Source organism: Rhodobacter capsulatus (genome assembly GCF_052363185.1).
Classification (GTDB): Bacteria; Pseudomonadota; Alphaproteobacteria; order Rhodobacterales; family Rhodobacteraceae; genus Rhodobacter; species Rhodobacter capsulatus_E.
Map to the genome: position 1 here is coordinate 635,001 of NZ_CP198955.1, position 55,179 is coordinate 690,179.

General features: G+C 62.2%; 52 protein-coding genes, 1 tRNA gene, 2 rRNA genes and 7 pseudogenes (2 of these 62 running past the window's edge). 29 read left to right on the plus strand and 33 right to left on the minus strand.

The genetic code is table 11. The features are described from left to right. The 3 genes from ACTTAG_RS03180 to ACTTAG_RS03190 form a co-directional block, all read left to right on the plus strand. A 23S ribosomal RNA gene (locus tag ACTTAG_RS03180) occupies positions 1-1,930 on the plus strand (it extends 894 nt beyond the left edge of the window). A 144-nt stretch (positions 1,931-2,074) separates the two neighbouring features. After that, positions 2,075-2,189, plus strand: a 5S ribosomal RNA gene (gene rrf, locus ACTTAG_RS03185). A gap of 71 nt (positions 2,190-2,260) precedes the next feature. Next, positions 2,261-2,337 (plus strand) — tRNA-Met (locus ACTTAG_RS03190). A gap of 271 nt (positions 2,338-2,608) precedes the next feature. Here the strand turns inward: ACTTAG_RS03190 and ACTTAG_RS03195 are convergent. From ACTTAG_RS03195 to ACTTAG_RS03225, 7 genes and pseudogenes are all read right to left on the minus strand, one after another. Then, positions 2,609-3,205: a hypothetical protein gene (locus tag ACTTAG_RS03195; RefSeq protein WP_444464158.1), complete on the minus strand. Its 597-nt coding sequence runs from the start codon at positions 3,203-3,205 to the stop codon at positions 2,609-2,611. 68 nt (positions 3,206-3,273) lie between these two features. Beyond that, entirely contained in the window at positions 3,274-3,531 is a 258-nt protein-coding gene (locus tag ACTTAG_RS03200; protein ID WP_444465182.1) for a topoisomerase DNA-binding C4 zinc finger domain-containing protein, read from the minus strand. Between the two features lie 63 nt (positions 3,532-3,594). Continuing rightward, complete coding sequence (locus ACTTAG_RS03205) at positions 3,595-3,984, minus strand: baseplate hub domain-containing protein (RefSeq protein ID WP_444464159.1); 390 nt, start codon at positions 3,982-3,984, stop codon at positions 3,595-3,597. After that, positions 3,981-4,607, minus strand: a complete 627-nt coding sequence (locus tag ACTTAG_RS03210; protein ID WP_444464160.1) for a phage distal tail protein, Rcc01695 family — start codon at positions 4,605-4,607, stop codon at positions 3,981-3,983. The genes ACTTAG_RS03205 and ACTTAG_RS03210 overlap by 4 nt, the downstream gene beginning before the upstream one ends. After that, a pseudogene (locus ACTTAG_RS03215) lies at positions 4,607-5,926 on the minus strand (phage tail tape measure C-terminal domain-containing protein); the annotation flags it as partial. The pseudogene ACTTAG_RS03215 and the gene ACTTAG_RS03210, both read right to left, overlap by 1 nt. Positions 5,927-5,981: 55 nt before the next feature. Further along, positions 5,982-6,215, minus strand: coding sequence for a DUF7697 family protein (locus ACTTAG_RS03220; protein WP_444465183.1), 234 nt, complete (start codon positions 6,213-6,215; stop codon positions 5,982-5,984). Further along, positions 6,212-6,649 (minus strand): hypothetical protein, encoded by a 438-nt coding sequence (locus ACTTAG_RS03225; protein ID WP_444464161.1) that lies wholly within the window; start codon positions 6,647-6,649, stop codon positions 6,212-6,214. The genes ACTTAG_RS03220 and ACTTAG_RS03225 overlap by 4 nt, the downstream gene beginning before the upstream one ends. Before the next feature lie 140 nt (positions 6,650-6,789). On the opposite strand from ACTTAG_RS03225, the pseudogene ACTTAG_RS03230 reads away from it, so the two are divergent. After that, positions 6,790-8,059, plus strand: a pseudogene (locus ACTTAG_RS03230) (IS256 family transposase). A 59-nt stretch (positions 8,060-8,118) separates the two neighbouring features. Here the strand turns inward: ACTTAG_RS03230 and ACTTAG_RS03235 are convergent. Both ACTTAG_RS03235 and ACTTAG_RS03240 read right to left on the minus strand, forming a co-directional pair. Continuing rightward, positions 8,119-9,033: pseudogene (locus tag ACTTAG_RS03235) on the minus strand (phage tail tube protein); the annotation flags it as partial. Positions 9,034-9,056: 23 nt separating this feature from the next. Further along, entirely contained in the window at positions 9,057-9,479 is a 423-nt protein-coding gene (locus ACTTAG_RS03240) for an acyl-CoA transferase (protein ID WP_444464162.1), read from the minus strand. Positions 9,480-9,660: 181 nt separating this feature from the next. Here ACTTAG_RS03240 and ACTTAG_RS03245 point away from each other — a divergent pair, with 181 nt between their 5' ends. Next, a complete protein-coding gene (locus tag ACTTAG_RS03245) occupies positions 9,661-9,960 on the plus strand; it encodes a hypothetical protein (protein WP_444464163.1) in 300 nt (99 codons plus the stop codon). 104 nt (positions 9,961-10,064) lie between these two features. Here ACTTAG_RS03245 and ACTTAG_RS03250 read toward each other — a convergent pair whose 3' ends face one another. The 3 genes and pseudogenes from ACTTAG_RS03250 to ACTTAG_RS03260 form a co-directional block, all read right to left on the minus strand. Next, the gene (locus ACTTAG_RS03250) at positions 10,065-10,700 is read right to left on the minus strand and encodes a DUF6441 family protein (protein ID WP_444464164.1); all 636 of its coding nucleotides are present in this window, start codon (positions 10,698-10,700) and stop codon (positions 10,065-10,067) included. 6 nt (positions 10,701-10,706) lie between these two features. Next, positions 10,707-11,021, minus strand: a complete 315-nt coding sequence (locus ACTTAG_RS03255; RefSeq protein WP_444464165.1) for a head-tail joining protein — start codon at positions 11,019-11,021, stop codon at positions 10,707-10,709. A gap of 12 nt (positions 11,022-11,033) precedes the next feature. Further along, positions 11,034-11,351, minus strand: a pseudogene (locus ACTTAG_RS03260) (major capsid protein); the annotation flags it as partial. 258 nt (positions 11,352-11,609) lie between these two features. Between ACTTAG_RS03260 and ACTTAG_RS03265 the strand changes: the two are divergent. The 3 genes from ACTTAG_RS03265 to ACTTAG_RS03275 all read left to right on the plus strand — a co-directional run bounded on the left by ACTTAG_RS03265 (position 11,610) and on the right by ACTTAG_RS03275 (position 13,537). After that, positions 11,610-11,837 carry a hypothetical protein gene (locus ACTTAG_RS03265; RefSeq protein WP_444464166.1) on the plus strand — a complete coding sequence of 76 codons (228 nt, stop codon included), beginning with the start codon at positions 11,610-11,612 and terminating at the stop codon, positions 11,835-11,837. 95 nt (positions 11,838-11,932) lie between these two features. Continuing rightward, positions 11,933-12,493, plus strand: coding sequence for a DUF3489 domain-containing protein (locus ACTTAG_RS03270; protein ID WP_444464167.1), 561 nt, complete (start codon positions 11,933-11,935; stop codon positions 12,491-12,493). A 123-nt stretch (positions 12,494-12,616) separates the two neighbouring features. Next, positions 12,617-13,537: an HNH endonuclease gene (locus ACTTAG_RS03275; RefSeq protein WP_444464168.1), complete on the plus strand. Its 921-nt coding sequence runs from the start codon at positions 12,617-12,619 to the stop codon at positions 13,535-13,537. Between the two features lie 17 nt (positions 13,538-13,554). Here the strand turns inward: ACTTAG_RS03275 and ACTTAG_RS03280 are convergent, their stop codons facing one another. Further along, the gene (locus ACTTAG_RS03280) at positions 13,555-14,883 is read right to left on the minus strand and encodes a site-specific DNA-methyltransferase (RefSeq protein WP_444464169.1); all 1,329 of its coding nucleotides are present in this window, start codon (positions 14,881-14,883) and stop codon (positions 13,555-13,557) included. Next, the gene (locus ACTTAG_RS03285) at positions 14,880-16,142 is read right to left on the minus strand and encodes a site-specific DNA-methyltransferase (protein ID WP_444464170.1); all 1,263 of its coding nucleotides are present in this window, start codon (positions 16,140-16,142) and stop codon (positions 14,880-14,882) included. The genes ACTTAG_RS03280 and ACTTAG_RS03285 overlap by 4 nt, the downstream gene beginning before the upstream one ends. 818 nt (positions 16,143-16,960) lie before the next feature. On the opposite strand from ACTTAG_RS03285, the gene ACTTAG_RS03290 reads away from it, so the two are divergent. The 5 genes and pseudogenes from ACTTAG_RS03290 (at position 16,961) to tnpC (ACTTAG_RS03310) (ending at position 22,719) form a co-directional block, all read left to right on the plus strand. Further along, positions 16,961-19,111: an ATP-binding protein gene (locus ACTTAG_RS03290; RefSeq protein WP_444464171.1), complete on the plus strand. Its 2,151-nt coding sequence runs from the start codon at positions 16,961-16,963 to the stop codon at positions 19,109-19,111. A 3-nt stretch (positions 19,112-19,114) separates the two neighbouring features. After that, entirely contained in the window at positions 19,115-20,266 is a 1,152-nt protein-coding gene (locus tag ACTTAG_RS03295) for a hypothetical protein (RefSeq protein ID WP_444464172.1), read from the plus strand. 23 nt (positions 20,267-20,289) lie between these two features. After that, positions 20,290-20,712: an IS66-like element accessory protein TnpA gene (gene tnpA, locus ACTTAG_RS03300; protein WP_023924132.1), complete on the plus strand. Its 423-nt coding sequence runs from the start codon at positions 20,290-20,292 to the stop codon at positions 20,710-20,712. After that, positions 20,709-21,062 carry an IS66 family insertion sequence element accessory protein TnpB gene (gene tnpB / locus ACTTAG_RS03305; protein WP_444462574.1) on the plus strand — a complete coding sequence of 118 codons (354 nt, stop codon included), beginning with the start codon at positions 20,709-20,711 and terminating at the stop codon, positions 21,060-21,062. The genes tnpA (ACTTAG_RS03300) and tnpB (ACTTAG_RS03305) overlap by 4 nt, the downstream gene beginning before the upstream one ends. 69 nt (positions 21,063-21,131) lie before the next feature. Then, a pseudogene (gene tnpC / locus ACTTAG_RS03310) lies at positions 21,132-22,719 on the plus strand (IS66 family transposase). Between the two features lie 324 nt (positions 22,720-23,043). On the opposite strand, the gene ACTTAG_RS03315 reads toward tnpC (ACTTAG_RS03310), so the two are convergent. The 8 genes from ACTTAG_RS03315 to ACTTAG_RS03350 form a co-directional block, all read right to left on the minus strand. Next, the gene (locus ACTTAG_RS03315) at positions 23,044-24,279 is read right to left on the minus strand and encodes a type II restriction endonuclease (RefSeq protein WP_444464173.1); all 1,236 of its coding nucleotides are present in this window, start codon (positions 24,277-24,279) and stop codon (positions 23,044-23,046) included. Beyond that, positions 24,266-24,697 carry a very short patch repair endonuclease gene (locus ACTTAG_RS03320; RefSeq protein WP_444465184.1) on the minus strand — a complete coding sequence of 144 codons (432 nt, stop codon included), beginning with the start codon at positions 24,695-24,697 and terminating at the stop codon, positions 24,266-24,268. Before ACTTAG_RS03320 ends, ACTTAG_RS03315 begins: the two co-directional genes overlap by 14 nt. A gap of 28 nt (positions 24,698-24,725) precedes the next feature. Beyond that, positions 24,726-26,000 (minus strand): DNA (cytosine-5-)-methyltransferase, encoded by a 1,275-nt coding sequence (gene dcm / locus ACTTAG_RS03325; RefSeq protein ID WP_444464174.1) that lies wholly within the window; start codon positions 25,998-26,000, stop codon positions 24,726-24,728. A gap of 260 nt (positions 26,001-26,260) precedes the next feature. Beyond that, positions 26,261-26,938 carry a hypothetical protein gene (locus tag ACTTAG_RS03330; RefSeq protein ID WP_444464175.1) on the minus strand — a complete coding sequence of 226 codons (678 nt, stop codon included), beginning with the start codon at positions 26,936-26,938 and terminating at the stop codon, positions 26,261-26,263. Continuing rightward, complete coding sequence (locus tag ACTTAG_RS03335) at positions 26,935-27,942, minus strand: helix-turn-helix domain-containing protein (RefSeq protein WP_444464176.1); 1,008 nt, start codon at positions 27,940-27,942, stop codon at positions 26,935-26,937. Before ACTTAG_RS03335 ends, ACTTAG_RS03330 begins: the two co-directional genes overlap by 4 nt. Next, entirely contained in the window at positions 27,939-28,334 is a 396-nt protein-coding gene (locus ACTTAG_RS03340; protein ID WP_444464177.1) for a VRR-NUC domain-containing protein, read from the minus strand. The genes ACTTAG_RS03335 and ACTTAG_RS03340 overlap by 4 nt, the downstream gene beginning before the upstream one ends. Next, complete coding sequence (locus ACTTAG_RS03345) at positions 28,331-28,570, minus strand: hypothetical protein (protein WP_444465185.1); 240 nt, start codon at positions 28,568-28,570, stop codon at positions 28,331-28,333. The genes ACTTAG_RS03340 and ACTTAG_RS03345 overlap by 4 nt, the downstream gene beginning before the upstream one ends. Then, positions 28,570-28,827, minus strand: a complete 258-nt coding sequence (locus tag ACTTAG_RS03350) for a helix-turn-helix transcriptional regulator (RefSeq protein WP_444464178.1) — start codon at positions 28,825-28,827, stop codon at positions 28,570-28,572. Before ACTTAG_RS03350 ends, ACTTAG_RS03345 begins: the two co-directional genes overlap by 1 nt. Positions 28,828-29,399: 572 nt before the next feature. Here ACTTAG_RS03350 and ACTTAG_RS03355 point away from each other — a divergent pair. Next, positions 29,400-30,665 (plus strand): tyrosine-type recombinase/integrase, encoded by a 1,266-nt coding sequence (locus ACTTAG_RS03355; protein WP_444465186.1) that lies wholly within the window; start codon positions 29,400-29,402, stop codon positions 30,663-30,665. A gap of 22 nt (positions 30,666-30,687) precedes the next feature. Here the strand turns inward: ACTTAG_RS03355 and ACTTAG_RS03360 are convergent, their stop codons facing one another. Beyond that, the gene (locus ACTTAG_RS03360) at positions 30,688-31,287 is read right to left on the minus strand and encodes a hypothetical protein (protein WP_444464179.1); all 600 of its coding nucleotides are present in this window, start codon (positions 31,285-31,287) and stop codon (positions 30,688-30,690) included. Positions 31,288-31,955: 668 nt separating this feature from the next. Here ACTTAG_RS03360 and ACTTAG_RS03365 point away from each other — a divergent pair. The 3 genes from ACTTAG_RS03365 to ACTTAG_RS03375 all read left to right on the plus strand — a co-directional run bounded on the left by ACTTAG_RS03365 (position 31,956) and on the right by ACTTAG_RS03375 (position 35,965). Further along, positions 31,956-32,930 (plus strand): hypothetical protein, encoded by a 975-nt coding sequence (locus ACTTAG_RS03365; protein WP_444464180.1) that lies wholly within the window; start codon positions 31,956-31,958, stop codon positions 32,928-32,930. Positions 32,931-32,941: 11 nt separating this feature from the next. After that, positions 32,942-34,543, plus strand: coding sequence for a 3'-5' exonuclease (locus ACTTAG_RS03370; protein WP_444464181.1), 1,602 nt, complete (start codon positions 32,942-32,944; stop codon positions 34,541-34,543). A gap of 81 nt (positions 34,544-34,624) precedes the next feature. Then, positions 34,625-35,965 (plus strand): hypothetical protein, encoded by a 1,341-nt coding sequence (locus tag ACTTAG_RS03375; protein ID WP_444464182.1) that lies wholly within the window; start codon positions 34,625-34,627, stop codon positions 35,963-35,965. A gap of 214 nt (positions 35,966-36,179) precedes the next feature. On the opposite strand, the gene ACTTAG_RS03380 is transcribed toward ACTTAG_RS03375, so the two are convergent. Then, entirely contained in the window at positions 36,180-37,895 is a 1,716-nt protein-coding gene (locus tag ACTTAG_RS03380) for a recombinase family protein (RefSeq protein ID WP_444464183.1), read from the minus strand. A gap of 386 nt (positions 37,896-38,281) precedes the next feature. Here ACTTAG_RS03380 and ACTTAG_RS03385 point away from each other — a divergent pair, with 386 nt between their 5' ends. After that, positions 38,282-38,536, plus strand: coding sequence for a hypothetical protein (locus ACTTAG_RS03385; protein ID WP_444464184.1), 255 nt, complete (start codon positions 38,282-38,284; stop codon positions 38,534-38,536). Positions 38,537-38,572: 36 nt separating this feature from the next. Here ACTTAG_RS03385 and ACTTAG_RS03390 read toward each other — a convergent pair whose 3' ends face one another. The 4 genes from ACTTAG_RS03390 to ACTTAG_RS03405 all read right to left on the minus strand — a co-directional run bounded on the left by ACTTAG_RS03390 (position 38,573) and on the right by ACTTAG_RS03405 (position 41,599). Continuing rightward, on the minus strand, positions 38,573-38,953 hold the full coding sequence (locus ACTTAG_RS03390) for a hypothetical protein (protein ID WP_023917277.1): 381 nt from the start codon (positions 38,951-38,953) through the stop codon (positions 38,573-38,575). 156 nt (positions 38,954-39,109) lie between these two features. After that, a complete protein-coding gene (locus ACTTAG_RS03395; RefSeq protein WP_444464185.1) occupies positions 39,110-40,339 on the minus strand; it encodes an AAA family ATPase in 1,230 nt (409 codons plus the stop codon). A gap of 77 nt (positions 40,340-40,416) precedes the next feature. Next, positions 40,417-40,953 carry a hypothetical protein gene (locus tag ACTTAG_RS03400; protein ID WP_444464186.1) on the minus strand — a complete coding sequence of 179 codons (537 nt, stop codon included), beginning with the start codon at positions 40,951-40,953 and terminating at the stop codon, positions 40,417-40,419. 145 nt (positions 40,954-41,098) lie between these two features. Continuing rightward, a complete protein-coding gene (locus ACTTAG_RS03405) occupies positions 41,099-41,599 on the minus strand; it encodes a hypothetical protein (RefSeq protein ID WP_444464187.1) in 501 nt (166 codons plus the stop codon). A gap of 151 nt (positions 41,600-41,750) precedes the next feature. On the opposite strand from ACTTAG_RS03405, the gene ACTTAG_RS03410 reads away from it, so the two are divergent. Then, positions 41,751-41,879, plus strand: a complete 129-nt coding sequence (locus ACTTAG_RS03410; protein WP_444464188.1) for a ribbon-helix-helix protein, CopG family — start codon at positions 41,751-41,753, stop codon at positions 41,877-41,879. Positions 41,880-42,478: 599 nt separating this feature from the next. Beyond that, a complete protein-coding gene (locus tag ACTTAG_RS03415; protein ID WP_444464189.1) occupies positions 42,479-44,851 on the plus strand; it encodes a protein kinase domain-containing protein in 2,373 nt (790 codons plus the stop codon). A 166-nt stretch (positions 44,852-45,017) separates the two neighbouring features. On the opposite strand, the pseudogene ACTTAG_RS03420 reads toward ACTTAG_RS03415, so the two are convergent. Then, positions 45,018-45,290, minus strand: a pseudogene (locus tag ACTTAG_RS03420) (DUF6880 family protein); the annotation flags it as partial. An 81-nt stretch (positions 45,291-45,371) separates the two neighbouring features. Here ACTTAG_RS03420 and tnpA (ACTTAG_RS03425) point away from each other — a divergent pair. The 4 genes from tnpA (ACTTAG_RS03425) (at position 45,372) to ACTTAG_RS03440 (ending at position 46,774) form a co-directional block, all read left to right on the plus strand. Beyond that, positions 45,372-45,794 carry an IS66-like element accessory protein TnpA gene (tnpA, locus tag ACTTAG_RS03425; protein ID WP_023924132.1) on the plus strand — a complete coding sequence of 141 codons (423 nt, stop codon included), beginning with the start codon at positions 45,372-45,374 and terminating at the stop codon, positions 45,792-45,794. Continuing rightward, positions 45,791-46,144, plus strand: coding sequence for an IS66 family insertion sequence element accessory protein TnpB (tnpB, locus tag ACTTAG_RS03430; protein ID WP_444462574.1), 354 nt, complete (start codon positions 45,791-45,793; stop codon positions 46,142-46,144). Before tnpA (ACTTAG_RS03425) ends, tnpB (ACTTAG_RS03430) begins: the two co-directional genes overlap by 4 nt. Before the next feature lie 69 nt (positions 46,145-46,213). After that, positions 46,214-46,387 (plus strand): hypothetical protein, encoded by a 174-nt coding sequence (locus ACTTAG_RS03435; RefSeq protein WP_444464190.1) that lies wholly within the window; start codon positions 46,214-46,216, stop codon positions 46,385-46,387. 42 nt (positions 46,388-46,429) lie between these two features. Continuing rightward, positions 46,430-46,774, plus strand: coding sequence for a helix-turn-helix transcriptional regulator (locus ACTTAG_RS03440; protein ID WP_054303207.1), 345 nt, complete (start codon positions 46,430-46,432; stop codon positions 46,772-46,774). Between the two features lie 344 nt (positions 46,775-47,118). Here the strand turns inward: ACTTAG_RS03440 and tnpC (ACTTAG_RS03445) are convergent, their stop codons facing one another. The 4 genes from tnpC (ACTTAG_RS03445) to ACTTAG_RS03460 form a co-directional block, all read right to left on the minus strand. Next, positions 47,119-48,786 (minus strand): IS66 family transposase, encoded by a 1,668-nt coding sequence (gene tnpC, locus ACTTAG_RS03445; RefSeq protein WP_444464191.1) that lies wholly within the window; start codon positions 48,784-48,786, stop codon positions 47,119-47,121. A 64-nt stretch (positions 48,787-48,850) separates the two neighbouring features. Continuing rightward, a complete protein-coding gene (gene tnpB / locus ACTTAG_RS03450) occupies positions 48,851-49,204 on the minus strand; it encodes an IS66 family insertion sequence element accessory protein TnpB (RefSeq protein ID WP_444462228.1) in 354 nt (117 codons plus the stop codon). Then, the gene (gene tnpA / locus ACTTAG_RS03455; RefSeq protein ID WP_444462229.1) at positions 49,201-49,608 is read right to left on the minus strand and encodes an IS66-like element accessory protein TnpA; all 408 of its coding nucleotides are present in this window, start codon (positions 49,606-49,608) and stop codon (positions 49,201-49,203) included. The genes tnpB (ACTTAG_RS03450) and tnpA (ACTTAG_RS03455) overlap by 4 nt, the downstream gene beginning before the upstream one ends. 228 nt (positions 49,609-49,836) lie before the next feature. Continuing rightward, positions 49,837-50,895 carry a TIGR03032 family protein gene (locus ACTTAG_RS03460; protein WP_444464192.1) on the minus strand — a complete coding sequence of 353 codons (1,059 nt, stop codon included), beginning with the start codon at positions 50,893-50,895 and terminating at the stop codon, positions 49,837-49,839. 249 nt (positions 50,896-51,144) lie between these two features. Between ACTTAG_RS03460 and ACTTAG_RS03465 the strand changes: the two genes are divergently transcribed. The 5 genes and pseudogenes from ACTTAG_RS03465 to ACTTAG_RS03485 all read left to right on the plus strand — a co-directional run. Further along, positions 51,145-52,149 carry an integrin alpha gene (locus ACTTAG_RS03465; RefSeq protein WP_444464193.1) on the plus strand — a complete coding sequence of 335 codons (1,005 nt, stop codon included), beginning with the start codon at positions 51,145-51,147 and terminating at the stop codon, positions 52,147-52,149. Between the two features lie 217 nt (positions 52,150-52,366). Further along, entirely contained in the window at positions 52,367-53,953 is a 1,587-nt protein-coding gene (locus ACTTAG_RS03470; protein WP_444464194.1) for a hypothetical protein, read from the plus strand. A 32-nt stretch (positions 53,954-53,985) separates the two neighbouring features. Next, the gene (locus ACTTAG_RS03475) at positions 53,986-54,405 is read left to right on the plus strand and encodes an AAA family ATPase (RefSeq protein ID WP_444465187.1); all 420 of its coding nucleotides are present in this window, start codon (positions 53,986-53,988) and stop codon (positions 54,403-54,405) included. Next, a pseudogene (locus ACTTAG_RS03480) lies at positions 54,299-54,685 on the plus strand (transposase); the annotation flags it as partial. The gene ACTTAG_RS03475 and the pseudogene ACTTAG_RS03480, both read left to right, overlap by 107 nt. Positions 54,686-54,931: 246 nt before the next feature. After that, positions 54,932-55,179, plus strand: partial view of an FAD-dependent oxidoreductase gene (locus ACTTAG_RS03485; protein ID WP_444464195.1) — the 5' end (the start) only. The gene runs 1,375 nt beyond the window's last position; the window shows 248 of its 1,623 coding nt (coding positions 1-248); its start codon is at positions 54,932-54,934; the stop codon falls past the right edge of the window.

A 55,179-nucleotide genomic window follows, 5' to 3' on the forward strand; every position in this document is an offset into this window, starting at 1 on the left:
ATGGGGGCCCACAGCCTTACTGAGTCTAAGTAAACTCCGAATACCGCAGAGTACTATCCGGGAGACACACGGCGGGTGCTAACGTCCGTCGTGAAGAGGAAACAACCCTGACCAACAGCTAAGGCCCCCAATTCGTGGCTAAGTGGGAAAGCATGTGGGATTTCCAAAACAACCAGGAGGTTGGCTTAGAAGCAGCCATCCTTTAAAGATAGCGTAACAGCTCACTGGTCTAGTCAAGAGATCCTGCGGCGAAGATGTAACGGGGCTCAAGCCACGAGCCGAAGCTTTGGATGTGCAGAAATGCACGTGGTAGCGGAGCGTTCTGTGATATAGCACCTTCCGACTTTAGCTCTCCTTCGGGAAAGCCTTGGTCGGAGCGGTGCTGACTGTGAAGCCGGCCTGTGAGGGATCCGGTGGAGTGATCAGAAGCGAGAATGTTGACATGAGTAGCGACAAAGAGGGTGAGAGACCCTCTCGCCGAAAGTCAAGGGTTCCTGCTTAAAGCTAATCTGAGCAGGGTAAGCCGGCCCCTAAGGCGAGGCCGAAAGGCGTAGTCGATGGGAACCACGTTAATATTCGTGGGCCAGGAGGATGTGACGGATGCTCACTGTTGTTCGACCTTATCGGATTGGTCGGGCAGCTGCGGTGTCCCTGGAAATAGCCCTCCATATGACCGTACCCTAAACCGACACAGGTGGACAGGTAGAGTATACCAAGGCGCTTGAGAGAACCACGTTTAAGGAACTCGGCAAAATGCCTCCGTAAGTTCGCGAGAAGGAGGCCCCATTCGCACGCAAGTGTGGGTGGGGGGCACAAACTAGGGGGTGGCGACTGTTTACTTAAAACACAGGGCTCTGCGAAGCCGTAAGGCGACGTATAGGGTCTGACGCCTGCCCGGTGCTGGAAGGTTAAAAGGAGGTGCAAGCTCCGAATTGAAGCCCCAGTAAACGGCGGCCGTAACTATAACGGTCCTAAGGTAGCGAAATTCCTTGTCGGGTAAGTTCCGACCTGCACGAATGGCGTAACGATCTCCCCGCTGTCTCAAACGTGGACTCAGCGAAATTGAACTGTGTGTCAAGATGCACACTACCCGCGGTTAGACGGAAAGACCCCATGAACCTTTACTCCAGCTTTGCACTGGCATCAGGATTGTGATGTGCAGGATAGGTGGTAGCCTTTGAAACCGAGACGCCAGTTTCGGTGGAGGCTCCCTGAGATACCACCCTTCGCACTCTTGATGTCTAACCGCGGTCCGTCATCCGGATCCGGGACCCTGCATGGTGGGGAGTTTGACTGGGGCGGTCGCCTCCCAAATCGTAACGGAGGCGCGCGAAGGTAGGCTCAGACCGGTCGGAAATCGGTCGTTGAGTGCAATGGCAAAAGCCTGCCTGACTGCAAGACTGACAAGTCGAGCAGAGACGAAAGTCGGTCATAGTGATCCGGTGGTCCCAAGTGGGAGGGCCATCGCTCAACGGATAAAAGGTACTCTGGGGATAACAGGCTGATGATGCCCAGAGTCCATATCGACGGCATCGTTTGGCACCTCGATGTCGGCTCATCTCATCCTGGGGCTGGAGCAGGTCCCAAGGGTATGGCTGTTCGCCATTTAAAGAGGTACGTGAGCTGGGTTTAGAACGTCGTGAGACAGTTCGGTCCCTATCTGCCGTGGGTGTAGGATACTTGAGAGGAGTTGCCCCTAGTACGAGAGGACCGGGGTGAACGTTCCACTGGTGGACCAGTTATCGTGCCAACGGTAGTGCTGGGTAGCTATGAACGGACAGGATAAACGCTGAAGGCATCTAAGCGTGAAGCCCCTCAAAACCAGGTATCCCTTGAGGGCCGTGGAAGACCACCACGTCGATAGGCCGGAGATGTAAGTGCAGCAATGCATTCAGTTGACCGGTACTAATTGCCCGATTGGCTTGATTTGATCCAGTAGCAGCAAGGCTCATGATCAAAAGCAAGTATACACTGGTTAGTAAGAAGAACGCTCCGCGCCGGCGCAATGCCGGAGGCCGCATCCGCGGCAGGAGCGCTTCTCAGTTCCTTGACTTGGACGTGGCTTCTTCCTCGGTTTGGTGGTCATAGCGTTGGCTAAACACCCGATCCCATCCCGAACTCGGCCGTTAAGGGCCAACACGCCGATGGTACTGCGTCTCAAGACGTGGGAGAGTAGGTCACCGCCAAACCTAGTAAGAAGCCAGTTCTCTCATGACGATAACAATACTCCCCGATCGCAAACAAAGCCCTCGGGACATAACGCGGGGTGGAGCAGCCCGGTAGCTCGTCAGGCTCATAACCTGAAGGCCGCAGGTTCAAATCCTGCCCCCGCAACCAATATCTTGTTACATATCAAAGACATGCGCAGCGCCCTACGGGGCGCTTTTTGCATTCGCGCCCCTACATCAACGCGACATCAACACCGCCACGGAAAAACCGCACCAGCACGCATAAGCAGGCAGTCGCGGGTAGGGGCGGGGGTAACTGCTCGGTTGAGACAGCGTGGGAAGCTCATGGCGCCCTCCTAACTCTTTTGCCTTCTTGTAGCTCCGTTCCGGCATGTGCGGCGGCAAACACAAGGTCGCGGCCGCCAATTCTTACTTCTCGGCTAGGAAGAAGGAGATAGCTCATTCACGGCGATGACGTCAGAAAGTTTCACTCGTCCACTATCGACGGCGGCCGCCTTTCTCTCGGAGGCATCGTCACCTTCCGCATCATTGTGCTGGATCGGGGCCCAGCTACCAATCGAAGAAATATAGGCGAGTACGTTTGTGTGGGCGCGGTTATGGCTGAAGGAGACAATTTCCCGGCTAGCATCAACCTTTAGTGTGTCCCTCAAACATTTGACCAGAAAGGCCCCGATGGCTTGCGAGACAGCTGATCTGAATTTCTCGGTCTCGAAGGGGCCCCCAAAGGATCCGGAGCTACCAGGTGCCGCAACGGCGAAATAATAATCCGGACAGGTGTAATAGGCAAAGTATGGGCTGCCGGATTTGCATGCGAAAGCAACTTCCATGATCGTGCCCTCAAAGTGATCCTTAGGGAATCTTCGGGCGGCCTCTCCTGTGAAAAGTATCCTTCCACCTCGAGTTATCGAAACGACTTCTAAATCATGTCCCATGACGCGAAGCTTGCTCTGCGTTTCCTTCCTGAAAAGGCCAAACACTGATTTTCCTTCCTTTGAAAGTTCTTGTTCGCTCGACACCGAGCATCAGTCATTTTGATCCACGGAGCATGGGGCATCGCGGCGACCCGTTTTATGGCACACCAATGTCATTGTTTTCTGGCTCCAGGCCTGGAGGCGGCGAGCCTGAGTTCGTCCGCACTGCCAACTTGTCCTATCTCGCGCGCTCTGATTTCCGCCACTGATGCCTTTCCTGTGCAGTCCGGGTAGCGGACGCAGCTGAAAAAGTCTCCGTAGCGCCCGTGTTTCTCCACAAGCCAGCCATCCGAGCATTTCGGGCAATGATGGTGATCGGCCCCACAATGTGAACATTCGAGGATCCCCGATAGCCCCGACACCGTCGGCATGCCAATAGGGCGTGCCGAGCCAAGTTCGCGCAACGGCGATGACGCGGGCAGGATCGGCGGCCTTCACAGCACCGCCCCTTCATGCCCGCCATCCTTCGTCGCGTAGCGAAGGACCGCATCCTGGCCCGGGATGTGCGGGAAGCCCCGGAAGTTGGCGACATTGGCGAACTTCGCCCCGCAAGTGGCGATCCGCTTGTCGGTCTCGGTGATCCGGTCGGAGGACAGCACACCTTGCGCGTCCTGCGCGTCGACCGACAGGTCCGATCCTGACCGCACTTCGGAGGCCGTCAGCCCGCTTTCCGGTTCGAACTCGGTCCCGCCGAAGGTGAGGGTCCGGTCGTGGTCGGTGAAGCCGAAGGTCACGCCATCGGCGCGCGTGATCCGCCAGCACCAGGACAGAGTGGTGGTGCCTTCGTCGAGATGCGCCTGAAGCGCAGGGTTCAGAGACTTCATGTGCGGATTTCCACGAGGGGGATCGAAGTGATGGACCCGAGGCGTTCGAGGTCGAGGGTGACGTCGAGGGCGTCGGTGTCGAAGCGGACGGGCACGTCGAATTCGAAACCCGCGGTGATGCCCACGCCCGCGGCTGGCGCAGTGGTGAAGGTGATGAGGCCGGTGGTCGTGGAAACCGACCAGCCGGAGGCCTGCGGCGCGCCGTTCAGCGCGATGGTGACGGTCCCGGCGACGGGCTTGGTGATCGCGCGCGTCCAGGACTGCGAACCGGAGGTGTAGCGCTTGGTGAGCTGAAACAGGGTGGCCGCCCCGTTGCCGGTGCCGATGGGCTGATCGGTCGGACCTGGCGTCTGGGACGGTGGGCAGGATTTGAAGTCGGCCCAGTCCTTGAAGCGAAAGCCATGCAGTCGGCCGTTGCGAGCCTCGAAGAAGGCGACGACCGCCGCCAGATCATCGGCACGTCGGATGCCATAAGCGACGTCATAGCGGCGGCGGCTGTTGGCCCAGCTCGCGTTGCGTTCCTCGGCGCCCGAGGCCAGTTCGACGATCTGCGTGCGCCGTTCAGGACCGCCGCGCGCGCCACGGCTGATGTTGTCCGGAAACCGGACTTCGTGAAATGCCATCACATCCCCCTTCGACCGAGCGACACGGCGCGGGCGATGTCGCTGGCGACCTGCGTCTTGGACTGGCGGAAGCTCTCGGCGTCGCGGGCGTTGATCGTGACGTTGACGGTGGAGGCGCCTGCCTGGCCGTAGCCTGCCGCCTCACGGCGCGAGAGCACCCGCTCCCCGCGCTGCAAGATCGCGGGCACCTCATCCGGCCGCAGCCCGGCCCAGCCGCCGCTGTGCATCCGGGGCGCACCCGCAAAGGCTAGGGCCGGGACCATGCGTCCGGGACCAGGGGCGCCGACCATGCCGCCCGCATGCAGGATGTTGGCGAAGATGCCGCCTGCGCCGCCCAGCGCGCCGGAGAGCGCATTGGCAATGGGGCCGAGGATGAAGCGCCGGGCCGCGAGCTTGGCAAGATCGGCGATCATGGATGTGACCAGGTCGCGGAAGTCGAGCTTGCCGGTCTTCACGAAGTCGCCGATGGCGTTCTCGGCCGAGGTGAAGGCCCCGACCAGCGCCTGGCCGATATTCCCGCCGATGTCGCGCGCCTTGGCTGCGTAATCGGCGAGCGCGGCGGTGACGGCCTGCCAGCCGGTCAGCGCGGTGTCCGCGCCTTCCGCCGCAGCGGCCCCCGCGTCACGTGCAGCGCCGCCCGCGCTATCGGCGGCGGTGGTGGTGTCGTTCAGTCCTGTTGTCAGGGAATCGGCCGAGGCGGCCGCATCGGCCAGGGCGGTCTCAGCCTCCGTTCCGGTACCGGTCACGGCATCCTTTAGCGCCTGCCAGCTGGCCAGGGGCCGACCGGCGGCATCGGCCAGCATCCCGGCCGCTTCGCGATAACCGTCGGCCCGTGCGCGGGCATCTTCGGCCATGGCCCCGAGGCCGAGGTCAGGCGGCTCGAGGTAGGTCCGCGACAGCGCGGCCGAGAAGGCATCCGCGGCGGCGGCACCGGCAGCGGTTGCAGCGCCCTCGAAGGGATTACCGATGCGACCGAGTTCCACCGGATCGAGGATGCCGATCCGCACGCCACCTTCGCCGGTCGCCCAATCCGGGAGGAGCGCCAGCGCCGCGTTCAGGGTCTCGATGAAACTGTTGATACGGGTGACAACGCCATTCAGCATCGCCTCGACGCCAGAGATCAGCCCGTTCGCAGCCTGGAACGCGAAATCGCCGATGGCGCCGGGCAGACTGCCCCAGATTGCCACGGCCGCATCATAGGCTCCCTGGAAGATCGCCGCCGTCCGATCGCCGAAGCTGACGACGCCCGCGATTGTGCCTTCCAAGGCCGATAGCCCCGCCGCCTTCAGCCCCTCCCATCCAGCGGCCATCCCCTCCAACTCGGCGCGCACGCGGCGTCCGCCCTCCGCCACGAGGCGGACGGAGACCTTCTTCTCAGCCATTCCGGCGTCCTTCCATCTGCTCGTTGAGTTTGCGCACCATCACCGCCTCGATCTCAGGCAGCAGTTCGGCGGTGATCAGGGCGTTGATGCCCAAGGCGCTCGCCAATGACAGCGCCGCGCCCATGTCCCATCCGATGACCGCCCCCGGCGCGATGCGCAGTTGGCCGCCGAGGCGCTGGGTCAGGTCCCAGACCTGCCAGCCCTCGACCGTCAGCGGCCGGTTCAGTCTTGCGGGGCAGTCGGGGCAGGGGCCCGTGCAGGCCGCGCAGTAGCCGTCGCCCCCGCCGAAGGACCAGTCGGCGAGGGCGCGGAGGCGTTTTTTTCCTGATCCAGCATCAGGCCACGGGCGACATATTGCGCCTGGAAGGCCTCGAAGACCGGCCAGATGTCCAGAAGGGCGTCGATCCCGGCGGGGCTGACGGGGACGAGGTTACCGTCATCGTCACCGACCCCTTCCCATTCCAGCACCGCGCGGCGGGCGACGGCTTTGGCCATCGCGAGGGCCATGTCCTCTTGGCTGGAGGTTTCCGAAAGGTCGTCGATGGTCGGATCGGCGCGGGCTGAGACCATCAGCGCGGTGGTCAAGGGGGCCACCAGGATGCGCAGTCCGGGCAGCAGGTCCAGCCATTCGGGCCGGTTCGACAGGTTCAGTCGGATCATGATCAGTATCCCGTGACGGTGTTGACGAGGACGGTGGTGCAGGTTGTGTCTCGGAATTGGTGGAAATTTGAAGGCGGCGTAATCTCCGGGTGAACTGCAACCACCCAGCCGGCGGCGCCAACCGCCAGGGAGATCACGCCATGACCGAGGTTACCCAGAACCCCACGCTTTCGCTACTGTCTGACGCTGCGGGCTACGACCCGATCGAGGATCGCCTTCGAGCGAGCGTTCGGGCCACGATTGAGACGATGTTCGAAGAAGAGTTAGCCGAATTTCTCGGCCGCATGCGCTATGGTCGATCGGAAGGCGCCGCGAAAGGCTATCGTCACGGGCACCGCGACCGCCAGCTGACCGGAACTTTCGGCACCGAAACCTTGCGGGTGCCGCGCGCGCGGATCGAGGCCGAAGACGGCAAGGTCACGGAATGGCGGTCGAAGGCGTTGCCGCGCTACCGTCGACTGACGAAGAAGGCAGAAGCTCTGATCGCGGCGGTCTACCTTGCGGGCACCAACACCCGTCGGGTGAAGCGGGCGCTGGTCAGCCTGTTCGAGGGCGCCGTGAGCAAGGACGTGGTCAGCCGCACCTGGCGAAAGGTGAAGGTGGATTGGGAGGCGTGGTCGGCGCGCAGCCTGGCCGATGAGGACATCGTGCGGTTGATCCTCGACGGCACCGTGGTTCGGACGCGCCTGGACAAGAAGGCGACGAATATCTCGGTGCTGGCGGCCCTCGGGGTGCGCCGCGACGGGCAAAAGGTGCTGCTCGCAATTCAGAGTGAAGCGGTTCAGAAAACGCCCCAGTGGGGCGTTTTCCCGCTGAACGGGCGGCGAAAGCACCGCAGCCTGGGGCCAGTTCCTCGCCGATCTCGATGCACGGGGCCTGAAGCGGCCCGAATTCGTCATCGTCGATGGCGCACCGGGGCTTGAAGCCGCCCTCGTGGCGCTGTGGGGCGAGGAGCTCGCCATCCAGCGTTGCACGGTCCACAAACATCGCAACCTGTTGGCTCATGCCCCCAAGCACCTCCACGACGAGTTGACCGAGGATTATCGCGACATGGTCTACGCCGACAGCGCCGCCGAGATCGAAACGCGCCGGAAGTCGTTCGTGCGGAAATGGCGGCTCAAATGCCGGGCGGTGGCCGAGAGCCTCGAAGAAGCGGGCGAACGCCTGTTCACCTTCACCCGGCTCGACCCGTCGCAATGGAAATCGGCACGCACCACCAATGCGATCGAACGCTTGAACGAGGAATTCCGCCGCCGCATCAAGACCCAGACCGTGCTGCCCTGCGCGCAAACCGTGCCGATGCTGCTCTGGGCCATGCTCGCGGCGGGACAGATCCAGATGCGCAAGGTCGATGGTTGGGAAACCCTGTCACAGCCCCTCGAGCCGATGCCCCTTGACCTCGCTGCTTGAGAAAGCGAACCTTGAAACGCTCGGAGGCCGCGCGCTGGCAATTTCCACCACCTTCGAGACATGACCGTGGTGCACATGCGGGCGGGACTGGTGGCTTTCGCGGCCTGCCAGTCAAATGTGGCCTGGATGCCCTGTGGTCCGGGGATCTCGATCCGCGGGACGGGCAGGTAGACGGCGTGGGCCGTGAAGGTGAAGCTGGCATTCGCGCCGAGGCTGTAGGCGAATTCGAGCTCGCAGGGCGTGCCGTCGATGGCTTGCGTGACGAGGGCGCTATCGGCGAACCGCACCTCGATCCGCCCCGTCAGCGCCGCCATGCCGGGATCGGCCCCCTCGATCTTGCCGTCGTTGCGGATGGTTTCGATCCGGTCGAGGCCGTTGGCATAGGTGATCTCGGCCGAGACGACATTGCCCAAGGCCGTGCCGTTGCGCTTCACCACGCCGTTGAAATGCCCAAAGCGCTGCAGGCCCAGCGCGGTGGGGGTGCCCGCGGCGGTGGCGGCTGCGATGGCCTCGCCCTGCGCGATCAGCCGGGCCGTGGCGGTCAGCAGGCCCGACCGGCTCATCTGCCAGGACAGTTGGTCCATCACGCAGCCCGCATACATCGCGAACCGGGGCACCTCGGGCATGGCCACCTCGATGGCCATCGAGGGCAGCGTCCAGTTCCCTGACTGGAAGGTGTGGGTCTTGGGCGTGGTCCCCGTCGTGGTCGGGGCGCCGAAAGCGGCCTTCAGCCAGAAGCCGAACGCCTCCACATCGATCGGTACCACCACCTCACCATCGGCCGTGACGGCGTCCTTGATGGGCGCCAGGGGATCGCGGCCGTAGCCAAGCAGTTCGCTGTTCAACAGCGGCTGTTCCGCGCCGAGTGTGGTGCGGGCGAAGGGCATCAGCCGATAGCCGCTGGCGGGTGGGGTGCCGTAGACGGTTTCGAACGCAAGCGCCATTTGCGCCCGCGCGCCGTGTGCGCGTGCCATGGGGGACTCCTATGTGGGGGAATTCAGGCCAGAGGGCCGGTGGTGGTGTAGTGCAGGACGACGGTGATCACCGCCGCCTTCAGGGCTGCAGCGCCTTCGACGGGCAGATCGACCGAGGCCGGTGCCTCCGGTTCGACCCAGTCACAGAGGCCGCCGAGCGTCCGGTCGGCTTCCAGCGCCGTGCCGATGGCGGCGATCAGGTCATCGAAGGCGCTTGCCCGGCCGGAGCCCGCCTGGACGACGACCTCCAGCTCGGCCCGGTGCTGGTAGTGGTAGCGCAGGGGCGACAGCGTCACCTCCGGCTCGCCGGGCTGGCCATCGCGCAGGATGATCAGCCCTGCAACCGGGATCCGCTCGGGCAGGACCTCGTCACGCAGGGTCAGGGCGGCAAGCGGCTGCAGCCGCGCATGCAGCGCGGCGAGGACGGTTTCGCGGGTGGTGGGCATAATGGTATTAATCAGGCGTTTACACGGGCTCGTGTTGCATTTTGGGCAAGAGAACGACTGTTGCTTTCTGTACTAGACGAGTAGGCGGTTTCGTCCCAGAACAGGGTTCTGACGCCCAGTGAATCGAAGGCTGCGGTTTGGCCACTTAATTGATCTTGCTGGGTATCCATGGAGTAGCGTGATGAAGTACACAAAACCAATGAATGAATGGCAAGAAGTGTTTGCTGCGATGGCCCGGTTTAAAGATGCTATCGAAAGTTATAAGAAATCAGGCAGATCATTTAGTGAACTCACCAGAGACCTGGATGATCCGATGTATCGCGCCATTCAGAAATCTGGAATGGAGCTCTCTCAACTTGGTGGCTATGACGCGATGCGGGCCGCACAAGGCTCGTTGTGGCCTGATGACCCAAGTGCGACCGCGGCTATGGGAACAGAACTTAATTACCTTTGGAACGGAATTGATCGCTGGCTCGCTTAGGAACCTTCTGGGTTTTGCCCACCAGGGGACTTGGGACAGAAAGAGCCTTAAAAGAAGTTAATGAAAATTACCTCGGCGGTCGAAGTGACCGTCAAGGCTCTTGCTTACGACTCAAACGAATTTTGATCCCAACCCGCGACGATCCGCCCCGGCATGCCATCGATGGCACGCTCGGCATCGCGCACCAGATCCAGTCGCTTCCGCAGCTTGACCTGCGGCACGAGGAGGAAGATCGGCACCGTGGTCAGCCCGCGGCCGGTTTTCGCGCGGGACGCCACCGCGCGTCCTTTGCTGTTCAGCCGCCCCTCGGCCACCAGCAGGCTTGGCCCCCGGCGCCGATAGATGAAGCGCAGCCGCAGGCCGGTGCGGCGTTCCCATTCGCCGGGGGTGATGCGGCCGCCGCGGGTGGATTTGCCTGCGGCGGCAGTGGGGATTGCCAGCCAGAACCCGTCGCGCGACCGGATCAGTGGCCCTGCGTCATGCGCGCCGACGATCACCGGGGCGTTGGACCAGACCAGCGCTGCCGCGTTCAGACTTTCGCTGCCCTTGGGATAGGTGGCCAGCCGGATCGAGTTGCCGAGCCGGGTGCCGAGGCCCGCGCCGGTGATCTGGCCGCGCCAGGCGGATTTCAGGCCCGCGCCCGCCTCGCGCATGGCGGTGGTGACGGCCTTCTCGCCTGCACGGATTTCCGCCTGCATGAGTGCGGCGAGGTCGGGATCGATGGTTAGCTTCAGCTTCATCGCGGGTCACGCAGGGCGCAGATCGAGGGTCCAGATCAACCGTTCGCGGTCGCGCAGCGGCTCGCCCTGGATCACATGGCTGTCCGCGCCGATGACGATCACGTCGCCCGGGCGCGGGACGGGCAGGTCGGCCACGCGTACATCCACCACCGTTGTGTCGCTGACGAACCGCCCAGCTCCGAAGTCGGTGACGCGGTCGGGCGCGCGGCGGATGATGCGGATCGGACGTTCCTCGGAGGTGGTAGCCGAGATCCAGAGGGCCGGGGCCGCCATGGAGGCATGGGTGAAGATGCGGTCCATGACGGCGGCGAAGACGGACATCGCTGTTGTCCGTCAGTTCGAGCTGTGGATCCGGACGGCCAGCCGCGGCCGCTTGTTCACCGGCAGGATCGAGGCCTCGGTCATGACGTCGATCCAGCGGCCCTTCTCGTCGAGATGCTGTCGGGCGTAGAGGGGCAGGCCGATGGTGTTGGCGGTTTCCAGCAGGTTCGCGGGGCCGCCATAGGTGGTGAAGGTGTCCATCGTGCCGAGCGGGAAAGCGATCCCCTCGTTCGCCGGGACCAGCCGTTCGGTGGCCTTGGTCGAGAGGGTGACGGTGCCGGAGTATTCCTCGAACAGGATCCCGGCGAAGGGGAAGTTGCGGCGGACATCTCCGCCCGCCGCACATCCGAGGCCGCGGCGTTGATCGACCCGTCGTCATGGACCACCAGCCGCCCGTTTTTGCGCGCCTTCTGCACCCCGCCGCGAGACAGGCCGGAATGGGCCGCGTACTCGCGTTCGCTCATCCCCTTCATGGCGCCGAAAATCCGATCAAGCCAATGATATCGCTTGGTATTCAGTTGATTAGAGGGCGCGGCAGAGCGAGTCTGATCGCAAGGAAACGATGCAACTCACCCGAGGAACCCCGCCATGACCCACCGCGCCGCCCAGCTGAACGACAAAGCCCTCGACGCCTTCATCACCGCCAAGGCCGAGATCGACACCATGCTGGATCGCCTGAAGGCCCTCAGCGACGACCACTTCGAAACCCACCCCGACGAGGTTCACTGGGGGCATGTCGGGACGCTGAAGCACTACGCGGGCCTGCTGCGCCAGATCACCGACATCGCCTTCAAGGAAGGCGAACACGCCGCCTGACGCGCCCACACCGCGCGACGCCCGCCCCGTCCGTGGACGAGGCTTGCCCCCGTAGAAGGTGTGCACTGCGCACGCCCAAAGCCACGGAGGCCCCGATGACCACCCCGTCCGACACCCAATCCCTGATCCTGTCCCGCGCCGCGACCCGACCGGGGAACCTCGCCGTGCCGCTGCCCGATGGGCTGGTCGGTGCCGCCGCCAAGATGGTGGTCGGCAAGATGATCGCCCGCGGCTGGCTTGAAGAGGTCGAGGCCAACCTGCGGCGCGGCGAGCCGCTGTGGCGCGAAACCGGCGACGGCCATGGCACCACGCTGATCGCGACCGAGGCCGGGCTGGAAGCCATCGGGATCGAGCCTCTGGTGGCCAGCGCCGTCGCCAGCGCGCGGAAGGCGAAGCCGAAGCCGGAACCGGTTCAAATGCCCGACGAGACCGACACCGCGAAACCCGTCGCCATCCGCGCTGGCACCAAGCAGGCGCAGATCATCGCCATGCTCCAGCGCCCCGAGGGCGCGACGGTCGCCGAAGTGGTCGAGGCCACCGGATGGCTGGCGCACACGGTTCGGGGCTCGATCTCGGGGGCGCTGAAGAAGAAGCTGGGTCTGCCCATCGCCGCGGAGAAGGTCGAGGGCAGGGGGACCGTATATCGGATCGGCTAATGCCGAAATCGTCTAACCCTCAATGTTCATTGCCTCCGAAGATCATTGACTGGACCACAACAGCCGCGCCAGCTGCATAAAGCAACGCAGGTGCATGGTATGACAAATTTCAGATACATTCGGATGGCTGGTAACGATCAAGGCTGGAGGCGCCCGCATGGCGGCCGGAGGGGTGGTGACGACTACTTAGGTACTCAGGGCCTTGGGCATGAGGATTGGAATTTTGCCAAGGATGTCTGGAATGACGGTCGCTACCATCTGTACCTTCGGTCGACACCGGCTGGTTTCGACAAGGGCCAATTCAATTTTGTGCTTGGGGCCCATGCGAGCCCATCTCCGATGGTTGTGGGATTTGTTGAGAACACAACCTATGGCGTTTCGAAGTTGCCGGAGCAAGTTTTGCTTAGGCGCGCTCAGGAGGTCTTTGCGCTCAACGAGGACGGTAGCCTCGGATCGATATATGCCCGGTTAAGCGTTGATCAAATTGCAGCACGTCTGAAGCGGGAGGCTGACGATTATCGGGTCTCTGTTGCCCCGCAGGATCTGCATATTCTCGCGCAGCCTGTTCCTATGCCGACCGATATCTACAAGGTCGCGCATCCAGGTTACCGCGCGCTTCCCATGACAGCAGTCCAGTTTGCCGCGATCAAAGAGCGAGTGCTCTCGAACGATACTGCGGCCTCAGTTGATCAGGATGAAGATACGAGCTTCCCTGAAGGGCTCCTAGTCGAAAAGCTGCACAGGTCTCGTGAGCGCAGCCGCCGCGTCGTCGAACTCGCGAAGAAGCTTTTCATCGAGAAGAACGGGCGGCTATGCTGCGAGGCATGTGGATTGGATCCGGAAAAGCACTTCGGGTCGTCCAAGATGCGTAATCGGATCATCGAAGCGCATCACGATGTTCCGCTTTCAGACGACAAGCATGAGGGTGCGACCAAGGTCTCGGATCTGCGGATGGTTTGCCCTACCTGTCACCGGGCCATTCACACTATGCGACCGTGGCTAACGGTAAAGGAGCTCAGGAAGCTTCTAGCGCAGCGACGGTGATCAGGATCTGTCATCTTTCAGGCTCCTCGCTGCACTGCCTTCCTCCCCGTCGCCATCTCCCACCGCCGCACGGCAACGTCGCAATAGGCCGGGTCCAGTTCCACCGCGCAGCAGCGCCGCCCGGTGCGTTCCGCGGCGATCAGCTGGGTTCCTGATCCGCAGAAGGGTTCGAACACCAGGTCGCCGGGGTCGGTGAAGGCCTGCAGCACAGCCTCGACCAGCGCCACAGGGAACACGGCTGGGTGCGATCCGGCCGCGCCCAGCCCGCCCTTGTGGCGCATGATCCGAAAGACGCTGTCCGGGATGCGGTGGCTCTGGATCGCGTTGCCGAAGCCGGTCTTGCGGTGGACGGTGCCGTCGGCCCCGCGCAGGCCCCCACCACCGAGCGTTTCGCCCGCATGCTTGCTCTCGACCGTCTTGTTCGGTTTCCGGGGCTGGCGGTTGAAGTGGAAGATAAACTCGTGCGAGGGCGCCAGGCGGCCGTTCCAGTCGCCGGGCAGGCCGGGCCCCTGGTCCCAGACATACCAGCCGAACCGCCGCCAGCCCTGCGCACGCATCCAGAGGGCCCAATCCTCCCAATACGGGATCCACTCACCATCGCGATGGACGAGGCCAAGGTTGACCAGCAGTTGGGCATCGGCGGTGACGGGTGCCGCGGCAAAGACGCCCTGCATCAGCGCATCCCAATCGCCAACCTTCTCCTTCGCCGCGCCATAGTCGCGCTGCTGGGCGTAGGGCGGGGAGGTGAACATGAGCGCCGCCTGCGCCCCGTCCATCAGACGCGCCACCACGGCCGGGTCGGTCGCATCGCCGCAGATCAGCCGGTGATCGCCCAGTGCCCAGATGTCGCCGGGTCGCGTGATCGGCTCGGCTGGGGCCTCGGGGATGGTGTCGGCGGTGTCATCGTCGATGAGCGTGCGGTCGTCGGCATCGTGCAGGAGCGCGTCCAGTTCATCTTCGGGGATGCCGATCAGCCCGAGGTCGAAGTCCTCGGCCATCAACCCGCGCAGTTCCTCGAGCAGCAGCGCCTCGTCCCATCCGCCCAGTTCGGTCAGCTTGTTGTCGGCGATCCGATAGGCGCGCCGCTGCGCCTCGGTCAGATGGCCCAGCACGATGACGGGTGCCTCGACCAGACCGAGCTGGGCTGCGGCCATGACGCGGCCATGGCCCGCGATCAACTCACCATCGGCCGCGACTAGGCAGGGAACGGTCCAGCCGAATTCGGCCATGCTGGCGGCGATCTTCGCCACCTGAGCGACGTCGTGGGTCTTGGCATTGCGCGCATAGGGCCGAAGGCGGGCCAGCGGCCAGTGTTCAATCCGGCCGGGCAGGAGGGGCGCGTTCATGCCGCGAGCCGCTTCGCATTGAGGGCGGTGAAGGTCTCGCCGGTCTCCGCCAGAACGGCCTCTTGGCCCGTGAAGGCCTGCCATCGCTCGATGGCGACATCGACATAGGTAGGGTTCAGTTCGACCCCGAAGCAGACCCGGCCGGTCGTCTCCGCCGCGATCAGCGTGGTGCCCGAACCCATGAAAGGTTCATAGACCGCTTGGCCGGGGCTGGAATTGTTCAGGATCGGCCGCCGCATGCATTCCACTGGCTTCTGCGTGCCATGGACCGTGTCGGCGTCCTGATCCCGGTTGGCGATCTGCCACAGCGTCGTCTGCTTTCGGTCCCCGGCCCAGTGACCCTTGCCCTTGGCGCGCACGGCATACCAGCAGGGTTCGTGCTGCCAGTGGTAATCGCCGCGGCTGAGGACCAGCCGGTCCTTGGCCCAGATGATCTGCGACCGGATGGCGAAACCGGCCGCCACCAGGCTGTCCGCCACGGTCGCGGAATGCAGTGCGCCATGCCAGACATAGGCGACATCGCCGGGGAACAGCGCCCAAGCCTCGCGCCAGTCGGCGCGGTCGTCGTTCAGCACCTTGCCGGTGCGCTTGGTCTTTGCCGCGCCCGCCTGGTTGCGCCAGGACGGGTCATACTCCACGCCATAGGGTGGGTCGGTCACCATCAACAAGGGGCGCACATCCCCGAGCAGCCGCCCGACCACATCGGCCGCGGTGCTGTCGCCGCAGATCAGCCGGTGGGCGCCCAGCTGCCAGAGATCGCCCGACACCGAAACTGGCGTGACCGGCAGCTCCGGAATATCGTCCTCGCCCTCGACTGGGCCATCGCCGCCCAGCGATTCGGGATCCCGCAGCAGCGCGTCCAGATCCTCGTCGCTGATGCCGAGCAGGGTCAGGTCGAAATCCTCGGCCAGCAACCCCGCGATCTCATTCCGCAGCAGCGCCTCGTCCCATTCGCCCAGTTCCGTGAGTTTGTTGTCGGCGATCCGGTAGGCCCGGCGTTCCGCCTCGTCGAGATGGCTGAGCCGGATCACCGGCACCTCGGTCAACCCGAGCATGGTCGCGGCCAGCACCCGGCCATGGCCCACGATCAGCTCACCATCGTCGGCCACCATGCAGGGCACGGTCCAGCCGAACTTGGCCATGCTGGCCGCGATCTTCGCCACCTGGTCGTCGCCATGCATCTTGGCATTGCGGGCGTAGGGGCGCAGCCGGGCGATCGGCCAGGTTTCGATCTGGCTCGGCGCGAAGACGAGGTCCATGGGGTGGGGCTCGGGATTTGCGGGAGGGGAAATGAAAAGCGCCCGCGAGGGGGTTCCTCCGGGCGCAATTCTTCGATGATCAAGTGGTAGGTCAATGGGGGCAGGTCTGTCAACCGGAAAAGTGAAGCGGATTCAACAGCTTCTGACGAATTGGTTTCCAGGGGTGGCTTCCCGCCGCCTGGCTTCCCCGGAGGTGGCTTCCCTGGCTTCCCGCCGGGAATCCACCCCGGCCAGATCGTGATTCCGCAAGCCGCTGATCTGACTCAGGAATTCAGGCATCAGCGCGCAAGGTGGCTTCCGCCTGGCTTCCCCGGTGAAAACGCCTCACGCTAGCGAACTGCCGCGCTGCGCCCCCCCGCATACGTTCTAGGCCGGGGAGGAACCAGAGGAGGGGGCGCGAGTAAGGCCCTTGGCCGACACAGTCGGCCCTCTCCGGACGTTCGCCGGGCTGGCTATTGCTGCGGTGCAGCTTCCCGAACCGGTCATCCATGACATCGTGCAGCATGATCTGTTAAGCAGAGGTCTGCAACGCGGACAGAGCCGCCGTCCACGCATTGTGTTCGTGGCTGAACGCCATGCGGGAGCAGGACATGCCCCCTACGACGGTTGCCACGGCGCTCGGGCTAGCGCGTTCAAGTGATTACCGATATCTTGAAGCTGCGTCCTGATTCATGGGTGCAATGAGTTTTGCGTCACTTGGCTCTCTGAGGTGATCCTTCAAATCTTGAGCATAAAGCTACCTTGAGAGGCAAATGAGGCATTAGTGCGCCAAACGACAGACACACAAGCCCCACAAAGGCGTTAAACCTGAGAACTCGATGCAAGCAGATATAGACAGGCGATTTCGACCACGAGCACGACTACTTCAGCATCTGGGTGATCAGTTAATCGGCACCCCGAGGCTTGCCGTATTCGAACTTGTTAAGAACGCCTACGACGCAGATGCTTCAAAGGTTGATGTGGAAATAGCCGGTATTGGAACCAAAACCCCCACGATCCACGTGACGGACGACGGGACCGGCATGTCGCTTGAAACTGTGAGAGACATTTGGCTCGTGATTGCCCACGACCACAAAGAGCGGCAGTTGGAGAAGAAAAAGAGAACTGCAAAAGGACGCTTGCCACTTGGGTCTAAAGGGCTGGGTCGGCTATCTGTCCATAAGCTTGGAAACAAAATTCGCATGGTGACGAGGGCGGAAAATTCGCAAGAGGTTGTTGTCGATATTGACTGGAACAAGATGATAGCGCATGAGTTCCTGTCGGACGCCGAAGTCGACATCGAAGTGCGGCCCCCTGAAGTTTTCACCGGGAAGAAAACGGGAACTCTGCTGCAAATCTCAGAACTGCGTGAGAAACGGTGGACCCGCGGAGAAGTGCGCCGGTTATTTCGTCAGATTACATCAATTTCTTCGCCGTTCGGCCAAGTTGAGCGTGACGACTTCCAAGCAACCCTTCAAGTCCCTGATGTGCCGCAGTGGATCGAACGACTGCCTGACCCTTCAGAGCTTCTGAAACGGGCGCCTTGGAAATATACGTTTGATTTTGACGGGGAAAACTTCAGTTATCACTACAGTTTCCGTGGCATTCCCGGAATTCAACGAAAGGCCAGAGACCTTGAAGAAGACGAGGTTTCGCTCTTGGTGCCGCCGTTGGAGGCTGATGACGACGACCCGCTCTTCAGCGGGAAATCTCAGCCGTCGACAATGCGAAAGGTCATTGCGGACTTGCAGTCGATCGAGGGTATAGGTCCGATTTCCGGGGAATTCTATGTCTTTGACCTGACGCCGAGGATCGCAAGGCAAATGGGCGAGACGAAGCTCATTAAAGACTTCCTTGATGAGAACGGCGGTATTCGCGTCTATCGAGATGGCATCCGGGTCTACGACTACGGAGAGCGGAGTAACGATTGGCTTGGGCTAGACCTGAAGCGCGTCAACAATCCGACGCGGGGATTGAGTCGCAACATCGTTGTTGGCCATGTATCTCTTGATCAGGATAGCAGCCCCGGATTGGTCGAGAAATCAAACCGGGAAGGCTTTATTGAGAATGAGGCCTACGAAAGATTCCGCCAACTCGTGTTGGGCGCAATTGACCCACTCCAGCGAGAGCGTGAAGTCGACCGGAAAGCTATCAGGGAACTCCTCGGAGAAGTTCAGGACCCGGAAGTCCAGAGCATCATGGAGCCGGTCTCGAAGATCCGAGTTATCGCGAGCAAGAACAACCTTTCGGGGAAAATTGATCCACTTCTAGACCGGATCGAACACGAGTATGTCGAAATGAAAAATCGGCTTCTCGCGACGGGAATATCAGGCACAAGTCTTGCTGTCGTTTTTCACGAAATTGAGCAGGGGGTTAGGTCACTCTACAAGAATATGGAGGGCCATCCGGAGTTGGAAGCTGTCGCATCTCAGGTTGAAGAGATGATGAAACTCCTAGATGGGTTTTCTGACCTCCTGCGGAAGAAAGATCGCAAACCTGTCGATCTTCGAAAACTCATCAAAAGAGCGCGGGACTTAAATCGGATACGTTTCAGGCATCACAATGTGAAATTGTTCTGTCCTGCGGCGGAAGATGATGCGCCTGAAGTCACTGTGTCCTGTTCCTTCGGACTGACGCTGGGTGCGATAACAAATATTATCGACAATGCGATCTATTGGATGCGAGCCAAGTGGCCCAATGAGGAGGATTCTGGTCGGGCAATATACATTGGGATTGACGAAGACTTTGACGGGGGCCCAACCATCATAATCGCCGATACCGGTCCGGGCTTCCGCGACGCACCGTCTGAGCTTGTTCGTCCTTTCTATACTAGAAGACCGGAAGGGATGGGCATGGGCCTATACTACGCGAATATGGTGATGGAGCTAAATGACGGCGCCCTCTTGTTTCCGGATCATTCACAGGTTGATGTTCCAGATGATTTTGAAGGTGCGGTGATCGCGCTTCAGTTTTCTGAATTGAAGGTCTAAACGATGTTTTTGCATTCAAGATTTGTTGTCGTAGATGACAAAGAACACCATTTAAAAGGGATAAAACAGACGCTGGACGCTCTTCGACTAGACTGTCATTCGAAGCTCTACGATGACGAGACTGTTGGTGATTGGCAGCCTTTGCCTGGGACGCGAATTCTATTTCTTGATCAGAATCTAGTGACTGGAGCCACGTTTGGGACGGCGGACAACAAGGTAGCGTTCACAGCAATTCAAGATGTGATAACGCGTTTAATTTGCCCAGATAATGGTCCATATGGAATAGTGCTCTGGGCTGAAGAACCCGATCTGGGTGCTTTGAAAACCAACCTTTTTGAACGCTTCACCGGAGAGGATGCCCGCTACCTGCCGGTCTTCTTCGCAGCGCTTCAAAAGGGTGACTACATTGACACAAGTGACGGAACGATAAAAGATCCTGCGAAGCTTCAGGCAGATATTCAAGATCGGATGTCGCGAAGCCCGCAAATGAGAGCCATTCTTAGCTGGGAGACCGATGTTGCCGTCGCCGCTGGTGCCGTCCTTCGCTCGATAGTTGATCTTGTGTCGCTCGAAAAGCGTTCAACTGACGAGTTTGGAACGGAGCTCGGGAATGTGCTTTATAGGCTAGCCCAAGCGGGTGCAGGGATAGATCGTGCCGAAGAGAACCCGAGAGAGGCGATAAATCATGTGCTGGTTCCTATCCTTGCGGACCGAGTTACGGAGCATGATCCGCAGGGCGACGCGGGAGACTCTTGGAAATCCGCTCTCGTGCCCCACAAGGACAAGTTCGCGTCAGTACCGGTTCAAGCCGCAATAAACACTGCCATACATGTTTCACGGGCATCGTCTCCTAGCAGCGCGCCAATATTACCTACTGACTTAGGTGCGGTAGTCGCCTTCCCTTTCGAGAATAAAGCTCAAGCCTTACTCGACCTATTTGACCTCACTGTTGAAAAACTCTGCCTCGACACTGTGTTTGGGATGCACAACGAGGATTGGTCGAAATGCTCTCTTAGACTGATACAGATTGGAGCGTCTTGCGACCAGGCTCAACCCAAAGATGGGCCGCTCCTTTATCTTCTAGGTCTCGAATGGCCGTTCGTAAGCGCCCGGCCATCGCCCTCGTTGTTTGAGGGGCGATGTCATCCGAGATGACGCCCGTAACAACGGAGGCGTCGATGGATAGCGACATACAAACTTACGTAAGTTCTCACAGTGATGATCCTGGATACGCTGGTCGTATCGACATCGTGACGGGGCCGACCGGTCGCCGTCGCTGGCCCGAGCATGTGAAGGCGGCAATGGTGCTCGAGACGTTTCGGGACGGGGTGACGGTGGCCGATGTGGCCCGGCGTCATGGGGTTTCGGCGCCGCAACTGCATGCCTGGCGCCGGGCCGCGCGCGAGGGGCTTTTGCCGATGCCGGAAGATGATGCCCTCGGGCTCGTGCCGATCGTGGTGAGCGGGGGCGCCGGGCCGGGCGATCAACCCGAGACGAGCCTTCAGCTGGAGATTGTCGGGGTGCGGATCCTCGTGCCGACCGGCTTCGACGCGGCGCATCTTGGGCGGGTGGTTGCGGCATTGCGGGAGACATCGTCGTGATCCTGCCGGGCGGGATCACTCGCGCCTATCTGGCGACGCGGCCGGTGGACTTCCGCAAAGGTCACGCGGGGCTCGCGCTGGTCGTGCAGAACGTGCTCGGCCACGATCCCTACAATGGCGCGGTGTATCTGTTCCGCTCGAAGCGCGGCGATCAGCTGAAGTGCCTGGTCTGGGACCAGACCGGTCTGATCCTGATCTACAAGAAGCTCGAGGGCGGTGCCTTTGCCTGGCCGAAGCCGGCGGATGGGGTCATTAGGCTGTCCCCGGCGCAATTCGCCGCTCTGTTCGAGGGCGTCGATTGGCGGGCTGTCCGGGCCGAGCGCAGGCAGAGGCCGCGGCTGGCAGGGTGAGCCGCGACAGGGTGACTCGGGCCGTGTTTTATGGCGTCCTTGCGGGGTGTTGTGGGGTAGTCTCGGGCCATGGCATCACGCAGCACCAGCACGGCCCGGGTGGCAGATCTTGAACGGCGTCTGGCCGAGGCCGAAGCCGCGCGGGCTGCCGCCGAGACCGCGCGGATCGAGGCGGAAACACGTCTTGCCGCAGTCGAGGAGCGCGCGCGGCTGGAACGCCTGCTCTCGCAGATGCGCCGCGATGCTTTCGGCGCGAAGTCCGAGAAGGGCGATCCGGACCAGCATCACCTGCCATTCGAAGATGTCGAGGCTGCGGCCGGGATGCTGGCGGCGGCCAGCGAAGCGGCCGAGAAGGTGATCGGCCCCCGGAAGGCGCCAGCTGCTCCGCCGCAGCGTAACAAGGGCAATCTTCCCGCGCATCTGCCCCGGATCGAGCAGGTCATCGAACCGGAGAGCATCCTTTGCCCCTGCGGCTGCGGCGCGATGCAAAGGGTTGGCGAAAGCCGGACGGAGCGGCTCGATGTGATCCCGGCGCAATTCCGCGTGCTGGTGACGGTGCGCCCGAAATATGTCTGCCGGACCTGCGCGGGCGCGCAGCATGCCCAGGCTCCGGCGCCGGAATGGCTGGTGCCGCGCGGCCTGCCGACCGGGCGCTGGTGGCGCATTGCATGGTCGCCAAATTCGGCGATTACCTGCCGTTTTACCGTCAGGCCGACATCTATCGCCGCCAGGGGCTCGATCTTGACCGCACGATGCTGGCGGAATGGTCCGGGCGGGCGGCACAGCTTCTGGCGCCGGTGATCGACGCGATGATGACAGAGTTGCGCCGCAGCGACCGGTTGCAGATGGATGAGACCACCGTGCCGGTGCTGGCGCCGGGCACCGGGAGGTGCGCACCGACTGGCTCTGGGTGGTGCTGCGCGATCAGCGTGGCTGGGGTGGCGGCGATCCCCCGATCGTGGTCTTTCATCACGCGCGCAGTCGCGCAGGCAAGGTCGCGCAAGAGATCCTCAAGGGGTTCTCCGGCGGCACGCTGCTGGTCGATGGCCACGGCGGCTATGACCAGCTGGCCGATCCGAAAAAGACCGCAAAGCCATGGGACATCGCCTATTGCTGGACGCATTGGCGGCGCCGCTTCGTCAAGTTCGCCAAGGATACGCCGTCGGAAATCTGCGACGAGATGGTCGAGCGCATTGCGCAGCTTTACGCCATCGAAAAGGAAATCCGCGGCCGTGACCCGGCCACGCGCGTGAAAATCCGGCAGAGGTTCTCCAGGCCGATCGTCGAGGCCCTGCGGCCCTGGCTCGAGGGCTGCCTGCAGCAGCTCTCCTCGACGAACGAACTCGCGCGGCACATCCGATACGGGCTCAAACGTTGGGCGGGGCTGACCCGGTTCCTTGCGGACGGTCGGCTCGAAATGGACACCAACGGCGTCGAAAACGCGATCCGTCCGATTCCGCTGACGAGGAAAAACGCGCTCTTCGCGGGCTCCGACGACGGGGCGAAAACCTGGGCCCGCATCGCCTCACTGATCGGCACCTGCCGCCTCAATGGCATAAACCCCGAGGCCTATATCGCCGCCACGCTCCGCAAGATCCTCGACCAGCACATGCAAAGCGATATCGCCGCGCTCATGCCCTGGAACTTCCGAGAATAGTCAAGCCGCAAGGCAAAGGGCGATGAGCGGGCGCTTACGGCCGTTCGACAATATTGATGGTTCAAAGACAAACAACGCCAAGCTACATGCCCGAAAGAGTTCTAAGTCGGGGCTGGAGTGGAAAACGCCAGCAATACTCGTTGGCGAGAAGTTGGTTCCTGGAAAGCTATCTGTTTTCCTGAATTGTACATTCAGCGCGACACGCGCCAAAGTAGCAGACTGGAAGACGGCGTATCGGCTAAGAGAAGAGTTGACGTCAAAGCTCACTCAGGAGTTTGCTAGGCACATTTCGAGACCTGGAATTTTGACCATGAGTCCCGACGACTAAGGAGCGACTTCGAGCAAGCGCAGATCGCCCATGAAGCTCTCAAGTGTCTGAATGTCCGCCCGGATGATGGCCGGGAACTTGTCAATCAGCGGCTCAGGCACCACGAGCTGCACGTTCGCCTGCGTCATTTCCCGGAACTGCGCCTCGGAAACGCCCTCCTGCAAGGTAAGGAGGTGCTTTACCGGAATCCGGTCTGCCTCGTTCAGAACCTGTCGCCAGCGGTCGCGGCAGGTGGTCTTGGTCGCCAACATCCGAAGCCGGGCAGCCGGGAAGTCCGGATCGCGATAGGCTGCCTGCGAAGGAAACAGGAAGTCGGGCCGTTTGCCGGGTTCCGATTGCGGCCCGTGCTCGAAATCCGTGCCCTCCCGGAACCGTTCCTCTATCAGGATTTCCCGGGTGTGCAGTTCGAGCGAGCGTCCCGAGCGCGCTTTGCGCCGTTGCAGGACTGTCTGCGCCCGTGAAATGAAATCGTCCAAGGTGGTGAAGCCCGCCTTGATCATGGGAAGCTCTATCGCCTCCTCCACGCTGCGGAAAATCTCAAACTCGCACTCCCTGCGGCGCAGAAGCCGCTTGTCGGGCGGGATGCCATGCTCGGGGCGAAGCTCCACCGTCTTGCGCACGATCTCCGCGCCGGTCGGAAACTGCGCCAGCCATGCGGGCGGAATCTCGGCCGGTTCAAGCCAGCAACTCGCGCGCCCGGCGGCATAGGGCGGGAACAGCCCAGGTTGCTCGGGGGTCCACATGACGAAACGCCCGGGCTCAATAGGCCCGAACCGCTCCTCGGCAATATCCTCCTCGGTCTCGTGGCGGCACACCCAGACATGGCAGCTTGTCGCGGCGCCGTTGTCATCCAGCGGGAAAGCGAAGACCGCAAGCGCGCCCGTGCTTTCCGGGTCCAGGAGCGCCGAAGCACCGCCCCCGAAATTGGTCAGCCGGGTTTCGTCGCGCCCGTTTGGTTTCCCCTCGTGGCGCTTCGAGTTGTAATAGATCACCCGAACTTCCCGGGCGTCCATGTGGGAGTCGACGGCCAGTACAAAGCGGTGATCGGGGTTCTTCTCATCCGTCCGGTTGATCATCGGGAAGATGCGAAAGAGGAAGTCTTTCGGGATATAGGGGCCTGCCTGATGCGCGCCATTGGCGAGAGTGTCATTGCCGGAAAGGCGCTTCACGAAAAGAGCCACCCTGGGCGCACAGAAAACCCCGAGCCAATCCGTAAAATCAGAAACTGCCATTTGCACCTCCCGCAATCGTCGATTGTATTGGGCCATTGGTGAGCCAATCCGCCGCCCGGTCAAGTACCTCGTCTACCGGGTGCCGCTCGCGCCCCTTGAGGGCACATTCCCAGATCGTCAGCACCCGCCACCCATCGGCCAGAAGGGCGGCCTCGGCGGCCTCGTCCCGGGCGCGGTTCCCAGCTATCTTCGCCTCCCAGAACTCTCGCCGCGTGGCAGGCAGCCGGAACAGGTGGCAGCCGTGCCCGTGCCAGAAGCACCCGTGAATGAAGATCACCGCGCGGCGCCCGGGGAACACCAAATCGGGCGAGCCCGGCAATCGGCGGTCGTGCAACCTGTAACGGAAGCCCCGGGCATGGAGCCCCCGCCGCAGGGCCATTTCGGGCCACGTGTCCTTGCCCCGGATTCCCGCCATCATCCGGGAGCGGGTCGCGGCATCCACCACGTCAGCCAACGGGCTGCAACCGCCTCTGCTTGTCCGCTTGATCCTGCGCCGCCTCGGCCGCGATATAGGGCAGCATGTGCCGCGCCACTGCCTCAATAACTGGCACCGCCACCGAGTTCCCGAATTGCTTGTAAGCCTGCGTATCAGAAACGGGGATGAGAAACTTGGACTCGCCGGGCTTGTCGAACCCCATGAGACGGGCGCATTCCCGAGGGGTGAGGCGGCGCGGGTTCTGCCCCTCGCCCCGGTCAATCAGGATTTCCGAACCGTCCTTGTAATAGCGGGCCGAGAGAGTGCGCGCCGCGTCTCCCCGACCCACGAGGCCGAATCCGAACCCGTTCCCGGCCGCCCGGTGCTTGGCCGCGTAGTCTTGCAGATACTGCCACAGGTGATCGGTCAGGGTGTATTTGTCGTTCACCCGGCCCGTTGCGGTGGTGTAATGCTTGTCCGGCCCCTTCTCGGTGCCGTCTTCGGGGTGCAGGATCGTCCCGAGCTTCGGCCCGTTGAGCGGCGAAGGCACGTCCAGATCGTCAAACGAGAAATCGCACTCATCCCGGAACCCGGCAATCAGAATGCGTTCCCGGTGCTGCGGCACATAGCCTTTGGCATTGATCACGCGCGGCGTGGGAACGTAATAGCCGAGGCCGCGCAGGGTGCGCATGATCACCTCAAACGTGCGCCCCTTGTCATGATTGACGAGGTTTTTCACGTTTTCGAGCAGGAACGCCTTCGGCCGGTGCTCGGAAATGATCCGGGCCACATCGAAGAATAAGGTCCCCTGCGTCTCGTCTGCGAAGCCATGGGCGCGGCCAAGGGCGTTCTTCTTGCTCACTCCGGCGATGCTGAACGGCTGGCACGGGAAGCCCGCAAGCAGAAGGTCGTGCTCGGGAATGTCCTTCGCCTTGGTCTTCGTAATGTCCCCCGAAATCTCGTGATCGTCGTGGGGGAAATTTGCTGCGTAGGTGGTCTTGGCGAAGCGGTCCCATTCGGAGGTGAAAACGCATTTGCCGCCCAGAGGCTCGAAACCACGGCGAATCCCGCCGATCCCTGCGAACAGGTCAATGAACCGGAAGGCGGGCCTCTCGGGCTCGGTCGCGCCGCGCTTGTTCACGAGGTCTTCGAGCACCACGAGCACCGCTTGCCGGGGCATGGCTTCGCCCCGCTCCCAGCGGTAGAGGGTTGCGGGAGAATAGCCCATGAGGGGCGCCAGCGCCTCCACAGACAGGCCCGTGCGCTCGCGCAGGCGGGCGAAGTCGGAACGGGGTTCATCTAGCATTCGCGCGGCGCCTCCGGGTATATTTTTCTCATTATTGCTACATTCGACACGAAAAAACAAGAACAAAAGGAGAAGTTTTGGTAAGGTGTGTGGTTGCGGTAAACAATAAATTGCCACGCTTCCGGGGGCGGAAACAAACCGTCGACACAGGATTCCTTTATTTTATAGTTAACGATTCAAGCTGAGCGACGCTGCCACTTGGCTGCTTTTGAGATTTCCCAAGTCAGTACGCATTCACAGCGAACGTCTGCACTGCGCCCTCAACATCGATTTCCCCCCGTGTTCCAAGGCATCGCCTTCGGCATCGTCCCCGTCACTTCGATCTCCCTCAGCATTCCGCCAACGATCAACCCCTCGCGCACCCAGCCCAGCGCCTGCCGCCAGTCCTCATAGGCCTGCCGCGCCGAAGCGATCTGTTGCGGGTGGGGGGAGAAGGTGACAGGGCAGGCCAGCACCTCGATCGTGCGCCATTTGCCGCGGGTCAGGACACGTTCGTTGCCCACCACGATGGTCGTCGCGCGCTCGCCATGTTGGTTGCGCTTGACCTCAACCGGCACGCAGCGAGGCACGGCACCTGGCATCCAGTCGGGGGTCAGCCCGGCGCGGGCCAGTTCGACGACGCGGATTGCCATGCGCTTGCCGCCGAGGGTATCGGGGATCCCGGCGACGGTGGCGGCGATCACCTCGGCGTCCTCGTGGGTGTGGCCGCCGATCTTATGCTGGCCGCCGTCGATCTTGCAGCCCAGCGCGGCGCGTTGGAGGAGGACATATTCGAGGCCGAAGCCAAAGCCAAAGCCCTCCTCGGTGACGTCCTCGGGCAGGGGGAGCTCCAACTGGGCCTTCTCGATCCTGAACGCCCATTCCAGTGCTGCCTGCACGCCCAGCGCGCGTTTCGCGCGTTTGCCGCCTGTGTGGCCGACCGGTCGATGCAGGCTCATCGCACGCCCCGTTCGCGCAGGCGCATGGGCGTTACCAGGCCGCGGGCCAGCATGGCGTCGCGCATGGTGTTGCTGATCGCGCTGATCGGAAGATAGCGGTCGGAGTTGATCAGATCGGCGTAGAAGGCGGCCGGATCGGTGATCGGGGGCGCTGGCGGGGCAGGGGGCCCCTTGGGCTTGCCCCGCTGCCGACCAACATTCTCGGCTTTGCGCTGGGCGGCGCGCCGCATTGCGCGGTCGAGCGCCTTTGGGCCATCGGGCGGTTCGGGGTGCTCCTGGCGGGAGGCTTCGGCCGTGGCGATGATCTCGGCCTCGGTCAGCCCGAGCTCGTCGCGCCAGCGCTGGACGTGCAGCCGGGGCGGCCAACCTTGCCACCAGCCGGGCAGGGCGGCGGGATCGAGGCCCAGCGCCACGAGCAGGTCCCCGAAAACCTCATCGGAAATCGCCGCGCGCGCCTGCGCGCCCTCCTCCTCCTTTACTGGTTCTCTTAAAGGTTCTCTTACAGGGTTAGTGTCCGAAATTCGGACACGGCTTTCGGCGTTTTCCGGACACGGGTTCCCCGGAAAATCGGACACGGGCCTCGCGCCATCCCCGTGTCCGAAATCCGGACACGGCAGGGCATCGGCTGAGTCCTCCATGGTCGAAGCGTCTGTGCTGTCGGGGCTTTCCTCGCCCGCGTTCTCACCGTGTCCGATTTCCGGACACGGCACCACATCCACAGGTGTGAAGCCCGGTTCGAACGCCAGAATGTAGCGGGTCGGCAGCTGACGCTTGGTCACGGGGTCGAGCCGCGGCACCCGCCGCAGCAGACCCACCGCTTCGAGCTGACCAAGGTGATCGTTTAACGTGGACCGGCTGATCTCGCAGTCATGCGCCAGCCGTTCCTGCGAGGGAAAGCAGCCATAGTCCGGGTTGAACCGATCGCAAAGGTGCCAGAGCACGACCTTCGTCGTCGGCTTCAACCCGCGCTGCTTGATGGCCCAGTTGGTGGCCTCGTGGCTCATGGCGCTGGCCTCCGCGGGGCAGGGGCGATGCGCGTGGTGAAGCCGTGATCGGCCAGCGCGCCCAGCGCGTCGTCGAGGCTGCGCACCAGCGCCCAGCCAAACCCCTGCGCCTGCACCGCATTGCGGAACGCCTCTTGCTCCGGCCGCAGCCGCCCCTTCGGTGCCTTCAGTTCGAGGAACAGGATGCGGCCGTCGCACAGGACCATCAGATCGGCGAACCCGGTATGGACGCCCATGCCGACGAGGATCGCCTGGCGCTTCGCACCGCGCGGCCCGGCCTCCGTCACCTCGTTGGCGCAATGGTGGATTATGGCCGAGCGGGGCAGGGCGATGCGCAGGGCCTGCACGACGGCACGCTGCAGATCGGCCTCGGGGGTGCCACGGCGTTTCATTGCGCGGCCCTCCCTTGGTCTTCGCGCTGGGCGCGGGCGATCGGGCGCCGCGCGTCGATCACCAGCTGGAGGCGCCGGGCGTCGGCCCGCTCGGCCGCGCTCTCGCCATGGGTGGCAAGGACCGTGCAGGCGAGGCGGAGCAGCTGGTCGCTGTGATGCGCGGCATCGGCGATGATGGCGCGGGCCTCGGCCACGCGATCGGCTGGCCAGGCGGAATTGCGTGGGAGGGCGGTCATCACCGGCGCCCCCCGGTGCGACGGCGGCGCGGGGCGGCCTGTTCCTGCTCCTCCAGCCATTCCTCGACGGCGGCGCGGCGGTAATAGACTTTGCGCCCGGCGCGGACACAGGGCGGCCCCGTGCGCATCGCCTCCCAGCGGCGCAGGGTATCGACCGAAAGGCCGAGTTCCAGCGCGAGGTCGAGGCGGCTGATCCAGCCGACCAGCAGCGTGCGGGGCTTTTCCTTCGGGTCTGGCATCGATCCGAGGTGCGACATCGGGCTCTCCCATTTCTGGCTCCCGGGGTGGGAGCCGATTGCGAGAACCATCAGGGCAGAGCCGGAAGGGTGGCGCATAGGCGCTGACCGGCGTTGAAGCCGCCGCGCGCGTGCCACCCCTTGTTTTATTGGCGGAAACGGGATTTTGCCGAAGAAGCGGCGGAGACCGGCGTAGAGACGCGCAAGGGGCCGAACGGTGTCGAAACGGCATCCGGCTGCGAACAGTCGGATTTACAGGTGATTTACCGGCATTGGCGGGCAAAGAGGGGGTGGCACCCGGCATGAGCCCCTTGCCACCCTCTGATTTCTTTGGGGATTTACAGAATTGCGGCCGTGGGAAACGGCGTTATTTCAGGTCGCCTCGGTCATTCCCGTGGAAATCGGGAGCATCAGGCGCTGGAGGTTATCCGCGCTGGGTGGCGCGCCGCACGAAAATGCCAACAAAACAAGGGGTGGCACGCATCTGGCGATGTCTACGCCGGTCAGCGCCTATGCGCCGCCCCGGCCCGCATGCTTGGCTTGCAATTCAGGCGAAACCACGCCTCATGTCGGTGGCAACCAGGACGAGACGCATGCCGCAACGCATCAAGCTCACGGAAAAAGTCCTTCGAGAAGCCGAGCCCACGCCCGGCCGTGATTACCAGATCTTCGACACCGACCTGCGCGGTTTTGCCGTCTGCATCTACCGTGGTGGGGGGCGGGCCTTCACCATCGACTACCGCCATGCCGGGCGGCAACGACGTATGACCTTTGGACGCTGGCCGGAATGGTCGGTGGCCGCCGCCCGGGAGCGTGCCAAGGAACTGCGGCGCGAGATCAACGCCGGGGGCGATCCCTTGGGCCAGCGCGTGGCAAAGCGCGAAGCCCCGCGCGTGGCCGATCTGATCGAGCGCTACTGCGCCGAGCATCTGCCGAAACTCTCGGCGCACAATGCGGCGGATCAGCGGTCGTCGCTGACCAAGCTGGTGGCACCGGTCTGGGCGCGCAAGCTTGTAACCGAAATCACGCCGAGCGACGTCGACAAGCTGCTGGCGCAAATTGCCGAAGGCCGAGCGCGGCCGCACAAGGAAAAGCCAAACAACCGGGCGCGCAAGTTGCAGGGCGCCAAGCCCACCCCGGTGCGCGCCAACCGGGTCGGCGAGATGCTGCGCAAGATGTTCACGCTGGCGGTCCAGTGGGGCTGGTGCGAGGACAATCCTGCCCAGCGCTTCTACCGCCGCACCGAGACCCCGCGCGAACGTTTTCTGTCGAAGGAAGAAATTGCGAGCCTCGCCGCGGCGCTGGACGCCGCCGAGGATCGGCGCGCCGCCGATATCATCCGGATGTGCATGTTGACCGGCGCCCGGCTGGGCGAGGTGCGTCAGGCCCGGTTCGAACAGTTCAACCTCGAACACCTGAGCTGGTCAAAGCCGCCCACCATGACGAAACAGCGCCGTGCCCACCGCATGCCGATTTCGGACGAGACTGCCGCGATCGTGCGCCAGCGGCTACTTCTGGTGTCGAAGGGCTCGCCGTGGCTGTTCCCGGGCGACACGCCGGGCCAGCCCGTGCAGGAGGTGCGCCGGTTCTGGGCGCGGGTGCAGAAGCAATGCGGGTTGCAGGATGTCCGCATCCACGACCTGCGACACACCTTCGCCTCGCTTCTGGTCAGCGGCGGCGCCTCGCTCGAAATGATCGGCAAGCTCTTGGGCCACAGCCAGATGCAGACGACCTTGCGCTATGCCCACCTGATGGACTCGCCGCTGCGCGCCGGGGTCGATGCCGTGGCCAGCGCCTTCCGGCCGAAGCCCCGGCTGGTTCATGATGCCGAAGATCAGGCCGAATTGAAATCGGCCTGACACCTCCCCGCGCGCAACGGGTTCAGGCCTCCTCCCGCCGCAGCGCCCGCCAGATCGGCGTAACCTTTCGACGAATGCTGCGCTCATCGGGCATCTTCTTGCCGTCCGACCGATCCGCGAACCAGTCCTGCATCTCGGCGACCAACTCGGCTTGCGTGGCGGGCAGGCCGCGATCATGGATGCGCACGATCAGGGCGATCGTCATGCCCTCCCAGTCGTAATTGGTCGAGGCGCCCGCAGTTGTTGCGACGCGCCGCACCATGTCGTTTTCTTCCTCGAAGGCGTGCACCTCCTCGGCGAGGATCATCATGTCGGCTATCGCGACCGGGATGCCACCGGCGGGATCGGTGATCAGCAGCCAATCGCTCTTTTCGAGGGGCAGAATGCGCCGGACAATGCCCTCGGTCGGCCCGGTCCCGCAACGGCGGAACAAGGGGAGCAGGTCCATGGGCGACAGCGCGACCTTGCCCGCGATGACCTCCTGACCGCAGCGCACCGGGAAGATGCCTGTCAGAATCCGGAACCGGCCTGCGTCCGCCCAGCCTGCAATGTCCGCGATGTTGCAGCCCCAGCGGGCTGAAACTTCGTGCAGGGTAAAATAGACACGCGGCGGCAAGGCCATGATGCACCATCCTCGATCAGATCAAGGGAGGGGATCAGCTCCAAACCGTCTGGCAACCTTCGTTCTGGGCGAGAGGGTCACCAATACGGCGGAATCAAGCCGATCGTGCCCCTGCTGGGTTGTGTGTCATGAATGCCGTATCGATGGTTTCTTTTGCTTTTGGCTGAGGGCTGCTCACCTCGGACGGGCAAGCTGCATGGACTTCCGATTCGGCGCAAGAGGGGGGGCACAAAGGAAGCTGTGGATAACGCGTGGCGCAGGGACAAGCTTCCTGATCACGATGTGTCCTTGCTTCCCTGGATGCCCCTTCGCCCTATAATTGTTATAAAAACAAACACTTGCGACGCGCTGCTGCATGATGCCGTTGGCGGAGGCAAAATAGGTGAAAGGTGAAGTCACACTATTTACATCACATCATTGGGGCGATATGAGTGATAGGGTAAAGTATAATTCACGGGATTTGCCTCAATGCGGAAAGTCGTCAGAGAGTATCAGCAGCTATGCCGTGCTGAAGGTGTCGAGCTTCTCAATATCGAGCCGCGCGGCTGTCACTACGCCCTCCACTTTGAAAGAGGGTTCCTCATCGCGGCTTCCACGCCCTCCGATCACCGTGCGCGCCATAACCTCCGCGCCATGATCCGCCGCTTGCACGCTTGAAGGACACGATCATGAATATGACCAACCTTACCCCGGAAACGATGACTGCCGACGAGCGTCGGGAGGCATGGTTTCAGCGCGAACTGATTGGCTATGCGCTGGCGGCCAACAGCGACTACACCGCAAACTGGGACTATGGACATGAGTTGCTTGAGCTGCTTGCCGCGCGCTTTCGCGTGATCGAGTTGATCCTCGGCGCAGACGAAGTTGCACCGCATCTGTTTGCCTTGCTTAATGGTCCTGATGTTGAAGGTGGGAACTGGCGCGAAGCTTTCGAGACTTATGACCCCGTCCTTTCACCCCATTGGACCGGCACCAAGCTTATCGATAATGCGGGAATTTATGGTCTCTACGGTGTGACGCCGAAGGAGGTTATGTTCGACGAGCGTGACGGGTGGCTCGCGGAACTTGCCAGGCATCTGGAACAGTTCCGGCAGCTTGCACAGCCCGAGCCGCAGGGGGTGATCGCGCGGATCATCAATCTCGCATTGTCGCGGCGCGCCATCGACACCGGTGTTGGTGAAGTGGATCTTCAGTCGCTCGCTCTTTTCGGCGGCGTCACCGAAGGTCGGATCCGGAACATCCTCTCGAGCGTCGATGGTGGACTGGAGAAGGCCGGTTCGCGTGTAACTGCCGCCAGTGCGGCAGCGTGGCTCAAGGGGCGGAAGGAGTTCTTTGCCTCAATCTGGCAGCAGCCCGACGAAGCGCCGCCCGAGGCGCCGTGCCTGGATTTTGCAGATAATGTCGTTTTCGTGCCGGTTGCCGCAGATGGAAGTCATTTCCATCCCGGCCTCGCGCGCGGCGGCAAGTTCATGATCGGTGCGAAGGGCGAAGAGGTGCAGTATGCCTCCTTTGACGAGGCGCTGATCGCCTTGCACAAGATGGCGACCCCGCGCTGGCGTCGCCCGAACGAGGCAGGTAACTGGGGTATTGTCTCTGGGCGGGACTGGAAGCGCATCGAGCGCCGCCAGTTGATGTCTATGTGAGCGGGAGTTTGATGATGCGTTTCTCCGCCAATGACCTGCTTTCTGCCCTGCTCGAAGCAGCGCCCCGCCCGACCGTTCAGGCGCCGCGCGATGCACGTGGCCTTTACGGCCTTGTCGATCACCATGGTGATCTTCGCTACATTGGCTCGACCAGTTCGAAGGATCAGACCCTGTATGAACGGATCCACCAGCGTCATCGTACCGGATCCGAGAACGCGAGCCACTACTTCTCGCAGATGTACAACACCGGGCGGATGTGGCGCGACAGGAAGGATGCGCTGACCAAGGCGGATGGTGATATCGCCAAGGCGCTGCGTAACGAATTCGTGGTCGATCACTGCCGCGCGGTCTGGCTTCCCTTGCCCGACACGGAGGACATCGCCCGGCTGGAGGCCGAGGTCATCTCCCTCGCGCCCGACCACGCCATCGCCTGGAACCGGCGCAGGATGCAGGTCTATGACGAGCCGGTCGATCTGGTCGAGGCTACGCTGCGCCGCCTTGGCTGGGGGACGCGGGAATTGGCGGCAATCGAGCGGCAACGCCTGCGTTTTCTTTCCTCGATGGTTGGCCCCGCCGCGGCGCCAGCGCCGAAGCCCGCGACCATCCGGCAGACGCGTGTCACGCCCTTTCCTGAGGGGCCGTTCCGCTTCTTTGCTTTGGACGTCGAGACGGCGAACAACGACCGTGGCAGTATTTGCCAGATCGGTGTTGCCTGCGTGCGCCCCGACAATTCCATCGAGACTTGGGTAACTTACGTCGATCCGCAGGTGGAGCGCTGGGTGTTCACCTACCTCCATGGGATCAGTGCCCGTACGGTGCAGGGCGCCCCGACCTTTGCCGAGGTGCTGCCGGTCTTGCGGGGTGCGCTGAATGGGGCGACGGTCTATCAGCACTCCGGCTTTGACCGCAGCGCCGTTGCCGCCGCCTGTGGCAACTGCGGCCTGCCGATCCCTCAGTGGGACTGGCGCGACAGCGTCCATGTTGCCCGCGCTGCCTGGCCCGAGTTGCGGGGCAACGGTGGCCATGGCCTCGCAAGCCTCAAGCAGCACCTTGGTCTCGTGTTCGAGCATCATGACGCAGGCGAGGATGCCCGCGCAGCGGCAGAGGTGGTCCTGCGCGCCGAAGGCGTTCAGCCTGTTCGCACGGGGCCTTCAGTTCAGACGGGCCAGAGCACGATTGCAGACGACGAGGAATTCGATCTGATCGAGGACGGAAATGAAACCGTGATGGTCGTCCGCGAACCCGTGGCCGCACCAATGCCGTCAAACGCCGTTCCGCGGCAGCATGCTGCGCGCCTCATCGGCACGACCGAAATCACGCAGGGCAACATCGACAACAACCACATCTACCTCAGGAACTTCTTCGAAAAGTTCCCGGCGGACGCAATCGGTGGATCAAACCGTGCTTCGGCCGCCCAGCGCGAAATTGCCGTCGATTGGGGCGGTGGCACTGTGGTCATGACCGACCTCGACGGCGCCAAGCGGTTCTTCCGCAAGCGTAGCTGGATCCGGGAGTTCTTCGAGCGGCATGGTGTTCGCGCCGGGGATATGGTGACAGTCGAGGAAGTGGCACCCTACAGTTACCGTGTGGCGCTCCAGCGGTGTATTTCCTAGAAATGGACGCCAAGCTGCGGGATTCCCGACTTAGGCAGAGTCCCGCGGCTTAGTTCCAGGCGATCAGGTGAGTGAAGGGCAATGGCCGAACGCAACGATATTTCCGGCCTTTTGGCCTTCGTCAGCCGGGAAGGGGGCTGGCGCGACCGACTGCAGGATGTGGTCGCCGAACACCTGATGCCCGCGCTGGAGGAATTCGAGATCGACCAGGACGGCTTGGCTGATCTGCTGGGCGACCAGTGGTCGGGCGTCCTCTGGGGGTGCGGGTTCGAGGATTTCCTTGGCCAGCACTATGAGGACGGCAACATCGTCGATCTCTATCTGAAGCGGCGCGGTTGGAAGGAAACGGCCTTGAACCGGGCCTACTTCAGCGCGCTGCGGGATGCGCCGGTCAGCCTGTACGAGGTCAGCGATGTCCAGCCCGGTACATCGATGGTGCTGCGTGACCTGCTGTCGGATGCCGCCCCGGTCACGGTGCGCGAGAAATCCGCCACGCGTACGCTGAAACAATGGGACCGGATCGCTGTGCGGGTGGTGCCCGAGCACGATCACCATGTCATCTCCGGCGCGTTGCTGCCCTTCCGCACCGAAGCGGTGGATTTCCTGTTTGCCGGGCTGCGGGATGCCTTGAAGCTGAAGAAGCGAGATGCGCTGCGGCTCACCCGCGACCAGCTTCTGGGTTGCGCACCCATCTTTACCTCCGCCTGGCTGTTCATCGAGATCGACCGCGCCCTCACCCCGGCGCAACCGCAGTTCACCAATTCGGACGGCGATGATGTGCTGTTCCACGACCTGCGCTACCCGCTTGCCAGCGGCGTCACGCAGAAGGCGGTGGCCGAGCGGCTTGACCGGGTGAAGGGCTTCCTGCCTGAGGGACCGAAGTTCTGGAACTGGCTGGCTGCGCGGAAAGGGCGCGTTGGCAAGGCAGGCGGCGGCATCATGCTGGACACGCAGATGGAGGGGGCCACGGTTCTGGGCTCCGTGGAACTAAAGGGAAAGACGCTGCTCGTGACCGTCAACTCGGCCGAGCGGGCGGCCGATGTCCAGACGTTGATCGGCGCGGCCGCCGGGGATCTGCTGAGGGCACCGTTGACCACGATCCGGACAGTGGAACAGATGCAGGCCGACCAACGGCGTGGCGGGTCGCGCGAAGCGGCCGACGAAATCCCACCAGAGATCGCGCGCCAACTGATGCGGGATCATCTCGACAAGCATTACCGCGAAACGCTGGATGCGCCGATCCCGGCGCTGGGCGGCAAGTCACCACGTCAGGCTGTCCGGACGACTGCGGGGCGCGAGAAGGTGATCGACTGGCTGAAGATTCTGGAAAACCGCAGCGCCGGGCATGGCGAGGGGCCCATCGCCGAGTACGATTTTGGCTGGATGTGGGTTGAGCTCGGGCTCCAGGATCATCGGAAATGAAGGCCGACAAGACGGTCTGCGATGATGATCTGCGGGAGAGGGCGCGTGGGCTACCTCAACACCACATCAACCTGCGACTGCGCGCATGACGCTGCTTTTGCTTGTGAATCCGTGTGAACGTTGATGTGTGCGCAGATGAAAATTGCGCCAAAACAAACGCTTGCGACGCAACGTCTTGGTTTTTCTAAGTTATTGGAATCGCTGCGATTTCGGCTCATAACCTGAAGGCCGCAGGTTCAAATCCTGCCCCCGCAACCATCGTCTTTTGCCTCAAGCCCGTAGCACCGCTGCGGGCTTTTGTGTTTTGACCCATCTCATTGCCGCACAACGACAAAATCGAGCCCAGCTCCCCGAATAGCTCCACAACATGCCCGTTCGCCGCATCCGCATCGGGCCTCAGCACGATCTTCTCGATCAGCCCGCGCAGGATCTCCACCGCCTCGGGCCGGCTCTCCGCATCGTTCAGCGCCGCCGCCAGATCCGAAACCTTCGCCGCATAAACATCCGCGATGCCCGGATGCAGGATCACCGGGCTCGGTGCGGGCAGGGCGGCGAGCTTTGCCTCAAGTGCCGCCTTCTGCGTCTCGAGCGCGTCCATCTTCGCCTTCATGCTCGGATGGAACATGCCCTCCGTGATCGCCGTCACGATGTTCTCGATCTCCTTCGTGATCTTGGCCAAGGCGCGTTCCGCCTCGACCCGCCCCGCCTCGCCTTCGCGCCGATCCTTCTCCATCTCCCGATGAAACTCCGCGATGAACTCGGCCACAAGGTCAGGATGCATCAGGTGGTGTTTGAGGCCCCCCAGCACCCGCGCCTCAACGTCGCTCCGCTTGATCGTCTTGCGGTTCAGGCAGGTCCCGGAGTTCCGTGCCGCAGCACAGCCCAAGCGGCTATCGCTGATCATGATATAGCCCGACCCGCAGCAGCCGCAGGTCAGAAGCCCCGACAGCAGATAGCGGGGGCGATGGCCGCGTTCGATCTTGGGGCCGTTGGGATTGGCTACCCGTTCGGTCAGGATATCTTCGCGGATCGCGCCTTGGCGCTGTTTGACCCGGGTCCATTGGTCGTCGCTGATGATCCGCAGATACGGCACTTCCTCGGTGATCCAGTCCCCGGGCGGGTTCGGCCGTGCCTGACGTTTGCCAGTATCGGGGTCTTTGACGAAGCGCTGACGGTTCCACACGAGGCGACCGATATAGAGTTCGTTGTTGAGGATTCCGGTTCCGCGCTTCCAGTTCCCCGAAATCGTCGAGAACGACCAGCTTCCCTTGCCCTTGCCGCCCGAGCGCGGGGCAGGGATGCCATCCCGGTTCAGGCCGATCGCGATCGCCCGTGCGCTGCGCCCCCGGTCATATTCCGTGAAAATCCGCCGAATGATCGCGGCCTCGACCGGATCGATCACCCGGTCTCCGGTGGTATAGGTGCAATCCGGCAAGGGCTGACGGTCGAGCCGGTAACCATAGCTGATACCCCCGGCCGACTTGCCCGCCTTCACACGACCTTCCAGACCACGATGGGTCTTCTCGGCCAGGTTGCGCAGGAAGAGCGCCGACATCGTGCCGCCAAGCCCGATGTGCATCTCGCTGATCGCGCCCTCCGCCTTCGTGAAAATCTCCACACCGAGAAACCGCATCCGCTTGTGCAGCCCGGCGATGTGTTCCTGATCGCGCGACAGCCGGTCGAGCGCCTCGGCCACCAGCACATCGAACTGCCCGGCCATCGCCGTCTGCTGCATGCGTTGAAAATCCGGGCGCAGGTGAGACGCTCCGCTCATCGCCTCGTCAGCGAAAACCTCGACAACCGTCCAGCCCCGCTCTTCGCACAGTCGCCTGCAAAGCCGAACCTGATCGGGTATCGACGCGGCTGACTGCAGGTCGGAAGAATAGCGCGCGTAGATCGCCGCGCGCGGCGCCGCCGTCCGAGTCGTCATGCTCACCTCCATCAGCTGCCATCAATATCGCACGCGCGCGCTTCGCGCGCAGCTTGTCTCGCCAAAAGCCGCGCCAGCGCGAGCAGCGCGGGGGCAGGGGGCGCCTGCTTCACGACGGCATGTCGCGTGGCGCCCCCCGCCGGAGGACCGGCATCGCCGCTCTTCGCCAAACTGATCCGTGCCCGCGACATCGCGAGGTGCTCCCCGCACCGGGCCAACGCCCGATGCGTCAATGATGGTTGATCTCGGTTCCGCCAATGCAGCGGGCTTGAGAGCAACATCGCTGTCAGACATGGCAAAAACAGAGGCAAAGAATGGTGTCATTCCCGCGCGCTTCGGCAAAGTGTTGTGGGTGATCGTGAAACTGACGCGGGAACGAAACGTCTTTGCCAAATGTCTCGGCCCAGACGACGGGCGACGACCAGAACCGAAAATCTGCCCGCCTTGTGGCAGATGCGGCCGATAAAGCGCCGATAGAGAAAGAGAAAAGAAATAAGCCGGAAAACACAGCCGCCGCAGGCGAGGCGCAAATCGCTCAGGAAAAAGAAAAGAGGAGAAAGGAACGAAAGCGGGGTGCGAAGGAAGAAGAGAAAGGGAAGAGGAAAGAAGGGGCATCGCGGCACACCTCGAAAAGGAGATGAAAAGAGGAAAAGGGAAGCAGGGCCTGTGTCCCGACGTCAGTCTGGGCCGTGTATGAGCAATTCGACCTTTTGCGCAAACGCCCGTACGCTATCGCGAAACGTCGGCCCGGAGAGGATTGCGCGTGGCGCAGAGGGTGGAGTTGGCCGGATGGGGCCGTCGTCCTGCCTTCCGAGCCGATACCAGCCCTCTACCGCTCGAATTGTGCTCGAATCCCAAGCGATATGGACCACCGCGCCGGTCAGAAAGCCAGTCGGCGCGGTCTCGTTCGAGCGGCCCCAGACCCGGGGAACCTGGCCATCTCTCAAGCAGATCCAGTCCTCCAGGATCGGTAACCTGTAAAGCTGTTCGGGGTCGATACCGAGGCTGACATCGCGCAACGCCCCGTCGAGCGCGGCGATCAGATCGGTTATGGGCATGATGCGGCCTCCTCGCAAGTGGAGGCGATCGTCGCGCCTTTTTGTGGGGCCGTCGGCAACAACAGGGCCTGCCGAAGCTCTTCGCCCGTCAACTCCCGCTCCACGACGAGGCGTGCGGCAAGAGCCCGAACCGCTCCGACATGGGGCCGCAGCGTCTCAAGGGCCCGTACCTCCGCAGCCTCGACGCGCGCGCGCACGCGCGGAAACAATTGTGGGGATCGCCTCACTGACCTTCGCGCTCAGTGCCGCGAGCATATCTCCCTGATGGCCGTGGCGCTGGCAATCGGCATACGACGTGCTGATCAGCGGGATGCCCGCCGTGCCCGCAAGTGCTTGTGCCATCATCGATTTGCCGGTGCCCGGAGGCCCGAACAGCAATGCCGAGGCCGTCACCTGTGACCAATCGAGACTGCCCCGCTCCCAGCGCGAAAGATCAGTTGCCAGCAGGCGCAGGGTTCGCACGGCCTCGGGCTGCCCGTACACTTCATCGAGGGTGACGCCAGTCGCCGCGGCGGACGATCGCGCGAGATCCGTCAGACGACGCGCGACTTCGGCGGCGGTGTCGGCATGGAACGCCGCGCCGATCGACCGGGTGGCGAGTCGCGCCAGATCGGCGGGCGACGGCAGCAGTGGGGCGATGTCGGCTGCGTCAAAATCCTCGGGGTGCGTCAGTCGCAACACGGCAAGCACGGCCTCGGACGTGGGGCGCGGCAACACCAGAGTCAGCACCGTCACCTCGGCAAGCTCGCTGTCGATCACGTCACGGTCTGCGGTCACGAGCAGGATCGACGCGCCTTTCTCAAGAGTCGGCTCCAGCTTCGCGCGGAAATTGCGCTGATCCGCCGTGCGATCTCTGGAGGCGCTGGCCCCTGACGTGAAAACCCGCAATTTCGGATCGACCCGATCGGGGCGGACAGCAGTCAAGGAACGCAAATGACGCAACACCGGCTTTGACAGGGCCTGCTCAACGGCGGTTTCATAACCGGGCGGCGTCTGCAGAACGGTCACGGTGCCCGGCCAATAGAGGCGCTCCAGCGCCGCATTCGCGGGCAGGGCGGTGGCGAACGCGGTGAGAGACAGGAGTGTGACCGCCTCCGATCGGCTCGGGCGGCGCCGTCGCGTCCCAGCTTCTGCCGCCTCTCGGCGGGCAATCTCGGCTTCCGCTTCGGCAATGCCCTGGCGCATCAGCTCGAGCAACGGATCGGGCGAGATATCCGGATTTGTCAGCCCTTGCGAGCCCGGAAAATCCGAATAATCGCTCTCGGCGGGCTGAAACTCGGGCAGATCGTCCTCCGACGGATAATCCAGAGACAGATAAGCGGTCAAAAATTCCGTAATCTTGTCAGCGGCGACGGGCGGGATTGCTTGGTTCTGGTGGGTGGTCATGGCGAACCTCAAGGCATGTGGAAACAGGCCCCGACCGCGGTGGTCGGGGAATGGCTGTGCGAACTGGGGGCGGGAAGTCAGGCGCCGAGGGTGCGGCGTTCCCGATGGGCCGCTATCGCGTCGAGAAAACTGGCCTGCGGTTTTCGCCGGAGATAAGCGATCTCTGTGGTTGCCACGCGCTGGACACGGCGGAGGTCGGCGCTGAAAAAGATCACGTTCTCCGCCAGGACGACCAAGGCCGCGATGTCATAGGCCCCGTGCCGATACTTGTGTCGGCCTCCCGGGCTGCGCCGATAGCCCTGTTCCAGGGAGAAGGTGAAGTAGCCGCCGCGCGGGTGCGTGACGGTCTTGACCTGAACCTTGATCGGGTCATCCCCCACGAACAGCAGGCGATCATATGGCTCGGACTCGGGCGCCTCGAGCGGATGAAATCCCCAGCGGAGCAGGAGGGAGTCGGTGAGCCGCTCCCCGGCGGCGCCAATCCTTTTGGCGTGGGTAGCGCGGATCGTTCCCGGAATGTCGGGATAATGGATCATCTCCGTCGGCGCGCTGACGGTGCGCAGCGGCGGCGGTTCGACGGGGGGCAGAAGCCCGGGAAGGACAAGCTGGGACATGGGTCACCTCAGCAATATGGGATGGGCCCCGGCCAAAGGCCGGTGAAACATGCGCTGTCGGCCGCGCAGGTCGCGCGCTGCGCCATCACGTCAGGGCGACGGCGGGAAAACCGAAGACGGGAAGAGATGTGTTCAGGGTTGGCGCTCAGTTCGCCGTAGCGATCTCCGCCTCGAACTCAGCTTCATAGGGATCGACGCAAGCGGAAAGCGTTGCCAGATCGGTGAGCCTCTCGCGGGCGGTTTGCAGCATCTGTTGCACCCGTGCCGAACTGCCCGTCGGCGCCGCAAACGCGCCGGGATGAGAGCCAAGCAGTGCGTACGCCTGCAAAAATTCCGCGGTGGACGAGGCCCGGATCAGGATGCCCGCCAGCATGACCATCGCCTTGAGCGCAAAATCCCCGTGGTCACGCAGGGTCTGATCCGTGATACTCTGGATCTGGCACAGAACGGTGCTGCGCGCCCGTTCTGCATCTCGCAGCCATTCCAGGCAGGCGGGGTCAGTGGCCCAATCGCTTTCGGCGTCGCGCTCCGCCTCGATGTAAGCCGCGAGGGAGACGATGAAGCGGGGGAACATCCGCGCGATCGGCGACGGATCAGCTGCGGGTTTCATCACGGCGCGCGCCGTGGTAGTGCAATGGGTAGCCATGAGTGATCTCCTCGTAAGATCAGTTGTGGTGGGCGGGCGAGAGGTTCCAGCTCTTGCCTGCCCGACTTAAATATATAAATATACAATCCTTGTCAAGAGGAGAATCGTAATGGCTCGAACTGGTCGGCCGAAGGTCGATGGTGAGAACATAATGCTGCGCCTGCCGCTCGATATGCTTGCGCAGCTTGATGAGCTGCGTAAGCGGGAAGATGGGCTACCAACGAGGCAGGAGCTAATCCGACGAATTGTTGCAAAGTACCTTGAGGCGGATGGGCAATGACCGTGTACCGGCATTTCTGACGATTTAGCCTTTTGAAAGACGGTTGCGGCCGATGCGTTTGCCCATAACCGTAGAGCGGGTGCCTCGGCTCAACGGGGCCCTTATCTCAGCTGCTGTGACGACGAAGGTTTAATCTACGAATCCACCCCATTATCCGCTCGTCAAAAACCCTGACTCGCCCTCAAAAGATACGTTTCGAGCGCGCCGCAGCGAGGGGCTCATGCCCCTTTCTGCCATTCGTGTATTGCGCTCCGTGACGCAAGGCGCCGACGTGACGGGCGGGGAGCGGCCCTTAAGGCTGGGGCATCAAAACTGCGGCACTCCGCGAAAGCAGCCATTCGCAACTCCCTCATAGGGCGGCGCATTGCGCAGCTTTCGGATTCTAGACTTTAACGCATGGGTAGCTCACCCAGCTTAGAAGGCAGTCCTCACGCCAGCCATCTCAGCGCGGCCGGATGGAGTTCCGGGCCTCCACGGTGACAAGAAGTCCGAAGTTAAGTGGAATCTGAAGAAAGGGGCTCTCCAAGCACAGAACAAGCTTGAACGTGCCACCTTGGTCTGCTGATCTAGCAGCGAATGTGAAGAGTAGGGAGCATGCCATGAATAATCTCGATGATGTGTTGTCTCAGCCGACCTTACAGCGCCTCAAGACGGCATATGCCGAGAAAAAAACCGGCAGGGGCATAGTGTTCTTTGTCGGATCGGGTCTCAGCCGTCCGGCAGGTCTCCCAGACTGGAAATCGCTGGCAGAAATACTAACAGAAGAATGTCGAAAACTGGTAGAGATTAATAAGATTAGTCAGGCAAATCTTGGCCCTCTTTACGCGAAGATGATCGCAGAAAGCAACCTATGGAGAAAGTTCAGCCTAATTAAAGAAATTCTTGGCGACACGTCATTTCCGGCATCCGTCAAGATGCTTTTGTCTACAGACGGCAAGCCGATCCCGAGGGCATATGAACTTATGTGCAGAATGGATATCTCTGGATTCGTCTCGCTCAACATCGATAATTTCCTGAGCGGTTCAATCCGTTCGTCATTGCATGATCCTGCCCATCCCGTGTATGGCAAGGATGGTCGTGAACGCCTGCAGGAGTTAACTCGATCTAAGCCCTTCCTTTACCAACCGCATGGCTCAATAACTTCCGAGAAGAGCTGGGTTTTCACTGAGGAAGATTTTGAAGAACTGTGCCTGTCGCCGCTCCATGATGAGTTCCTATCTTCCGTATTCCTGCGTGACACCGTAATTTTTATTGGCATTACTGCTGACGATGTTGGCGCATCACTTCGTTTGGCGAAATTAAACGAAAAGGGTCTCCGGCCTCAGTCGCACTTTTGGATAACTACAACGGCCCATATCGAAAAGCGAGATTGGGCTGAGGAAAATGGGATTCAACAAATCCTCTACCCTTCCGCATTGGGTCACGAGTTATGTCTCTCTGCGATATTTGAAGCCGTTAAGTCGCACATTTCGGTTGATGTGCCGATCACAGCTCCCGTTACTGGCTTTTTAGGCTCGGATCGGATCACGGGAAAAATTTCACCCGCAGATTTATTCAAGCTGGACGATATCGATGAGATAAGGCTTACACTGAACTCCATTATTAAAGAGCATACAGTGTCAGGTGAGATCTCATATGACAAATACTCGAGCATATGCAAAGAGTACGCTCGGGCAATCCATTCGTGCTACATGATGCCATCCGGCGTTGGGGGTGAGAAATGGTTCGGATACAAAATTACTGGGCAGGCCCTTGGCGGAAAGACGATGGGTAGAATTGTTCCGGCTTTGGATTCTTCTGGTCATCCAGTTGCGGTCAAAATACTTGATCAACGTCGATATTCTGATGAGCTCTATTTGTCAGCTTTCAGGCGGGGCATCAAGGCACTAAAAATTCTCGCTGAGCGAGGCGTCGATGGAACAGTGAATGTCAGAGATGCCTATGAGCTGCCACCGACGATTGTTATGGATTACATCAACTGTGCTTCGCTAGAAGACGCTGTATCGTCCGCGAATTTTTCTGCAAGAGACTGTCTTCATGTCATTCGATCGGCATCGGAGACGGTTCTAAAGGCACATCTTCTTCCGGAGATCGTTCTTCATCGGGACATTAGGCCGAGCAATATCCTTTTGGAGGCATTTGATTGGGGCGATGGAACATTTAAAGGAGTCAAAGTAATCGACTTCGATCTCGCGTGGCATGTTGGCGCTCTCGGTGAGGATTTCATTCGCAGCGATCGTGATTCTCTAGGATTCCAAGCGCCCGAGCAGATAAAGGGTGGCAACAGTGCTCAACGTCGAACTACGCTAATTGATAGTTTTGGCCTTGGGGCAACACTATACTTTTGCATCACGAGAACCAATCCAGAGTTGGGATTCGAGAAGGATTTGCATTGGGAGAAGAAAGTTCTAGACCATACCACGAGGCGATTTCGCGACAATCCAGAGTTATCCATCTTTTTATCCGCGATTGTAGTTGATTCAATGCGGGAGAATGTTGCGACCCGGATCTCTGTGTCTGAGATGCATGATCGGTTGGAAGATGCTATGAATTGGTTAAGCGGCGATACAGGCAGTTGCTCTATGGATTTCTTGGCGGAAATGGTTTGCTCCCTATCGACCCCTTCCAATTATCAGGTGGACAGTAGGAGAAAGCTTTTCACCTTCAACACCTCAAGCGGCCTTACAGTCACTTTCGCTCATGACTTTCTCGATGCCGCGTTCGATATTAACTTCAACTACCTTAAGCCGGGGAATGTTGACAATGGGCGAGCAGACAAAATTTTGAATCAACTTAAATCCAGCTTTCCGGAGTTTTTTCAGAAGGCTGATCCTTCGCGAACCTCATTCGCATTCACTGGGAGTCGCGAGTTCGCAGCGCGCGTCACGCTGAACCAAGCTTTGGTTAAGAAAGATCCTTGGGTGGCGGCGGAATGCGTCAAGGCATTTTGCAGAAAATTGAACATCCAATAGGCCTCAACTGCACGTATCGGTACTCCGTAGCTACGCCGTTCCCGAACGGCCGCTTCCAAAAACTCACGCCAAGGCGCGACGGCCCGACTGCGGCGTCTGCTCCCTGCGCACGTTGCGAGTGGCCGTTTTCTCCAATTGGCCTGCCTGGCTTGACCTCGCCGCCCCCTCAACTCTCGCGCCACAACGGGCGGCGGCCGGCGAATGTCACCTCTGGTTCGCGGGTGACGCGTCCCTCGACCAAGCCCCAGAACCCGGATTTCCGGTCATGGTTTGCCTTCAGCCCCGCGCGGTAAGTCGCATGCACCTCCATATCCTGCGGCCGCGCGGGGTCGGCATCGCTGGCCGGACCAAGGCGGTCAAGGATCTGCAGGTATTTCGCGCCATGCGGATAGGCTTTCGATCGGGCACGGGCGAGGATGTCATCAAGAAGCACGCGATAGAGCGTAAGCGCCCGGCCATCGCCCTCGTTGTTTGAGGGGCGATGTCATCCGAGATGACGCCCGTAACAACGGAGGCGTCGATGGATAGCGACATACAAACTTACGTAAGTTCTCACAGTGATGATCCTGGATACGCTGGTCGTATCGACATCGTGACGGGGCCGACCGGTCGCCGTCGCTGGCCCGAGCATGTGAAGGCGGCAATGGTGCTCGAGACGTTTCGGGACGGGGTGACGGTGGCCGATGTGGCCCGGCGTCATGGGGTTTCGGCGCCGCAACTGCATGCCTGGCGCCGGGCCGCGCGCGAGGGGCTTTTGCCGATGCCGGAAGATGATGCCCTCGGGCTCGTGCCGATCGTGGTGAGCGGGGGCGCCGGGCCGGGCGATCAACCCGAGACGAGCCTTCAGCTGGAGATTGTCGGGGTGCGGATCCTCGTGCCGACCGGCTTCGACGCGGCGCATCTTGGGCGGGTGGTTGCGGCATTGCGGGAGACATCGTCGTGATCCTGCCGGGCGGGATCACTCGCGCCTATCTGGCGACGCGGCCGGTGGACTTCCGCAAAGGTCACGCGGGGCTCGCGCTGGTCGTGCAGAACGTGCTCGGCCACGATCCCTACAATGGCGCGGTGTATCTGTTCCGCTCGAAGCGCGGCGATCAGCTGAAGTGCCTGGTCTGGGACCAGACCGGTCTGATCCTGATCTACAAGAAGCTCGAGGGCGGTGCCTTTGCCTGGCCGAAGCCGGCGGATGGGGTCATTAGGCTGTCCCCGGCGCAATTCGCCGCTCTGTTCGAGGGCGTCGATTGGCGGGCTGTCCGGGCCGAGCGCAGGCAGAGGCCGCGGCTGGCAGGGTGAGCCGCGACAGGGTGACTCGGGCCGTGTTTTATGGCGTCCTTGCGGGGTGTTGTGGGGTAGTCTCGGGCCATGGCATCACGCAGCACCAGCACGGCCCGGGTGGCAGATCTTGAACGGCGTCTGGCCGAGGCCGAAGCCGCGCGGGCTGCCGCCGAGACCGCGCGGATCGAGGCGGAAACACGTCTTGCCGCAGTCGAGGAGGCGCGCGCGCGGCTGAGCGGTGGATCAAGGATCCCGAGATGATCGGCAGCGAATATCTCTGGCCTACGACTGAAAGGGTTTGACATGAACGAGATGGTGACGATCCCGCGCGAAGAATATGACCGCCTGCGGGCTGCCGCGGAGGATCTGGCCGACCTGCAAAGCTATGACCGCGCCAGGGCGCGGCTCGCGGCGGGAGAGGACGAATTGATCCCGGCAGAGTATGCGAACCGCCTTCTGAATGGCGAAAGCGCCCTGCGCGTCTACCGTGATCTGCGCGGGCTGACCCAGGCTGCGCTGGCCGAAAAATCGGGCGTGAAGCGGGTCACCGTGGCCGAGATCGAGACCGGCCGAAAGCAGGGCTCGGTCGCAACATTGCGCGCCTTGGCCGATGCGCTTGGCGTGAGTCTGGATGATCTGACAGAGTAACGTCGGCCCAAAGCCGCCGGTCGCGGCTCGACGCGCTTTTTCTGGAAGCGGCCGTTCGGGCACGGCGCAGCGAAGGTGCAAGCCAGCCCTGAGTCGACCTTCGTGCGGGGTTCGGAGTAAAGTCTTGCGCGGACACGGCTTTGCCTTTGCTGGCATCGGCGAGCGCCATCGTTAGCTCTCGGCCAGTGAGGCTAACCGTATGCGGCGGCCACGGCCCATTGATATTTTTCTTGCGGGTGTCGGAGGAGCGAGCGGACGGGTGCGCGTTGCGGCTTTGTATCGCCCTCAAATGATCTCACTGGGGAATCCCCTGATGAGTTCATTTCACGAGATCTGAGGGGGCCTCATTTTCCGCCCCCCCGGGCATAGGCCCATGGCATCAGCGCGTCGATGTTGCTGGCCAGGTGGCCATTGGCGAGGCGGGTGAAGAGATCGCGCAGATAGGCGTAAGGCTCGACACCGTTCATCTTGCAGGTGCCGATCAGGCTGGCGAAGCGGGCCCAGTTGCGGCCGCCCTCGTCGTGACCGGCGAAGAGCGCATTGCGGCGGTTCATCGCCGGGCTGCGGATGGCGTTCTCGACCAGGTTCGAGTCCATGTCGACCCGGCCATCGTCGAGGAAACGCCGGAAACCATCCTCGCGCTTGAGCATGTAGATCATCGCCTTGCCGAGGTCGGTTTTGCTCGAGACCCGCTTGGCCTGGGCCGCGAGCCAGAGGAAGAACGCGTCCACCAACGGGCGGGAGAGGTCCTGCCGCATCGCCCGGCGTCGGTCGGGCGCGGCGCCGCGGATGGCATCCTCGATCTTGTAAAGCGCGGCGATGCGCAAAAGCGCCTCGTCGACGATGGGCGAGCCTGTCTTTGGCTTGGCCTTGATCAACTGGCGTCGGCCGTGCGCCCAGCAGAACGCCAGCTGCAAAGGCTTGCCGCCCGCGCGTTTCGGCGTGGCCAGATGGGTATAGGCGCCATAGGCATCGACCTGGATCGTGCCCTCGAAGCCCGCGAGGATTTCGTCGGCATATGTGCCCTTCCGGCCGGGGCGATAGTGGAACACCACCCCCGGAGGCGCCGTCCCGTCCCAGCCGCGATCATCGCGCAGCACCGCCCAGAGATAGCCGGTCTTGGTTTTGCCTTTCCCCGGATCCAGCACCGGGGCCGTCGTTTCATCAACGTAAAGACGGGTGCTTTCCGCAATCAGGCGCTTGGCCATGTGCTCGACCACGGGGGCGATCAGCGCGCCGGTGCGGCCCATCCAGTCGGCCAGAACCGAGCGGTCGATCGGCACGCCATGCCGCGCCATCACCACCGCCTGGCGGTTCAGCGGCATGTGCTCGGAATGTTTGGAGACGGCGATTTGCGCCAGCAGCGCCTCGGTCGGCCAACTCCCCTCGAGCAGATGCGCGGGAGCTTTGGCTTGCACCACACCTGTGCGGCCCTTCGGGCAGGCATATCGGGGGCGGATCGTGGCGATCACCTGATAGCGCGCCGGGATGTAATCGAGCCGCTCGGTCTTGTCTTCGCCGATCCGGACCATGTCGCCACAGCCGCAGGGACAGATGATGCTTTCGGGCTCGATCACCCGCTCGACCCGCGGCAGGCTCTCGGGCAGAGCCCGGGCCTTGCGCGGGGGGCGCGGCGTTTGTTTCTCGGGATCCGGTTCGTTGGCGGCGATCCGGTCTTCGACGGCGGCAATATGGGCCTGCGTTTCGGCAATCGCCGTTTCCAGATCTTCCAGCGCCAATTCCAGCTGCGCCGGATCGAGCTTTTCCGACTTCGGCCCGAACTTCGTGCGCCGGTAATCCTGAACCTGACCTTCCAGCTTGGCGAGCAGCGCCTTCAGCTCGGCGATGAAGGCGTCCTTCTCGGCCCCAACCGACTGCTCATGCTCCCGTGCGGCGCGCTCCACCGAGGCTTCGAACCGGGCCGCTTCCAACGCCGCCTGTTGGGCCGCAAAGGCCTGCACCACCTCGGGCGGCAGGTCCGGAAACTGGCTGAGATCGAAAGGCTGCGACATGCGCCTTTCTACCCGATCCGGGAGGGAAAGCCCAATAAAACAAGCCCAAAATCTGCCCGCCGAGTCATCCCGCCGCAGTCGGCGCCTGCACCCGCTGTGCCAGAACCCGGCGCCAGTCGAGGCCCTCGAACAAGGCCTCGAACTGCGCCCGCGAAAGTCGCATCACCCCGTCCTGCACCTTCGGCCAGGCGAAGCTGCCCTGTTCCAAAACCTTGTAGACCAGCACCATCCCGGTTCCGTCCCACACCAGGATCTTCAGCCGGTCGCCGCGCTTCGAACGGAACACCACCGTCACCCCGGAATGCGGGTCGAGCTTCAGCTCGCTCTGCACCATCAGCGCGAGCGCCTGATGCCCGCAGCGGAAGTCCACAGGCTTCGTCGCGATCAGGACAGGCAGACGCTGGCCCGCGACGATCATGCCAGATCCCGCAGGGCTTTGACCAGTTCGGCCACCCGGGCGCCCGGAATGCCGTCGGGAACCCGCAACACGACGCCCTTGCCGATCTCGATGCTCACGCCGTCGGTCGCGGCCGCCGCGTCGCCGTCAACCGCCGGTTCCACCGACAGCGGCACGAAAGCAGCGGCGAAGTCCGCCACCGCCTCCTCCGGCAAGGCCAGACGCCCCGCCCGCGCCTGACGGCGCCAATCCGACAGCTGGTGCGGCAGAACCCCATGACGACGCGCGACATCGCCGACCCGTGCGCCGAGCTGAAAACTCTCCGCCACGATCCGCGCCTTAACTTCATCCGGCCAACGCCGATAACCCCGTGTCCGCGAAATCACATCGATCCGGCCACCAAAACCTTCGCCTCCATCCGCCATCACGGCCTCCTTCTGAAACTTCAGAAGGAAAATCGCCGTTCACGCGACCGGCTGGAACCGACGATTTCAATGGGTCAGAGACGGCGCATACGGCTAACCGGCAAGGTGGGCGACAGATTTAATATAGTTATCGAGGTAACATTCTGTCTCCAACTGTCCCAAGGGAGTTTGACCGCGGCGATCACGCAGACGCTGCCTCGAATGCGCCCAAGAAAAATGCACTTAAAATCAATCCAATGTGTCTTCGATTGACAACACACGCAGCACTTCGTTCCCACGCATACCGATTGCAGAAGGGCAACTCACCCCAGGCAACACGGCAACATCGAACAACTCCCGCACAACGCCTTCGATCCGTACCCATTCAATGGCATCGCCACTTTCGATATCGACCACCAACAAGCCACATCGTCCGGCACAATCCTTCACGGTCAGCGTCTGATCAAGCTTCAAGCCCTGAAACGTCCGGTTTTCTCGCGGCAGCGACAACCCGATAACAGCATATTTCCCGACAAACGCCAACCCGCGAGCAAAACCAGGGCAAAAACAGACGGGATGGAATCTGCCAGTCCCAACATCTACCCAACCAAACTCGCCGCTCCCGGAGTTCAATAGCCACAATCGCGCCCGGTAAAGCCGAGGTGAATGCGGCATCGACAGACCCTGCGCTACGGTTGCTCCGCTTTGGACGTCAACCACCATTCCACCTGCGGCCCTTCGGTCACGCCAGCCATCCACAACGTCAGACTGCGACGCGCAGGTCACATAACGTGGTTGTCCGCCTTCCATAGCCAAGCCGTTCAGATGACAACGATCTTCGGCCGCAAGGCGGCTAATGAACGGCGGACGCCAGATCGGACGAAAACTGTGGCCGTCAGACGCTGCTGACAGGCAATTGAACAGGGTGTTGGCGAACACCGGCCGCCCCTTGCCATCCATGCCGATATCATGGATATCCAGATCTCCGGTGATCCAGCAAGCATGCGGCGCATAAACCGCATCGTAAGCGTCTTGCCGTTCGTCCTTTCCTAGAACGTTATCAAAGCGGAACAGTTGCATCTGGGTGGCCAATAACAGCGTCTGGCCATCTTCCGATGCGCCAAGACCCATAGCTCTCTGAAAACTGCGTTCAAAGATGGACAGGCTGCCATCGGGTTTGAGGCCGAGGAAGATGATCTTGCCCGCCTGATAGGTAGTAAAGGCTAGCGACGCACCAACGCTGAACAACCAAGAGCCGAACCCGCGTGAGGTCGTCAGCGCAAAAGCCAAGGGTTTGGGGTCAACCATAGGCGCAATTCCAAAAGAACAAGCTGCTGTTCGTGAATAGCGCATATAACCGCGTAGCGTAAACGGTTTTAGTCGGAGGGACGACACAAACCAATCCTCCGCCGTCTTTTGCCGACTCGGTTGACAAACCGCTGTCCGGGGGGGGATCGTACCATGAAATAAATCGGCGAACGGTGCGACCTTTATCGATCAAATTTCCGATCGGCAAGACACGCCAATTTTCTTTTTGATCAGGTGTTAGGAGAAGTTATGGCGGACTTCGAACTGTCCAACCTGAACGGCAGCAACGGCTTTCAGATCAACGGGGAGGCGGCGGGCGACTTTTCCGGCTTTCCTGTCGCCTCGGCAGGGGACGTGAACGGGGACGGGTTCGACGACCTGATCATCGGGGCATATGACGCTAGTCCGAACGGCTCCTACTCCGCCGGCGCATCTTATGTGGTGTTCGGCAGGGCCGGTGGCTTTTCCGCGAACTTGGACCTCTCCGACCTTAATGGCAGCAACGGCTTTCAGATCAACGGCGAGACGGCGCGGGATTGGGCCGGCTGCTCAGTCGCCTCGGCGGGGGACGTGAATGGGGACGGCTTCGAAGATCTGCTCATCGGGGCTCGTGGGGTCGATCTGAACGGCACCAACTCCGGCGCATCCTATGTGGTGTTCGGCAGGGCCAGCGGCTTTTTCGCGAACTTGGACCTTTCCAACCTAAACGGCAGCACCGGCTTTCAGATCAACGGTGAAGCGAGGCATGACCAGTTCGGCCGTTCTCTTGCCTTAGCGGGGGACGTGAACGGCGATGGGTTCGACGATCTGATCATTGGGGCTCCTTGGGCCAGTCCGAACGGTTACTACTCCGCCGGCGCATCCTATGTGGTGTTCGGCATGGCCGGTGGCTTTCCCGCAAACTTGGACCTTTCCAACCTGAACGGCAGCACCGGCTTTCAGATCAACGGCGCGACGGAGCGCGACCATTCCGGCCTTTCTGTCGCCTCGGCGGGGGACGTGAACGGCGATGGGTTCGACGATCTGATCATAGGAGCTCCTTGGGCCGGTCCAAACGGCACCAACTCCGGCGCATCCTATGTAGTTTTCGGCATGGCCAGTGGCTTTGCCGCGAACTTGGACCTTTCCGGCCTGAACGGAAGCAACGGCTTTCAGATCATCGGTGAGACGGCGGGCGACTATTCCGGATGGTCTGTTGCCTCAGCGGGGGACGTGAACGGGGACGGCTTCGACGATCTGATCATCGGGGCCTAGGATCCGCGATGCGCCTCCCACAAGGGTCCGGAATGGGGCGCAGACGCGTCTTGCTTCGAGGAATAAGTGACCGTTTCTGTGCGCGGCGCTCTGTCGTCGGCCCGCTGGCCGCTGGCGAGCTTGGTGCGCAGATGTTCGCGGCCTCGAGCCAACGGCTTGCGCTTGATCTCCTGCCATAGCAGGGTCTCGCTCAGCGTCTTCCAACCCGGGATCTCCGATGCGCTCTGAAACCGTCACGAACATGCTCGCCGTCATTGCCGCGGCCCGCGATGCCTCCGTGCAGGGCGAACACATTGCGCGTTTCGGGCGCAAGTTGTTCGCGGCACCGAAGGACGCCGCGGCTCTGCTTGAGGCGCTTGTGCGGGTCGAAATCGCCGGGACCGAGGCTGAGCACATGAGCCGCCTGCTTGCCGCGGCGCTTGATGATGCCCGGATGGCGCGCGAGAATGGGCAGGGCAGGGGGGCCGACTTCATCGCAGGGCTCGAAGCGCAGCTCGAGAAGATTTTCACGAAAGCTCCGGGCCTGACCGGCAGCCTCGTTTTGTCAGGCACCTGGGTGCGTGCCGGGCTTGCGCCGCCCGACTGTCTGGCGTGGGGCAAGGGGGGTGACGCCGATGTGACCCTTGCGGGCGATCCTGGCGATATCGAGGCCATTCTGGAAGGCCTTCTGGGCAGCGTGATCTCGGAAAGCGGCGGCTCGGTTTCGGCGATGCATGCGATGTTCGCCGAGATGTTGCCCACGGTGCCTGTCGAGGCGCGCGAGATGCTGGTGCGGATTGCCGTGGGCCGGCCGCCCGAGGTTTTCGCCGACCTGGGCTGTGCCTGGCTGCTCGATGCAGGGGAAGCATTGCGCCGAGGGGCGCTGGCGGGGCTTTCGGACCGGTTGGCGGCGGGGCGGCTTTCGGGTGCGGCCTTGGCACGTTTGACCCTTTTGCGCAGCTGGCTTGCCGATGCCGCCCTGCGCGACGGGCTCGACGATCTGATCCGCGCGGCGATGCGCAAGGAGATCGGCGCATCGACACCGAAGCCGGACCCGGAGCCGAAGCTGCACCGGATCGTCGCGAGCTTCGTCGATGGGTCGGGGGCGCAAAGCCTCGCGGCGGCGGTGCAGGTCGGCGGCGCGCGCCTTGTGGCCGTGGCGCTGCTCAAGCAGGGGTTCGGCGTCAAAGATGCCTATGTGGTGCGCTGCGACAGCGCCACCGAGCAGCGCGGCCTCCTTGACCGGATCACCCATGAGATCGAAGCCCGCGAGGTGGCGCGCGCTTACTTGGCCGAGGCGATTGGTCTGGCGATCTCCGAGGGGCTCGAGCGCGGTTTGTCCCCGGTGCCGGGGCTTGTCGAGGTGGTGCAGGTCTGCGGCCTGTCAGGGCTGCGGCCGATCCCCGCCAGCGTCGTGTCGATCCTTGAACTCGCCGATCCCGAGGGCCATGTCGCGGGGCTTTCGGTGCAGGCGCGCGGCCGGCTGATCACCTCGAGCGAATTCTGGGACGAAGACTATCCGATGCTGGCCAGTTGGTTCGAGGATGGCGACGAGACGGCCGCCGCTCTCGCCGGTGCCAAATCCCGCGCCGGGCTGAACCGCGCGATGGGAAAGGTGCTCGAGGCGCGGCGGGACCACTGGGCGCGGATCATCGCGCGCAACGCGCATCTGTTGCGCGCGGCCGGGGCGGATGACGCCGAGGCCTTCGTTGCCGTCGCGGCGGCGATGGAGGCGGGGCGGGACTTGAAGAAGATCCCGGCGATGCAATCCGTTTGTGCGCTGTCGATCGAGGTTTGGCTTGATCGGATGGGTTCCGTAACCTGAAGGACGTCGAAGCCGACTTTGACGAAGGCTGCCTGACAACGGTCATCATCGGCCAGAACGGCGCGGGCAAATCGAACCTGATCGAGGCGATCGTCGAGATTTTCCGCCACCTTGATCCACCCACCAGCAAGCACGGCGGCAAGCTGCGGTTCACGTTCGAAATCGACTACATCATCAAGAGCCGCAAAGTGCGTGCGAGCAATCGCGACGGATCAACCAAGGTGCTGGTTGACGGCGAGCCGATGCCCATGATCCGGTTTCAGGACAGCAAGGCCGATCTCTTCCCCGATCTGGTCTTTGGCTATTATTCTGGCACCGGCCGACGGCTGGAAAAGCTCTTCGACGACCCGCGCCGATGGCCATGCCGAACGGCAGGCCGCGCTCGACATGATCCACCGCCATTCCCCCGGCTCGACCCGGCGCCTGACGCTGGGGGCGGACAAAGGCTATGACGCAGCTGACTTCGTCCGCGACCTGCGCAAGGCTTGCGTCACGCCCCATGTCGCACAAAAGGCCCGACATTCCGCCATCGACCGCCGCACCACCCGCCACGACGGCTACGCCATGTCGCTGAGACATCGAAAGCGGATCGAAGAGGCCTTTGGTTGGGCCAAGACGGTCGGTGGAATGGCGCAAACGATGTATCGCGGCCTTGACCGGGTGCGGTCGCGTTTCATCCTGACGATGGCAGCCAACAACCTGGCACGACTGCCCCGGCTGCTCGCCGCCTGAGGACGAAGAGCGGTGGACCGGCGGGGCGCTCAAGCCCAGAACTCGTACGAAAACGGGAAGTCATTCTCGTCTGCCGACTATTTCAGCGGCCTGCTACACCCTTCGCCCCCATTGCCCTGTGCACAGCCCCCGTCCCGCTTCGGTCAGCCCGCCACGGCCCGGCATTTTCGCCCCCGGCTTCGGCGAATAGGCTCTGGCGGATCGGCGCCGTTCGGCTATGCTCTGCCCCGCAAGATGGAGGGTGTGATGACCACGCGCATCGTAGTTCTGGGCGGCGGTTTTGGCGGCATGTATACGGCCCGCGCCCTCAAACGCAGGCTGGGCCGCAAGGCGGAGATCGAGCTGATCAACGCCGAGAATTACTTCGTCTTTCAACCGCTTCTGCCCGAGGTCGGCGCGGGCTCGATCATGCCCGCCCATGCGGTTTCGCCGCTGCGCTTCCTGCTCAAGGACGTGCTGGTGCGCAAGGCCGTGGTCGACAGCGTCGATTTCGA

Bases quoted from the DNA above. Each gene is read 5' to 3' on its own strand.
- ACTTAG_RS03225 (WP_444464161.1), bottom strand. From the start codon at position 6,649: ATGATCCGACTGAACCTGTCGAACCGGCCCGAATGGCTGGACCTGCTG.
- ACTTAG_RS03290 (WP_444464171.1), top strand. From the start codon at position 16,961: ATGCAAGCAGATATAGACAGGCGATTTCGACCACGAGCACGACTACTT.
- tnpA (WP_444462229.1), bottom strand. From the start codon at position 49,608: ATGGCGGATGGAGGCGAAGGTTTTGGTGGCCGGATCGATGTGATTTCG.
- ACTTAG_RS03460 (WP_444464192.1), bottom strand. From the start codon at position 50,895: ATGGTTGACCCCAAACCCTTGGCTTTTGCGCTGACGACCTCACGCGGG.
- ACTTAG_RS03345 (WP_444465185.1), bottom strand. From the start codon at position 28,570: ATGACCGCCCTCCCACGCAATTCCGCCTGGCCAGCCGATCGCGTGGCC.
- tnpB (WP_444462228.1), bottom strand. From the start codon at position 49,204: ATGATCGTCGCGGGCCAGCGTCTGCCTGTCCTGATCGCGACGAAGCCT.
- ACTTAG_RS03330 (WP_444464175.1), bottom strand. From the start codon at position 26,938: ATGAGCCTGCATCGACCGGTCGGCCACACAGGCGGCAAACGCGCGAAA.
- ACTTAG_RS03280 (WP_444464169.1), bottom strand. From the start codon at position 14,883: ATGAACGCGCCCCTCCTGCCCGGCCGGATTGAACACTGGCCGCTGGCC.
- ACTTAG_RS03415 (WP_444464189.1), top strand. From the start codon at position 42,479: ATGAATAATCTCGATGATGTGTTGTCTCAGCCGACCTTACAGCGCCTC.
- tnpC (WP_444464191.1), bottom strand. From the start codon at position 48,786: ATGTCGCAGCCTTTCGATCTCAGCCAGTTTCCGGACCTGCCGCCCGAG.
- ACTTAG_RS03295 (WP_444464172.1), top strand. From the start codon at position 19,115: ATGTTTTTGCATTCAAGATTTGTTGTCGTAGATGACAAAGAACACCAT.
- ACTTAG_RS03250 (WP_444464164.1), bottom strand. From the start codon at position 10,700: ATGAAGCTGAAGCTAACCATCGATCCCGACCTCGCCGCACTCATGCAG.
- ACTTAG_RS03435 (WP_444464190.1), top strand. From the start codon at position 46,214: ATGGCATCACGCAGCACCAGCACGGCCCGGGTGGCAGATCTTGAACGG.
- ACTTAG_RS03240 (WP_444464162.1), bottom strand. From the start codon at position 9,479: ATGCCCACCACCCGCGAAACCGTCCTCGCCGCGCTGCATGCGCGGCTG.
- ACTTAG_RS03365 (WP_444464180.1), top strand. From the start codon at position 31,956: ATGAATATGACCAACCTTACCCCGGAAACGATGACTGCCGACGAGCGT.
- ACTTAG_RS03335 (WP_444464176.1), bottom strand. From the start codon at position 27,942: ATGAGCCACGAGGCCACCAACTGGGCCATCAAGCAGCGCGGGTTGAAG.
- ACTTAG_RS03245 (WP_444464163.1), top strand. From the start codon at position 9,661: ATGAAGTACACAAAACCAATGAATGAATGGCAAGAAGTGTTTGCTGCG.
- ACTTAG_RS03255 (WP_444464165.1), bottom strand. From the start codon at position 11,021: ATGTCCGTCTTCGCCGCCGTCATGGACCGCATCTTCACCCATGCCTCC.
- ACTTAG_RS03410 (WP_444464188.1), top strand. From the start codon at position 41,751: ATGCTGCGCCTGCCGCTCGATATGCTTGCGCAGCTTGATGAGCTGCGT.
- tnpA (WP_023924132.1), top strand. From the start codon at position 20,290: ATGGATAGCGACATACAAACTTACGTAAGTTCTCACAGTGATGATCCT.
- ACTTAG_RS03390 (WP_023917277.1), bottom strand. From the start codon at position 38,953: ATGCCCATAACCGATCTGATCGCCGCGCTCGACGGGGCGTTGCGCGAT.
- ACTTAG_RS03355 (WP_444465186.1), top strand. From the start codon at position 29,400: ATGCCGCAACGCATCAAGCTCACGGAAAAAGTCCTTCGAGAAGCCGAG.
- ACTTAG_RS03375 (WP_444464182.1), top strand. From the start codon at position 34,625: ATGGCCGAACGCAACGATATTTCCGGCCTTTTGGCCTTCGTCAGCCGG.
- ACTTAG_RS03320 (WP_444465184.1), bottom strand. From the start codon at position 24,697: ATGATGGCGGGAATCCGGGGCAAGGACACGTGGCCCGAAATGGCCCTG.
- ACTTAG_RS03400 (WP_444464186.1), bottom strand. From the start codon at position 40,953: ATGTCCCAGCTTGTCCTTCCCGGGCTTCTGCCCCCCGTCGAACCGCCG.
- ACTTAG_RS03465 (WP_444464193.1), top strand. From the start codon at position 51,145: ATGGCGGACTTCGAACTGTCCAACCTGAACGGCAGCAACGGCTTTCAG.
- ACTTAG_RS03200 (WP_444465182.1), bottom strand. From the start codon at position 3,531: ATGCCGACGGTGTCGGGGCTATCGGGGATCCTCGAATGTTCACATTGT.
- dcm (WP_444464174.1), bottom strand. From the start codon at position 26,000: ATGCTAGATGAACCCCGTTCCGACTTCGCCCGCCTGCGCGAGCGCACG.
- tnpA (WP_023924132.1), top strand. From the start codon at position 45,372: ATGGATAGCGACATACAAACTTACGTAAGTTCTCACAGTGATGATCCT.
- ACTTAG_RS03440 (WP_054303207.1), top strand. From the start codon at position 46,430: ATGAACGAGATGGTGACGATCCCGCGCGAAGAATATGACCGCCTGCGG.
- ACTTAG_RS03285 (WP_444464170.1), bottom strand. From the start codon at position 16,142: ATGGACCTCGTCTTCGCGCCGAGCCAGATCGAAACCTGGCCGATCGCC.
- ACTTAG_RS03275 (WP_444464168.1), top strand. From the start codon at position 12,617: ATGGCTGGTAACGATCAAGGCTGGAGGCGCCCGCATGGCGGCCGGAGG.
- ACTTAG_RS03470 (WP_444464194.1), top strand. From the start codon at position 52,367: ATGCGCTCTGAAACCGTCACGAACATGCTCGCCGTCATTGCCGCGGCC.
- ACTTAG_RS03340 (WP_444464177.1), bottom strand. From the start codon at position 28,334: ATGAAACGCCGTGGCACCCCCGAGGCCGATCTGCAGCGTGCCGTCGTG.
- ACTTAG_RS03395 (WP_444464185.1), bottom strand. From the start codon at position 40,339: ATGACCACCCACCAGAACCAAGCAATCCCGCCCGTCGCCGCTGACAAG.
- ACTTAG_RS03270 (WP_444464167.1), top strand. From the start codon at position 11,933: ATGACCACCCCGTCCGACACCCAATCCCTGATCCTGTCCCGCGCCGCG.
- ACTTAG_RS03210 (WP_444464160.1), bottom strand. From the start codon at position 4,607: ATGGCATTTCACGAAGTCCGGTTTCCGGACAACATCAGCCGTGGCGCG.
- ACTTAG_RS03315 (WP_444464173.1), bottom strand. From the start codon at position 24,279: ATGGCAGTTTCTGATTTTACGGATTGGCTCGGGGTTTTCTGTGCGCCC.
- ACTTAG_RS03205 (WP_444464159.1), bottom strand. From the start codon at position 3,984: ATGAAGTCTCTGAACCCTGCGCTTCAGGCGCATCTCGACGAAGGCACC.
- ACTTAG_RS03370 (WP_444464181.1), top strand. From the start codon at position 32,942: ATGATGCGTTTCTCCGCCAATGACCTGCTTTCTGCCCTGCTCGAAGCA.
- ACTTAG_RS03350 (WP_444464178.1), bottom strand. From the start codon at position 28,827: ATGTCGCACCTCGGATCGATGCCAGACCCGAAGGAAAAGCCCCGCACG.
- ACTTAG_RS03405 (WP_444464187.1), bottom strand. From the start codon at position 41,599: ATGGCTACCCATTGCACTACCACGGCGCGCGCCGTGATGAAACCCGCA.
- ACTTAG_RS03380 (WP_444464183.1), bottom strand. From the start codon at position 37,895: ATGACGACTCGGACGGCGGCGCCGCGCGCGGCGATCTACGCGCGCTAT.
- ACTTAG_RS03265 (WP_444464166.1), top strand. From the start codon at position 11,610: ATGACCCACCGCGCCGCCCAGCTGAACGACAAAGCCCTCGACGCCTTC.
- ACTTAG_RS03360 (WP_444464179.1), bottom strand. From the start codon at position 31,287: ATGGCCTTGCCGCCGCGTGTCTATTTTACCCTGCACGAAGTTTCAGCC.